Below are 57,671 nucleotides of genomic sequence, written 5' to 3'. Positions count from 1 at the left end.
AGTCAAAGAAGTTCCGCGCCAACATCGACGTGGCCGCGGAGTTCGCCCGGTCGCTCGGCTGCAAGGCGCTCAACGCGCTGTACGGCAACCGCGTCGAGGGCGTGGACCCCGCCGAGCAGGACGCCCTCGCGCTGGAGAACCTGGTCCTCGCGGCGCGCGCCGCCGACCGGATCGGCGCGATCCTCCTGGTCGAGACGCTCAACCAGCCCGAGTCCCCGGACTACCCGCTCGTCAGCGCACCGGCCGGCATCGGCGTGGTCGACAAGGTCAACGAGGCGACGGGCCTCGGCAACGCCAAGTTCCTCATGGACCTGTACCACCTGTCCATGAACGGCGAGGACCTGGCGCAGGTGATCGCCGAGTACAGCGGCCGGACCGGACACGTGCAGATCGCCGACAACCCCGGCCGCGGCGCCCCGGGCACCGGCACCCTCCCGCTGGAGGATCTCGTCGACCAGCTGCGGAAGGCCGGTTACGAGGGCTGGGTCGGCCTGGAGTACAAACCCGGCGACCGCCCGAGCGCGGAGGCCTTCGACTGGCTGCCCGCCGAGGCCCGCGCCGCCCGCTGAGCCCCCGGGCCCGGCCCCGCCGTGCGCCACGCACGGACCCGGCCGCACCCCGCGCGGCCCCCCCTGACGCAGCAGAGAAGCCAGAGAGGCACCCTCATGAGCAACAACCCCGCAGACTCCGCCCGCCCGTCGGTGGCCTGGATCGGTCTCGGCATCATGGGCTCGCCCATGTCGGAGAACCTGATCAAGGCCGGCTACGAGGTCACCGGCTACACGCTGGAGCAGGACAAGCTGGAGCGCCTGGCCGCCGCCGGCGGCACCGTGGCCGGCTCGATCGCCGAGGCCGTGCGCGAGGCCGACGTCGTGATCACGATGGTGCCCGCCTCCCCGCAGGTCGAGGCGATCGCCTACGGCCCCGACGGCATCCTGGAGAACGCCAAGGCCGGCGCCCTGCTCATCGACATGTCGTCGATCACCCCGCAGACCTCCGTGGACCTCGCCGAGGCGGCGAAGGACAAGGGCATCCGCGTGCTGGACGCCCCGGTGTCCGGCGGCGAGGCCGGCGCGGTCGAGGCCGTGCTCTCGATCATGGTCGGGGGCGAGCAGGCCGACTTCGACGAGGCCGAGCCGCTCTTCGAGGCGCTGGGCAGGACCATCGTGCTGTGCGGTCCGCACGGCTCGGGCCAGACCGTGAAGGCCGCCAACCAGCTGATCGTCGCCGTGAACATCCAGGCGTGCGCCGAGGCCGTGGTCTTCCTGGAGAAGTCCGGCGTGGACCTGAGGGCCGCGCTCGACGTCCTCAACGGCGGTCTCGCCGGCTCCACCGTGCTGACGCGCAAGAAGGACAACTTCCTGAACCGCGACTTCAAGCCGGGCTTCCGTATCGACCTGCACCACAAGGACATGGGCATCGTCACGGACGCCGCCCGCAACGTCGGCGCCGCGCTGCCGGTCGGCGGCGTGGTCGCGCAGCTCGTCGCCAGCCTGCGCGCGCAGGGCGACGGCGGCCTGGACCACTCCGCGCTGCTGCGCTCGGTCGAGCGCCTCTCCGGCGCCCAGGTCTGAGCCCTCCCGAACGTCCGGACCGCGGCGGCGCCGACACCTGTCCTGTCGCGCCCAGGCGCCGCCGCGGCCCGGATCCCTCTTCAACAAACTGTTGACGCCCAGTTCGCCCCGAACCTAGGCTCCACCAAGCGGAAGGTCCATGAAGCGGAAACAGTTTTCCGCTGACCCCGCTGCCCCTCGTACGGAAGGTCACGATGTCGAAGCGCGTGCTTACGACCGAGTCCGGCGCCCCGGTCGCCGACAACCAGAACTCCGCCACCGCCGGCGTCGGTGGCCCGCTCCTGCTCCAGGACCAGCACCTCCTGGAGAAGCTCGCCCGGTTCAACCGCGAGCGCATCCCGGAGCGCGTGGTGCACGCCCGCGGTTCCGGCGCCTACGGCTACTTCGAGGTCACCGACGACGTCACGGGCTTCACCCACGCCGACTTCCTGGACACCGTCGGCAAGCGCACCGAGGTGTTCCTGCGCTTCTCCACCGTGGCCGACAGCCTCGGCGGCGCGGACGCGGTCCGCGACCCGCGCGGCTTCGCGCTCAAGTTCTACACCGAAGAGGGCAACTACGACCTCGTCGGCAACAACACCCCGGTGTTCTTCATCAAGGACCCCATCAAGTTCCCCGACTTCATCCACTCCCAGAAGCGCGACCCGTTCACGGGCAAGCAGGAGCCGGACAACGTCTGGGACTTCTGGGCGCACGCCCCCGAGGCGACGCACCAGATCACCTGGCTGATGGGCGACCGCGGCATCCCGGCCTCGTACCGCCACATGAACGGCTACGGCTCGCACACCTACCAGTGGACGAACGCCGAGGGCGAGGCCTTCTTCGTCAAGTACCACTTCAAGACGAACCAGGGCGTCCGCTCGCTGTCCGCCGAGCAGGCCCAGGAGATCGCGGGCAAGGACCCGAACTCGCACCAGACGGATCTGCTCCAGGCCATCGAGCGCGGCGTGAACCCGTCCTGGACGCTGTACGTCCAGATCATGCCGGCGGCCGAGGCGGCGGACTACCGCTTCAACCCGTTCGACCTCACCAAGGTGTGGCCGCACCGCGACCACCCGCTCCAGCGCGTGGGCCGGCTGGTCCTGGACCGCAACCCGGACAACGTCTTCGCCGAGGTCGAGCAGGCCGCCTTCTCCCCGAACAACTTCGTTCCGGGTATCGGCCCCTCCCCCGACAAGATGCTCCAGGGCCGTCTGTTCGCCTACGCGGACGCGCACCGCTACCGCCTGGGCGTCAACCACACCCAGCTCGCGGTCAACGCCCCGAAGGCCGCGGACGCCGCCAACTACGGCCGCGACGGCCTGATGGCCACCAACGGCCAGGGCCGCCACGCCAAGAACTACGAGCCCAACTCGTACGACGGTCCGGCCGAGACCGGCCGCCCGCTGTCCGCACCGCTCGCGGTGTCGGGCCACACGGGCACCCACGAGGCCCCGCTGCACACCAAGGACGACCACTTCTTCCAGGCGGGTGAGCTGTACCGCCTGATGTCGGCCGAGGAGCGGTCCCGGCTGATCGCGAACATCGCCGGCGGCCTCTCCCAGGTCTCCCGCGACGACGTGATCGAGAAGAACCTCGCCCACTTCCACGCCGCCGACCCGGAGTACGGCCGGCGTGTGGAGGAGGCCGTCCGCGCCCTGCGCGAGGACTGAGCCTCGACACGAGCCGCCCGTGGCGGCGTTGGACCCGGATGAGGGGTGGTCCAGCGCCGTCCGGGCAGGACCGGGACCGCGGCGGCGTGCGAGCCAGTGCGGTGGTGACGGTTCACCGGCCCCCTTCTCGACCTGAGGGAAGGGGAACCGGGTTCCATCGCATCCGCCGCGGTCCTCTCCGTACCCCTGGTACGTCTCTCCCCGCACTTCCGGTGCGGCCCTCCCCGCACCTACGTGCAGACCCTGATGCTCCGTCCGGCGGCGCGAACGTCCTGTCGCGCCCAGCCTCGCGCCGTCGGACGGCAACCACCACACGGCTCACCGGCCCGAGGCGCCGGGTACGGACGGTCCCGTACCCGGCGCCTCGCCCTGTTCTCCGGGTGCGGATACGGCCGCCGCGCAGCAGCCTGAGGACATGGACTTTCCCAGCATCGTTGTGCACGCTCCGGCACTGGACGGGTCGCGGCGGGTCACCGCCGGGGACGAGACGCTCGGTATCGCCTACCACCTCGACGACGTCGTCGAGATCCTGCGGCACGCCGACGTCGACCTCGACGAGGTCGAGGTCGAGGCGACCGACATCATCGACTGGCAGGGCGGCGGGCCGGACGACTGGCCCGGGCTCTCGGAGCACCCCGGGCACCCCGCGCAGCCGTCCCACTGAGGGCGCGGAACGACCTCCGGCGTACGCAACCGGGCGTACCCGCCCTACGGAACCCTCAAATCAACCTCTGAACACCGTCCCGGGGGCTTCAACTCCCCCCGGATGAGGCACATTCTCGGCACACGGGGCCCGCCGGCACGGGGGCGGCGGGCTCCGAACGGGGGTACGGAAGTACGGGGGTACGGGGGTACGGGGGTACGGGGGAAGCACCGAGAACAGCGGCGCGGCGGGCGAGGGGCGAGCCCCGGACCGCCGCGCCGCTGCGTGACGTTCAGCCACGGGACCGGCCGGCACCGGCCGCCCTCGGGTCCTTCAGGAACGGCAGGACGTGGCTCAGGAAGAGGTCCGGGCGCTCGTTGTACGGCTCGTGGGCGGTGGGCAGCACCACGCTCGACGTCCGCACGGGAAGCGCGCCGCGGGCCCTGCGACCGTCCAGCAGGGCCGGAACCACCGGGTCGCGCCGACCCCACAGGAGCAGGATCGGCACGTCCAGGACGGCCGGGTCCGCCATCCCGAAGCCGGGGTCGGCGAGACCGCGCCAGAGGGCGCAGTGCACGGCGAGCCGCACCTCGTCGTCGGGCAGGAGCCGGACGCGCGCGAAGGTCGCCCGGGCGCTCGACGTACCGAGCCGGCCCAGGTACGCGCGGGCCAGCGGGACGACCAGCCGACGGGCCCGCTCCGGCCGGCCCATCACCTCGCGGCAGAACCAGCGGGTGACGGCGGTGTGCCGGGTGAAGCCCGCCGGATCGACGAGGACGAGCGCGGTGACCGTACGGCTGTGGCGGCCCTCGGCGAGACGGCAGGCCACGTAGCCGCCGACGCTGTTGCCGAGTACGGCGATCTCGCGCACCCCGTGCTCGTCGGCGAGCGCGTCGAGGACGCGCTCCGCGGCCTCCGCCAGTCCTTCGGGCGTGACCAGGTGCGGGTGGGGCGCGGTGGAGTCGCCATAGCCCGGCCAGTCGACGACGAACGTGCGACGACGGTCGGCGAGGGCGGGCAGGACGGCGTCGTAGTCGCGGCCGTCCCCGGGGTTGGCGTGCAGGAGCAGCAGGGCGGGGGCGCCGGGTGTGCCGTGGCAGCGCACGGCGAGGTCGCCGAGGGGCGTGGGGACGGTCATCCGCATGGGGCGAGGATGCCGGGTCGGGGCACGGTGTGAACAGGGCGCACCGCCGCCGGGGCCGCGGGCGCGGGAAGCGGCTGGGCCGACCGTCCCGTGACCGCGGGCACGGGAAGAGGATGCCCGGTCAGCCGTGCGACCTCAGGCACGGGAAGCGCTCGGCCCGCCGTGCGACCTCAGGCACACCAAGCGGCCCGGCCCGGACGACCACGGGCACGGGCACGGGAAGCGGCCCAGCCGCCGGGCAACCTCAGGCACGGCGCGGGCCCACCGCGTACGGTGCGCAGCCTGCCGCGCGCGAAAGGGGCGGCTCACCCTCCGGTGAGCCGCCCCGTCCGGGAATCGGCGGTACCGCCCCTGCGGCACTGCCCGTGTCGGCGCTGTGTCAGACCTTCAGGGTCTTGATCGAGGTGGGCGCGTGGCCCGGCTCGGTGGCGAGTTCCTCGAACTCGACGACGTTGCCGATGTCGTTCGTCGTGGACATCGCGATGTTGGTGACCCGCTCCAGGATCGCCTCGACGACCACGGGGACCTGGTGTTCGGCGGCGAGCTTCTTGGCCTGCTCGAAGGCGGCGCCCAGCTCGGCCGGGTCGGTCACGCGGATCGCCTTGCAGCCCAGGCCCTCGGCGACCTTGACGTGGTCGACGCCGTAGACGCCCAGTTCGGGCGAGTTGATGTTCTCGAACTCCAGCTTGACCTGGAAGTCGATGTCGAACGCCCGCTGCGCCTGGCGGATCAGGCCGAGGTAGGAGTTGTTCACCAGCACGTGGACGTACGGGATCCGATGCTGTGCGCCGACGGCGAGTTCCTCGATCATGAACTGGAAGTCGTAGTCGCCGGAGAGCGCCACGACCTGCGCGTCGGGGTCGGCCTTGGCCACGCCGAGCGCGGCCGGGATCGTCCAGCCGAGCGGACCCGCCTGGCCGCAGTTGATCCAGTGCCGCGGCCGGTAGACGTGCAGCATCTGGGCGCCGGCGATCTGCGAGAGGCCGATGGTGGAGACGTAACGCGTCTCCGGCCCGAAGGCCTTGTTCATCTCCTCGTAGACGCGCTGCGGCTTGATCGGGATGTCGTCGAAGTGCGTACGGCGCTGGAGCGTGGCCTTCTTCTCCTGCGCGGACGCGGCCCACGCGGAACGGTCGGGCAGCCTGCCCGCCGCCTTCAACTCCCGTGCCACCTCGACGAACAGCTCCAACGCGGCCCTGGCGTCGGAGGCAATGCCGTAGTCCGGGGCGAAGATCTTGCCGATCTGGGTGGGCTCGATGTCGACGTGCACGAAGGTGCGGCCCGCCGTGTAGACGTCCAGCTTGCCGGTGTGGCGGTTGGCCCAGCGGTTGCCGATGCCGAGGACGAAGTCGGACTCCAGGAAGGTCGCGTTGCCGTAGCGGTGCGAGGTCTGCAGACCCACCATGCCGGCGTTGAGCTCGTGGTCGTCGGGGAGGACGCCCCAGCCCATCAGGGTCGGGACGACCGGAGTGCCCGTCAGTTCGGCGAACTCCACGAGGAGTTCGCAGGCGTCGGCGTTGATGACACCGCCGCCCGCGACGATCAGCGGCCGCTCGGACGCGTTCAGCAGCCCGATCGCCTTCTCGATCTGGGCGCGGCTGGCGGCCGGCTTGTACGCCTGGAGCGGCTCGTACGTCTCCGGGTCGAACTCGATCTCGGTCAGCTGGACGTCGATGGGCAGGTCGATCAGGACGGGGCCGGGGCGACCGGACCGCATCAGGTGGAAGGCCTGCTGGAAGACGCCGGGGACCTGCGCCGCTTCCAGGACGGTGACCGCCATCTTCGTCACCGGTTTGGCGATGGAGGCGATGTCGACGGCCTGGAAGTCCTCCTTGTGGATCACGGCGGTCGGGGCCTGCCCGGTGATGCACAGGATCGGGATGGAGTCGCCGATGGCGGAGTAGAGACCGGTGATCATGTCGGTCCCGGCGGGGCCGGAGGTGCCGATGCAGACGCCGATGTTGCCCGGGTGGGTCCGGGTGTAGCCCTCCGCCATGTGCGAGGCGCCCTCGACGTGCCGGGCGAGGGTGTGGTTGATCCCGCCGGATGCCTTGAGAGCCGCGTAGAAGGGGTTGATCGCCGCACCCGGCACGCCGAAAGCGTTGCTGACGCCCTCGCGCTTGAGGATCTCGACTGCCGCGCGGGCAGCGGTCATACGAGCCATGGAGTACTCCTGCTTCGGCTGTCGGATTCGCGCTCCCGTCGCGCCCCGCGGAGAGCTGTTGATTCCTTTGCGGTTCCGCGGCGGACCCTCGGACCCCTCAGCCCTTGGATTCCGCATTGCGGAAAATAACTTCTACTATCTGGAAGCAATGTAGGCGGCGTGATGAGGGGCGTCAAGAGCGGGCCCGGGCGACCCCGACGGTGGACGTCGAACCGTTTCGCCGCCTCGGAACGTCCGGCAGGAGGACGATGGGAACGCTGTCCCGACGTGACGACCTGGAGTGGGCCATGGCCGAGAGCGTGCCGGTGAGGTGTCCGGTCTGCCGACGCGAGCACCTCTACGCGGCACCGCCCTATCCCTGCGTGTGCGGCGCGCCCGTCACGCCCGAGCTGGACCGCCTCGCGAACCCGTCGCCCGTCACGCACCGCATCTGGGACGAGCAGTGGGCCACGGTCCGGTGCCGCGCCTGCGACCATGTCGCCCAGTGGCCGCACCCCGAGCTGGGCTGCCCCTGCGGCACGACACTGCGCATCCCGGTGGTCCCGCCGGTCCGGCCGGGCCCGGCGGACACGGCGCCGGAGGACGGGACACGAGAAGGCGCGGCACCGCGGGACGAGATCGACTCGGGCGACGGCAAGGGAGGGACGGGGCGCGGCGGGGCGGACACGGACCCGGCGCGCGCCCCGGACGTACACGCGGTGGGCGGCCCGGACGCCGATGCGGCAAGGGGCCCGGACGTCGGCGCGACCGGGGGCCAGGGGTCGGGCGCGGTCGAGGACCCGGACATCGACGCGGTCGAGCGCCCGGGTTCCGACCCGGCAGGGGGCCCGGGGTCCGGCGCGACGGGTCGCCCGGGTTCCGGGGGTGAACAGGGGCGGGGCCGGGCGCGGGTCGCGAAGGGCGCGGGACGCCGGCCGGGCAACCCCGCGGGTGCGCCCCGGCCGGCGTTCCAGCCGGTCACCATCCGTACCGCGCGGGACGCGGTCACGGCCGCGGCGCTGTACCTGCGCTGGCTCGGCTACCGCGACATCCGGCGGGCGGACCAGCGTCCGCCCGCCGGAATCGGGCTGGCCGCCCGCGGCATCCTGGCCCAGGTGGACCCCACCGTGCGCCCGGCCTCACCGCGCGACGTCGAGTGCCTGTGGCTGACGGCCATGACCGAGTCGGCGGGCTGCGTCTACTTCTCCCTGGCGGGCTACGCCGACGAGGCCCGCGCCCGCGCGGACAGCCTCGGGGTCCCCCTCTTCGTCCTCGACCTCACGGGCACCCCTCGACCCGTGAACACCCTCGCGGACGAACTCGCCGTCTCCGGCGCGTGACGCACACCCACCACACCGGCCGGTACACCCCGGCGGCCGGCACGGCACACACCGGCACCGCGTCACCGCTCCCGCGCGGCCTCCTCGCGCAGTTCGATCTTGCGGACCTTTCCGGAGACCGTCATCGGGAAGGCGTCCAGGATGCGCAGCCGGCTGGGGATCTTGTAGTGCGCGAGCTGTCCCTCGCAGAAGCCGCGCAGTTCCTCCAGGGTCAGCGGATCGTCCGGGTCGCGGGGGATGACGCAGGCGAGCACCTCCTCGCCGTAGCGTTCGTGGGGTACCCCGACCACCTGGACGTCGGCGATCTTCGGGTGGGCGTACAGGAATTCCTCGATCTCGCGGGGGTAGATGTTCTCGCCGCCACGGATGATCATGTCCTTGATGCGGCCGACGATCTCCACATAGCCGTCCTCGCGCATGACCGCGAGGTCGCCGGTGTGCATCCAGCGTCCGGGGTCGACGGCTTCGGCGGTCTTCTCGGGCTCGTCCCAGTAGCCGAGCATCACGCTGTAGCCGCGGGTGCACAGTTCGCCCGGTTCGCCGCGCGGCAGCGTGACGCCGCCGACCGGGTCGACCACCTTCACCTCGATGTGCGGCAGGACCCGGCCGACGGTGCCGGTGCGGTGTTCGAGGTCGTCGTCCATCCGGGTCTGCAGGGACACCGGGGAGGTCTCGGTCATGCCGTAGCCGATGGACACCTCCCGCATGTGCATCTCCGCGACGACCCGCTTCATCACCTCGACCGGGCAGGGCGAGCCCGCCATGATGCCGGTGCGCAGGGAGGAGAGGTCGTAGGTCGCGAAGCCGGGCAGGTTCAGCTCCGCGATGAACATGGTGGGGACGCCGTACAGGGACGTGCACCGCTCCTGCTGCACGGCCTCCAGCGTGGCCGCCGGGTCGAACGACGGGGCCGGGATGACGATGCACGCGCCGTGCGAGGTGGCCCCCAGGTTCCCCATCACCATGCCGAAGCAGTGGTAGAAGGGCACGGGCAGACAGACCCGGTCCTGTTCGGTGTAGCCGACGGTGCGGCCCACCCAGTAGCCGTTGTTGAGGATGTTGTGGTGGGAGAGCGTCGCACCCTTGGGGAAGCCGGTGGTGCCCGAGGTGTACTGGATGTTGACCGGGTCGTCGCAGCTCAACTCGGCCGCGGCGGCGGCCAGTCGCTCCGCGGGCACGGCGGCGGCACCCGCCGTCAGGGTGTCCCACGAGGGGTCGCCGATGTACACCGTCTCCCGCAGCTCCGGGCACTTCTCTCGGACCTGGTTGACCAGCGCTCGGTAGTCGCTGCTCTTGTGCTCCTGCGAGGCGACGAGCACCGAGATCCCCGCCTGCTTCAGCACGTACTCCAACTCGTGTGCCCGGTAGGCGGGGTTGATGTTCACCATGATCGCGCCGATCCGGGCGGTCGCGTACTGGACGAGCACCCACTCGGGGCAGTTGATCGCCCAGATGCCGACGCGATCGCCCTTGAGCACGCCCTTGGCGAGCAGTCCGCGCGCCACCTCGTCGACCGCGGCACCGAACTCGGCGTACGTCCAGCGGCGTCCGGAGGGCACGTCCACGAGGGCTTCGCGCTCCGGGTGCGCGGCGATCGCCCGGTCCAGGTTGGCGCCGATCGTGTCGCCCAGCAGGGGTGTGGTGCTCGTGCCGTGGGCGTAGGACAGTTCTGTCACCGGAAGTCCTCCTCGCGGTACTCGGCGGCGGATCCCGCGGCCGTGGCCTCACGCAGTTCGATCCGGCGGATCTTGCCGGAGACGGTCTTGGGGAGCTCGCCGAACTCCAGGCGGCGGATGCGCTTGTACGGGGCGAGGACGGTACGGGAGTGCTCGAAGAGCACCTTGGCCGTGTCGGGGCCGGGCTCGTACCCCGCCGCGAGGACGATGTACGCCTTCGGGACGGCCAGCCGCAGCTCGTCGGGGGCGGGGACCACCGCGGCCTCCGCGACCGCCTCGTGCTCCAGCAGGGCGCTCTCCAGCTCGAACGGCGAGATCTTGTAGTCGCTGGCCTTGAACACGTCGTCGGCGCGGCCCACGTACGTGATGTAGCCGTCCTCGTCCCGGGAGCCGATGTCCCCGGTGCGGTAGTAGCCGCCGGCCATCGCCTCAGCCGTGCGGTCGCCGTCCCCGTGGTAGCCGGTCATCAGGCCGACCGGGCGGTCCGACAGATCGAGCGAGATCTCGCCCTCCGCCGCTCCCGGCGCGCCGGTCACCGGGTCGAGCAGTTCGACGCGGAAGCCGGGGCAGGGCCGCCCCATGGAGCCCGTCTTGAGCTTCTGCCCGGGGCTGTTGGAGACCTGGACGGCCGTCTCGGTCTGCCCGAAGCCGTCCCGGATGGTGACACCCCAGGAGCGCCGGACCTGCTCGATGACCTCGGGGTTCAGCGGTTCCCCCGCGGCGACGGCCTCGCGGGGCGGCGTCCGCAGCTGGGTCAGGTCGGCCTGGATGAGCATCCGCCACACCGTGGGCGGGGCACAGAAGGTGGTGACGCCCGCCCGGTCCATCTCCGCCATCAGCCGGCCCGCGTCGAAGCGCGTGTAGTTGTGGATGAAGACGGTCGCCTCCGCGTTCCACGGAGCGAAGAGGTTCGACCAGGCGTGCTTGGCCCAGCCGGGCGAGGAGATGTTGAGGTGCACGTCGCCGGGCTTGAGCCCGATCCAGTACATGGTCGCGAGGTGTCCGACCGGGTAGGAGACGTGGGTGTGCTCGACCAGCTTGGGGCGGGCGGTGGTGCCCGAGGTGAAGTAGAGCATCAGCGGGTCGTCCGCGAGGGTGGGGCCGTCGGGTTCGAAGGCCGCGTCCGCCGTGTACGCCTCCTCGTACGGGAGCCAGCCGGGGCGGGCGCCGCCGACCGCGATCCGGGTGTAGCGGCCCGGCACGTCGTCGAACTTCGCCGCGTCGTCGGAGCGGACGACGACGTGCCGCACCCGGCCCCGCTCGACCCGGTCGCGCAGGTCGGCGGCGCCGAGCAGCGGGGTGGCCGGGATGACCACGGCCCGCAGCTTCATCGCGGCGAGCGCCGTCTCCCACAGTTCGACCTGGTTGCCGAGCATGACGAGCACGCGGTCCTCGGCTCCCACGCCCTGCGCGCGCAGCCAGTTGGCGACCCGGTTCGAGCGCTCGGACATCGCGGCGAAGGAGACCTCGGTGCGGTCGCCGTCCTCCTCCACGATGTGCAGGGCGGTCCGGTCGTTGCCGCGTGCGACGACGTCGAACCAGTCGAGCGCCCAGTTGAAGTGCTCGGGGCGGGGCCAGCGGAAACCCTCGTAGGCCGTGAGGTAGTCCTCGCGGTGCTCCAGCAGGAAGTCCCGCGCGGCGCGGAACTCGTCCGTCGCGCCCGTCGTCGCCGTCATGTGTCCTCCTCGTTGCCGGACCGCCGCCTAACATCGTGTATTCCGTGATGCAGGTCTCACCACCCCCGAACGGGGGGTGCGCCGCGAAGAGGGGGCGAACAGGTGGCAGCAGACGCAGTCGAGGCAGTGGAGATGCGTGGTGCGCTGGTGCGGCTGCGCCGCGCGACGGGGCTGCCGGTCGCCTTCGGCGGCCTGGTCGATCCCGGGCGCCGGCACGTGCGCATCAGCGAACTCAGCGGCACCGCGACGGCCGCGCTCAGCGCGCTCGCCGTCTCCTCGGGGAACGGTCTGGGCGGCAAGGCGGTGGCCCTGGCCCGGCCCTGCGCGGTGACCGACTACTCGACCTCGCGGCAGATCAGCCACGAGTACGACGTGGCGGTCGCCACCGAGGGGCTGTGCTCCGTCCTCGCGGTGCCCGTCGTCGTACGCCGGCGGGTGCGCGGTGTGCTGTACGGCGCCCTGCGGACGGCGCAGCCCCTGGGCGACCGCACGCTCGGCGCCGCGGTCGCGGCGGCCCGGGACGTGGAGCAGGCGCTGGTCGTACGGGACGAGGCGCGGGACCTGCTCGCCGTCGCGCGCAGGCAGGAGCCGTCGGTGACGGACGGTGCGTGGGAAGAGGTGCGGGAGGCCCACGGCGCGCTGCGCGCGATGGCCCCGCGGATCGCCGACCCGGCGCTGCGGGACGAACTGCTCGCGGTCTGCGGGCGGCTGGCCGACGCGGCGGCGCCGTCCGTGGCAACGCGGGAGGCGGGTCTCGCGCCCCGCGAGCTGGACGTCCTCGCCTGTGTCGCGACGGGGGCCACCAACGCGGTCGCCGCACAGCGCCTCGGGCTGCGTCCGGAGACGGTGAAGGGGTATCTGCGCGCGGCGATGCGGAAGCTGGGCGCGCACACCCGCCTGGAGGCCGTGGTCGCCGCGCGGCGGGCGGGGCTGCTCCCTTAGGGCGGGGTCCTCCCGTGGCGCGGGGTCGCCTTCGGGGCCGTCCCGTACGGGGTGGGCGAGGGTTCCTTCTCCGCGCGACGGACGGGAAGCCTCCCGCGGGTGGTGCTCCCGTGCGCTGAGGGGATCCTGCCGCCCAGGATGCGCGGGTCTCCGCTCAGGCCCGACGGACGGGACTCCCCCGCGACGGTGCTCCGGTGCGGGAGGGGCAACTGCCGCGCGAGGGGAGGCGCACCCCCGTGCGCGAGTGGGCTTCGTGCCGCGTGCACCCCACGGGGCTCCGCACGTGCACGCACTGACGAGCCTCTCGCGCACCCGCTGCTCCCTTGGGACGCGGTGCTCCTCAGGTACGGGAGGGAATGTGGTGCTCCTGTGCGCGAGCCGCGTGCACCCCCGGAGCTGCGGCCGTGCGCGATCCGGCTGAGCGCGGCGGGGTTTCTTTCGCCCGCGCACGGGCACGCGTCCGCCCGTGCGCGGCAGGTGGGGGCACCCCGTGGACGGGGCGACGCGTGGGACCGCTCCCGTGGCGCAAATGTGGCCTGTCAGGGCCCGGGAGAGCCTTCGGCGGGACCGGACGAAAGGGGGCCTGGAGGCGGAAACGGCGCCGGACCGGCGCGCGGGAGCGCTCCCCTTCTGCGGCTTCCCATTCAATCATCGCGACACTGAAATCGCTTATGCGGCTGGCTTGTTATTTCCCTCACCATGTCGACAGTCCGAAATTCAAAGAGTCGTTGCCTAATATTGGCCCGGACACGACACACGAGGGGAGCGGTGACCGTGCGAGGGGACTTCAACGAACCTGCCAGACCCCGCCCCGACCTGGTCATCGGCCGGGAGGAACTCTTCACCGAGGCGCGTGCGCAACTCTCCGGCGGCGGCAGTGTGCTGGTGCACGGCCCCGCGGGAATAGGAAAGTCGACCGTCCTGCGGTCATTGGCCGCGGAATGCGCCGAAACGGCACGGACCGTGTTGAGGTGCTCCGCGACCGAGTCCGAATCCCATCTCCCGTTCCTCGCGCTCGCCGACCTCTTCGGTCTGGTCGTCGACGAGGTCTCGGACGGTCTCCCCGCCCCGCAGCGCACGGCTCTGGAGTCCGCCCTCACCGGACGCGGCGAGTCGACCCTCCAGCGCGACGGTCTGGCGCTGCGGCTCGCCGTGCTGTCCGTGCTCCGGGCCCTGGCCGCCCGGGGCCCCGTGCTGATCGTGGCCGACGACCTCCAGTGGCTCGACCCGGCCAGTGCCGAACTGCTCGGCTTCGCCGCCCGACGCCTCGGCGGTGTGCCCGTACGGATGCTGTGCGCCGTACGCACCGAGACCGAGTCGCAGGAACTGCGGACGGACCGCTATCTACGCGCGTCTCCCCCGGACACCCTCGCCCTGCGGATCAACCCGCTCACCCGCGCCCACGTGGCCCGGCTCCTCGACCGGCGCGGCCACACCGGCCTGTCCCGCTCGACCGTGCGGGACATCCACCGCACCAGCGGCGGCAATCCCCTCTTCGCGCTCGAACTGGGCCGCGCACTCGCCGAGTCCCGCACCCCGCCGAGTCCGGGCGAGCCACTGCCCGTGCCGACGTCCCTGCGAGCACTCGTCCTCAGCCGGCTGGACATGCTGTCCGCGGAGGCCCGTCGCACCCTGCTCGTGGCGAGCGCGGGGGCCCGCCCGACCCTGGCGCTGCTGCACGCGGCGGGCCGCGCGGACGCCGAGGCCGACACCGCGTCGGCGGCGGCGCTCGGGCTGCTCGCCACGGAACGCGAGACACCGGGCATCCGGTTCGCGCACCCCCTGGTGTCCGCCGCCCTGTACGCGGAGGCGAGCGCCCAGGAGCGGCGGGCCGCGCACGCCGCCCTGTCCACGGCCGCCTCCGACCCCATCGAACGCGCCCGGCACCTCGCCCTGGCGACCACCGGGACGGACCCGGGCGTCGCCGCCCGGCTCGGTGACGCCGCGGCCGCCGCCCGGGACCGGGGCGCTCCCTCCGTCGCCGCGGGTCTCGGACTGCTGGCCGCCCGGCACACCCCGCCCGACGCCGTGCCCGGCCCCGACCAGCGCCGCCTCCAGGCCGCGGAGGACGCGCTGACCGCCGGAGAGACGGACCTCGCGCGGGACATCGCGCATGAGGTGCTGTCCCACGCCACCGGGCCCACGGACCGGGTACGGGCCTGGATCGTCGTCATCGACGCGGCCGGGCAGGCCATGGCGGAGGTCGACGCGGTCTTCCCGCAGGCACTCGCGGACGCGGGCGAGGACCCCGGGCTGCTCGCCCTGGTCCGCTACCAACTGGCCTGGCGGGCCCTGCTCGTGGAGGGCGAGATGGCCAAGGGACGCGAGGAGGCGGCGATCGCGGCGCGGCTCGCGGCGCGCGCCGGTGACCGGCGCACCGAGCTCCTGGCCCTGGGCTTCCAGGCACAGATGGAGACCCTGATGGGCCACCCCGGCGCCCCGGGAACCATTCAGCGCGCGATGCGCGAGCCGCAGGACCCGCGCGTGGCCTGCGATCACAACGGCGCGGGTGCCGCCCGCTTCCGCTGGCTGATCATGGGCGACCGGCTGGCCGAGGCGCGTACGACGATCACCGCGCTGCTGCGCGAGGCGCAGCGCCGCGGAATGGTCGAGAGCGAGGTGCACTTCCTGCGCGGGCTCGCGGAGACCGAGCTGCGCGCCGGGCACTGCGGCCGGGCGCTGGACCTGGCCAGGGAAAGTCTGCGGCTCGCCCGGGACACCGGGATCGGGGAGGCGGCCACCGCCATGTTCACCTCGCTCGCCGAGGCGGCCGGCGGCGACGTGGACCGGGCGCTCGCGCTCGCCCAGGAGGCCGTGGACCGTGCCGAGGAGGACGGCGACCTGGTCTACCTCTCGCGCGCCCTCGGTGCCCTCGGGCACGCCCGGCTGGTCGCCGGTGACGCGGCCGGTGCCGTGCAGTCCCTGCGCCGGGTAAGGGAGTTGGAGGGCAATCTCGGCGTCGTCGATCCCGCGCGCGGACGCTGGCACGGCGACCTCGCCGAGGCGCTCGTCCGCGTCGGGGAGGTGGTGGAGGCGCAGGACGTCATCGACGTGACCCGCGAGCGGGCGCTGCGGCTGGAACGCGAGAGCGTGCTGGCCGTCCTGGACCGCGCCGAGGCCCTCGTCCGCGCCGCTCGTGGCGAACAGGGGCCCGCCGAGCGACAGCTGGCCTCCGCGCAGGACCGTCTCGCCAAGCTGGGCTACGGCCTGGAGGAGGCCCGCGCCGCGTACGCACTCGCCGCCCTGCGCGCCTTCCCCCACGCCCTCGGCTTCGCGCGGGCAGGAGGAACCGCCGTGCCCGGTCCCACCTCGTACGACGAGGCGGCCCGGCTCTTCCGTCGCTGCCGGGCCCTCCCCTGGCTCCGCCAGGTCGAGGCGGCGTCCGCCGCGGATGCTCCCGCGCCGCCGCTCGCGCCCGCGTCCCTGGACACCCTCGCGGCCACCGAGCGGCAGGTCGCCGCGCTCGTCATGGAGGGTGCCACCAACCGCGAGATCGCCGCGCGGCTCTTCATCAGCGTCAAGACGGTCGAGGCGACCCTCACCCGGGTGTACCGCAAGCTGGGGATCCGTTCCCGGGTGGACATCGTGCGTCTGGCGGCGGAGCGCAGACCGGGCTGACGCGCCGCCCGACCGAACGGGACCCGGCCGGCCACCCGCCGCACCCGGCCGGAGACCACCGGCCGAGCGAGGGCCCGGCCCGGCGGGCGACCCCGCTCCGAGAACGCCCGGTCCGGCGGCCGACACCGTTCTGCGCACGTCCGGCACGGCGGAGACCCCCTCTCGGCGGCCTCCGCTCGACGAACATCCCCCTCGCCGGGCGCCCGGCACGGCGAACTCCCCGCTCCCCGGGCACCGTCGAACGGATCCGGGCCCGCGCGCACGCCCCGTTCGGCCGAACCCTGGCCCGCGCACGACCCGTTCGGCCGAGCGGACCCGAGGAGCCGGTCAGTTCGGCCGAACGGGCCTACCGGGAGCACCCCTTGCATCCGTACGGAGCAGCGCGGGCGCCCCGTTCGGCGCAACGGTGCGGGCCGGCGGAGCGTTCGGCCGAACGGCCGAACGGCGGCCGAGCCCCGTCACAGGACCGAACGGGCAGCACAGCACACCAAACCCCACCCCGCCCACCCGAGGGTTTTCCCTCCCCCAATCCCCCTAGGGGGTTCCCTCATTGGGCAGCGGCGGCAACCGCTTCTAGCGTGATCCACGTGCCGCTCGCTCGGGCACACGGCTCCCCAGCCAGGGGCGTCGTGCACCACCCCCCACCCGCGCGTCCCCCCACCGGCAAACCTCCGAGGAGACCCATGTTCGGGCTCAACCGCGCCAAGAAGACAGCCGCCGTCTGTGCGGCGACCGCTGCCGCCGCCACGACCGTCCTGCTCGGCGCCCCCTCCGCCGTGGCCCTCCCGCAGCCGATCGTCGGCGGCACGACGACCACGACGACCGCGTACCCGTTCATGATGCAGATCACGGACGCCTCCCAGAACCAGTTCTGCGGGGGCACCCTGGTGGCCGCCGACAAGGTCGTCACCGCCGCCCACTGCATGCTCGGCGAGACCACGGGCAGCGTCCGCGTCGTCGGCGGCAGAACCTATCTGAACGGCACGAACGGCACCGTCAGCAAGGTCAGCAAGATCTGGATCAACCCCGACTACACGGACGCCTCCAACGGCGACGACGTGGCCGTACTGACCCTGTCCACGTCGATGCCGTACGCCACCGCGCAGTACGTCTCCTCCTCGGACACCGGCGTGTACGCGACCGGTGCCACGGCCCGCGTCGTCGGCTGGGGCACTACCTCCGAGAGCGGCGCCTCCTCCAACCAGCTGCGCACGGCGACCGTCCCGATCGTGTCCGACTCCAGCTGCGCGGGCTCGTACGGCTCGGACTTCGTGGCGTCCGACATGGTCTGCGCCGGGTACGCCTCGGGCGGTGTCGACACCTGCCAGGGCGACAGCGGCGGTCCGCTGCTCATCGACGGCGTCCTGGCGGGCATCACCTCATGGGGCGAGGGATGCGCGGAGGCCGGCTACCCGGGCGTCTACACCCGTCTGACCACGTTCTCCGGCCTGGTGACCGCACAGGTCAACTCCTAGCCGGCGCCCGCCCCGGCCCTCGGGCCGGCCATGAATTCCTGAGGTACACCTCAGGTGAGAGCCAGGGGGCGCTGCGAGCCTCCACGAGCGGTCCGCAGCGCCCCCTGTCCAACCCTTCTACTTGTCGGCGGTCAGCTTCCCCGCGGTACCCCAACTGTCCGCCGGCACCTCGTGGATCCACACCTGCACCGACTCGGCCGGGATCCTGTAGGCGTCGACGAAGGCGTCGGTGACACGTTTGACGAGGTCCCGCTTGAGCTCGGCATCGCGCGGACCCTGCTGGACGGTGACGATGGGCATGGCTGAACTCCCTTGCGTACGGCGGCTCGTGCCGCTTCGTGCGGACGGGAACAGTCCATCGCGCGGGGCGCGGCCGACCAAGGAGCAGACCGCGAGCGCAGCGATCAGTTCCCGTGATCGCCGCAGGCCGCGAGCAGTGCGGCCCAGTGCGGAGGGGGTGCCGCCGCACGCACCGCGAGCCCCGTGGCCAGCGCGAGGCCCGGCGCCCGGAACGGGACGAAGGCGACCCGCGGCACCTGCAGGACGCGTGCGTGCGAGGCGTACACGACCGTCCACAGCGGGCGGCTGCCGATGGTGGCGAGGGTGTCCTGCAGCGAGCCGCTCACCGGCCCCGCCGGCGGTTCGAATCCCGCGTCGTGACAGGCGCCGATCACCAGGTCGACGAGTGCGGGGTTGTGGCGGCGCTCGGTGATGCTGAGCGGCAGCGCGGCCAGCTCGCCGAGGTCCAGCGTGTCCCGCGAGGCGAGGGGGTGCGTGGCCGGGACGGCGGCGACGAGCGGGTCGGGCCACAGGGGCACGATCCGCAGGCCGGGCACGGGCTCCGGGGAGCGGACGAACGCCGCGTCCAGACGTCCGTCGGTGACCTGCGCGAGCCGCTCCCGCGCCGGCGCGGAGACGAGTTCGACCGGCACTCCGGGGGCGAGCCGCGCGAACGCGGCCAGTACCCGGTCCAGGTGCTCACCGAGGCCGGTGCTCGTCCCGATCCGCAGACCGTGGCGCGGGGCGACGGCCGCACGCGCCCGGTCGGCCGCGGCGAGCACCGCCCGGGCCTCCGGCAGCAGCCGCTCCCCCGCGCCGGTGAGCCGCACGTGCCGCGGCGAGCGGTCGAAGAGTTCGGCGCCCAACTCCCGCTCCAGGCGCCGGATCTGCTGGCTCACGGCGGACTGCACGATGTGCAGCCGCTCCGCCGCCCGCCCGAAGTGCAGTTCTTCGGCGACCGTCACGAAATAGCCGAGCTGCCGCAGTTCCATGCCCCGGACTGTAGGCCCCGCCGAGCACCGGCTGTTTGAATGGGGCCCGTTGGGGGTGATGGGCATGGTGTCCACGGACCGTTTCCTGGCCTTCGCCGCGATGTCGCTGCTGGTGATCGTGATTCCCGGCCCCAGTGTGCTGTTCGTCATCGGGCGGGCGCTCGCGCACGGCCGGCGCACCGCGGTGGCGACGGCGCTCGGCAACGTGGTCGGCTCGTACCTGCTGGTGGTGGCCGTCGCCTTCGGCATCGGCTCGCTGGTGGAGCGTTCGGTGACGGTGTACCTCACCGTGAAGCTGGCCGGCGCGGCCTATCTCGTGTTCCTGGGCGTGCAGGCGTTCCGGCACCGCAAGGAGATGAAGGCCTCCACGATCCGGACGGACGCCGCGGCTCCGCCCCGTGGCGACCTGCGCACCCTGCTGGACGGCGCGCTCGTGGGGGTCACCAACCCCAAGGGCATCGTCTTCTTCGCCGCGGTGCTCCCCCAGTTCGTCGACCACGCGGCGGGACACGTCCCGTTGCAGATGCTGCTGCTCGGCCTGGTCCCCATCTCGATCGGCCTGGTCACGGACACGCTGTGGGGCCTGACCGCGTCGGCGGCCCGCGCCTGGTTCGCCCGCTCCGACCGCCGTCTCTCCCTCATCGGCGGCGCGGGCGGCTTCACGATGATCGGGCTCGGCGTGACGGTGGCGGTGACGGGCCGGGCGGACTGACTCCCCGGCGGGCCGGGGGACTTCAGGCTCGTACGACGGTCCCGAACCGGATGTCGTACGTCTTCCCCGGCTCTCCCTCGTGCAGGACGCCGAGCATCCGCTGCCCCTCCTCGGTCACCTCGGCGCGCTGTGCACTCGTCAGAGTGCCGAACGGCTCGATGACGAGGGCGTCCTCCGTCAGCTTCCACACCCCGGCCAGGAAGCCGTCGACGAGCAGGGTGCAGTACGCCTGGTTGCCCTGCCAGGAGCGCCCCTTGAGGTCGGCGGGCACCACCCGGGAGCGGTCGGCGTGCGACAGCAGCAGATTGTCGAACTCGGGCAGGAACCGCGGCGGGGCGGGGGTGTCGGCGTCCGGACGGGGTGCGTCGGGGAGGTCGAAGAGTTCGACGCCGTGTTCGTCGCGGAAGACGAGCAGCCGGGGCCGGAGCCGTGCGAAGACCTCGCGCAGGCGGGTCAGGCCGGCCCAGGTCTGCATGTCCTTGACGGAGGCGGGACCGAAGGCTCGGAGATAGCGCAGGACGGTCTCGTCGGGAGCCGGGGCCGGTTCGGCGGGGCGGCCCAGCCAGTGTTCGGCGGTGGTGAGCGCGACCTGCCCGCTCTGCCCCCACAGGCCGCGCGGGGTGACCTGGACGAGCGGCAGCCGGCAGCGGGCGGCGATCGACAGCGCGAAGGGATCGGCGTCCGGCCAGTCGGTCAGCAGCGCCTCACGCAGCTGCTTCATGGTGCGCGGCTCCGCCTCCACCAGTTCACGGGCGACCACGGCGAGCCGGTCCAGGTCGACGCCGGTCAGCCCCTTTCGGAACGTGACGAGCTCGCGGTCGCGGGCGGCCTGCACGAGGGGGCGCAGGGTGAGGGCGTCGTCGGCGGTGTGGGTGTGGATGGTGGAGCGCAGGGTGACGATGCGGACGACCTCCCGGTCGGCCATGAGCCGGGACAGCGCCTGCGGTGCGAATCCGTCGAGGCGGGCGGCGAGTGCGTAGTACGGCGGCTTCACGTTCTGCGCCTGGAGACCGAGCAGGTGCTCGACGGCGGCCTTCGCGGACAGCGGGGACCGGCGCAGCAGCAGCTGGCGGTCGAGGGTCGCGCGGTTGAGCGCGCGGGTGCCGAGCACGGGGGCCGTCGTGGTCGTCTTCGTCATGCTCCGCACGCTAGCCCCACTTGCGGACAGCCTCTGTCCTCGATTCTCACCGGATCCCCGAGGGAGCGGGCGCCCCAGGCCGTTTGCCCCGTATATCCTGCTCCGTGATCACACAGACGCGCGTTCGACGGAGGAGGCAGCCGCGATGTCCGACCGACGCGCCCGCCCGACCTCGAAGAACGGCCGTGACGCGGGCGAGGCCGCGGACCCCCGGGGCGGGAAGGACACCCGGATGTCCGCCTGGCGGCGCGCCCTGACCCCGCCCGCCGCGCCGCCCCCGTCGTCCTCCGCGCCCCGGTCCGAACCGCCGGCGCCGGAACCCGCCGACATGGGCAGCGTCGTGCAGGCGGCGCTGTACCGCGACGGTGTCCGCGTCTCGACGCCCGCGTCGCTCGCCGACACCTTCCGTGAGCTGCGCGAGCAGCCTGCCGGAATGGCGTGGATCGGCCTGGCCCGTCCCACCGAGTCGGAACTCCTTTCGCTGGCGGCGGAGTTCGACCTGCATCCGCTGGCCGTCGAGGACGCGATGGAGGCCCATCAGCGTCCGAAGCTGGAGCGCTACGGCGAGACCCTCTTCGTCGTGCTGCGCGCGGCGCGGTATCTGGACGCACCCGAGGAGGTCGACTTCGGCGAGCTGCACGTGTTCGTGGGGCCCGACTTCGTGATCACGGTCCGGCACGAGGCGGCGCCGGACCTCTCCGCGGTGCGCCGCCGCATGGAGGACACCCCGGAGCTGCTGAAGCTCGGCCCCGAGGCCGTGCTCTACGCGATCCTCGACTCCGTCGTCGACGGGTACGTGCCGGTCGTCGCCGGCGTCCAGAACGACATCGACGAGATCGAGACCGAGGTCTTCCGCGGCGACCCGGAGGTCTCCCGCCGCATCTACGAACTCTCCCGGGAAATGGTGGAGTTCCAGCGCGCCACCCGCCCGCTGGTCGGCATGCTGCACGGCCTGATGGCGGGCTTCGCCAAGTACGGCACCGACGAGGAGCTCCAGCGCTACCTCCGTGACGTCGCCGACCACGTCACCCACACCAGCGAGCGGGTGGACGGCTTTCGCCAGGCCCTCACCGACATCCTCACCGTCAACGCCACCCTGGTGACACAGCAGCAGAACGCCGAGATGCGCGCGCTGGCGGAGGCGGGCTTCGAACAGAACGAGGAGATCAAGAAGATCTCGGCCTGGGCGGCCATCCTCTTCGCGCCGACCCTCGTGGGCACGATCTACGGCATGAACTTCCAGAGCATGCCGGAACTGCACTGGGGTTTCGGGTACCCGTTCGCGATCGGCCTGATGGGCGTGGTGTGCGTGAGCCTGTACGTCATCTTCAAGCGGCGCGACTGGCTCTAGGGGGCTTCGTCCGGCCCCGGCAGGAGAGCCGGGGCGTCCGTCCGGTGCCCGGAGCCGGGTGCGTATGCTCGCCGCCGTGTCCGCACGACCAGGAGGAGCACGGTGTTCGAGTACGAGAAGGACGGCGCGGCGATCTACCGCGAGTCCTTTGCCACCATCCGCGCCGAGGCGGACCTCGCGGGACTGCCCGCCGACGTCTGCCAGGTCGCGGTGCGGATGATCCACGCCTGCGGGATGGTCGACCTCGTCGGTGACATCGCGTACTCGGCCGGTGTGGTGGCCCGCGCCCGTGAGGCCCTGCGCTCGGGCGCGCCCGTCCTCTGCGACGTGTCCATGGTCGCCAGCGGTGTGACCCGCAAGCGGCTGCCCGCCGGCAACGACGTGATCTGCACCCTGTCCGACCCCGCCGTGCCGGACCTGGCCGCGGAACTGGGCACCACGCGCAGCGCCGCGGCACTGGAGCTGTGGCGGAACCGGCTGGAGGGTGCCGTCGTCGCGGTCGGCAACGCGCCCACCGCGCTGTTCCGGCTGCTGGAGATGATCGAGGAGGGTGCGCCCCGTCCGGCCGCCGTCATCGGTGTGCCGGTGGGCTTCGTCGGCGCCGCCGAGTCGAAGGACGCGCTCGCCGCGCACCCCTCCGCCCTGGAGTACCTGGTCGTCCGGGGCCGTCGCGGCGGCAGCGCCATCGCGGCCGCCGCCCTCAACGCGATCGCGAGCGAGGAGGAGTAGCGGACCGACCGGCTCGCCGCGCCGCAGCCGACACGGCGGGCCGATCAACTTCACCCGGCACCGTACGACTTCGGTGGGCGCCCGCGCGCAAGAAGCCCTCTGGGAGCCGGTCGGCGCCCGTGTACCAGAAGCCCCTCGGCCCGGGTCTGCGCGGCGTACGAGAGACCCCTCGGCCCGAGTCGGCGCCCGCGGGCGAGGAGCGTGGGCCGGGTCAGCGTCCGTGCGTGAGGAGCCAGTGGGCGGCCTCGTCCGGGCCCGCGGCGCAGCGGACACCTTCCGGCAGCGGCGGGCGCCGTACGACGACCACGGGCAGGCCCGCCTCGCGTGCCGCGCGCAGCTTCGCCGCCGTGGCCGCGCCACCGCTGTCCTTGGTGACCAGGACGTCGATCCGGTGTCGGCGCAGCAGTTCGCGCTCCCCGTCGAGCGTGAACGGGCCGCGGTCCAGGACGACTTCCATGTGCCGGGGGTACGGGGCCTCCGGCGCGTCCACCGAGCGGACCAGGAACCGGATCGCGTCGAGGTGGGCGAAGGCGGCCAGCCCCGTCCGGCCCGTGGTGAGGAACACCCGCCGCCCCAGCGCGGGCAGCAGCCCCGCCGCCTCGGCGAGCGATCCCGCCTCGTGCCAGTCGTCGCCCTCTTCGGGGACCCAGCCGGGCCGGCGCACGGCGAGCAGCGCAACGCCGGTGCCGGCCGCGGCCTCGGCCGCATGGGCGCTGATCGTCCGGGCGAAGGGGTGGGTGGCGTCGACGAGCGCGTCCACCCGGTGCGCGCGCAGCCACACGGCCAGTCCCCCGGCCCCGCCGAAACCGCCCACGCGCACCTCGCCCGGTGGCAGCCGGGGCGCGGTCACCCGCCCGGCCAGGGAGGTGGTCACCCGCAGCTGCGGAGCCCGGGCCGTCAGGGTCTCGGCCAGGCGGCGGGCCTCGGTCGTCCCACCGAGGATCAGTACGTGCACGGTGCTTCAGTTCCCTTCTCCGTCTGCCCGATTCTCCGCGTCCCGGCCGGCCACGGTCCGCAGTCGGGCCCCGAGGCGCTCCACGGCCGACGGGTTGCGCGGGCTCTCGACGAGGTCGGCGTAGTCGAGGACGAAGATCCTGCGGTGCTTGACGGCGGCCACCCCGCGCAGCGGTGCGTAGGACAGCAGGAACTTCCTCTTCTGTTCGGCACTGACGTCCCCGTAGTCGCAGATCAGGATGGTGTCCGGGTTCCGCTCGACGACGCTCTCCCAGCCGACGGTGGTCCACGAGTCCCGCACGTCGTGCATGAGGTTGACGCCGCCGGACTCGCTGTTCTCCTCGGTGAGCTGGTCCTTCGACAGCCAGGGCACCTTGCCGTAGCCGTCCTTCCACGGCACACCGGTCAGGTCGCCCTTGTCGTCGGGCATCGCGAACCCGGCCATGCGGTCCTCCAGGCCGAGGGCGAACATCAGCTCGGTGATGCCGACGTCGTTGGTGACGACCCGCTCGGGAACCGTGTCGTAGGTGACCTTGCGGCCGCCCGTTGGTGAGGGTGACGGCCGCGGAGCCCGCGTCCCCCTTCCGGTTCGGCTCGACCGTCGCGCCGCAGCCGGTGGCGGTGACGGCGAGGCAGACGGCGGCGACGAGCAGCTTGCGCATGGATGTCCTCAGTCGGTGGTCGGGAGCAGGTCGAACAGGAGCTGGACGGCGCCGGTCACGGGATGCCGCACGGGGTGCCCGCTGACCCCGAACACGTCGGCGAGCAGGTCCGGCCGGAGCACGTCCTGCGGCGGCCCGGAGGCGACGACCCTGCCGTCCGCGATCACGTACAGCAGATCGCAGTGCGCGGCGGCCAGGTTGAGGTCGTGCAGTGCGGCCAGCACGGACAGGCCGCTCGCGCGGACGAGGGACAGCACGTCCAACTGGTGGGCGATGTCGAGGTGGTTGGTGGGTTCGTCGAGGACGAGCACCCTGGGCTGCTGGGCGAGGGCACGGGCGATGAGGACGCGCTGTTTCTCTCCGCCGGACAGGGTGAGGAAGCCGCGGCCGGCGAGGTGGGCGACGCCGGTGCGTTCCATGGCGCCGGCGCAGATCTCGCGGTCGTGCGCCGCGGTGCGGTCACGGTGCGGGAGCCGTCCCGTCGCGACCACCTCGACGACGGTGAAGTCGAACTCGGCCGACGACTCCTGGGGTAGGGCGGCGAGCCGGCGGCTCCGAGTCCCACCCCGCCCACGAGCGACACGAGCAGCAGGAGTCCCAGGGCACCGACCGTCGGCGGGACGGGTGTTCGGCCGGGGTGTCGGCGCACGGTCGGCGGTCCTTCGCCTCGGGCCGCCGGGCGCCGAGCAGGAGTCGGCCCGGACGGCACACGCCGCCGCGCGGTCCCCTCTCGCAGTCCACGGCGAGCAGTCAACGGGTCGCGCCACCCTCGGGCGATCGGGCTCGCGCGACGGACCGTCCGGTCCGCGCGCACACCGTTGCGGGTCAGCGCCGGATTCTCACCGGACTTCCCCCGCGGGAGGCCAGGGGAGCCTAACAGAGGCGGTCGGTGGGCCCGGGTGCCGTTCCCGTCCGGGCCGCGCGGGACCGGGCAGGGGCGTCAGAGCCGTACGACGACCAGCGCGATGTCGTCGCGGGCGCCGCCGATGACGCCGAGGCGGCCGAGCAGCGCGTCGGCGAGGCGCTCGGGGCCGAGCCGTGCGCAGGCGGCGAGGGAGTCGGTCAGCCGGCCGAGGCCCACGTCGATGTCCTCGCCGCGGCGCTCGATGAGCCCGTCGGTGTAGAGGACCAGGGTGTCGCCCGGGTCGTACAGGAGGCCGACCTGGGGGCGGGCCACGTGTGCGGGGCGGGCTCCCAGCGGTGGGTCGGTGGCGCGGTCCAGCAATTGGAAGGTGCCGTCGGTGTGCAGCAGGACGGGCGGTGGATGACCGGCGCTGCTGTACAGGATCCGCCGCCGGCGGGTGTCGATGAGCACCGACACCGAGGTGGTGACCAGCGCGCCCTCGACCGAGCGCGCGTACAGGCCCAGCACCTCCAGTGCCTTCGCGGGACCGTCCACGGTACGGGTGGCGGCGCTCAGGGCGCTGCGGAGCATGCCCATGACGGTCGCCGCCTCCAGGCCGTGGCCGACGACGTCGCCGACCGAGACGGAGAAGCGGCCGCCGGGCAGGTCCACGACGTCGTACCAGTCGCCGCACACGTTCAGGGAACCCACGGCGGGCAGGTAGCGCACGGCGATGTCGGTGTGCCGGTCGAGGTCCGGCGAGTGCAGCATGGCCTCCTGGAGGGTGACGGCCACCTGGCGTTCGCGGGCGTGGGCCTGGCGCAGTTCCTCGTTGAGGTGCTGGAGCTCCCGGGCACGGGCATACAGCTCGGCCTCGATCTCCTCCCCGGACGTGCCCGCGCTCCCCTCCTCTCCGCGACTGTCCGCGTCCCGGCCCCGTTGCCGGTCGTGTGCGCGGCGGTCCTGGATGAAGGCGGTGACGTCCTCGACACGGTGGATGATCCAGGCCACCTTGCCGTCCTGGCTCAGGACGGGGGTGTTGATCGGGGACCACCAGCGTTCCTCGAACTGACCGGGCCGGAGCATGATCGGAATGTCGTACTTCTGCAGCGCCATGGTGTCCGGCTTGCCGGTTTCCAGGACCCGGCGCAGGGAGGCGCCCAGATTGCGCACGCCGTCCGCGTCCGGGTCGGAGGGGTTGTCGGGGAAGGCGTCGAAGATGTACTGGCCGAGCAGGTTCTCCCGGGTGCGGTCGGTCGCCTCCAGGTAGGCCCCGTTCACGTCGACGATCACCAAGTCGGGTCCCAGTACGAGATAGGGACTCGGCGTGGCCGCGAAAAGCGCCGCGTAGTCGATCTCAGGTGACGTCACGTGATTCCCACCGGTCCTAGTGACCCGCCTTCTCCTAATCTAGGAGCCCTCCGCCGGTCGCGCCCGGTCACGGGCGCCGCGCCGCGGGGCCGATGCCTCCGCGCGGGGCGGGCCCGCAGCCGCCCGGACCGGCGGGCGGCCCCGCCGTGTCCCCCGCGCGTCGGGCTGAGCCCTGAGGGGCTCTCCCCGGCGCACCGGGGCCCGCGCCTCACGGCATCCCAGGGCCCGCACCTCACCGCTCCCGGAGCCCACGCCGTACCGCTTTCCGCCGCCCTCGCCTCATGGCACTCCGGGTCCGCCCCCATGCCCGGCGCGGGTCGTGGCGGCCGGTGCCGAAACCTGTCGAAAGCGTTGACGTGTCCTTGCCGGAAATCTATCTTCTGGTCGACCCTTCGCACGATGTACGGCATTTCGAACACCAGGACCGTCGACCGTCCTGCACCCGGCAGCCGGCCCCATCGAGACGAGGAACGCCCGCCATGACACCGCCCCTGTCCCGACGCTCACTGCTGCGGTCCGCGCTGCTCGCCACCGCGGCCCCCTCGGTCGCGTACGCCGGCTCCGGTCCGGCGGCCTCCGCCGCGCTCCCCACACCGCCCTCCTGGGCCGTCCGGCCCTTCCCGCTCGGCGAAGTCACCCTCGGCGAGGGGGTGTTCGCCGCCAAACGGGCCCTCATGCTCGACCACGCCCGCGGCTACGACGTCGACCGACTGCTCCAGGTGTTCCGCGCGAACGCCGGGCTCCCCACCCGCGGGGCGGTCGCACCCGGTGGCTGGGAGGGCCTCGACGGCGAGGCGAACGGCAACCTCCGCGGCCACTACACCGGGCACTTCCTGACGATGCTCGCCCAGGCGTACGCCGGGACCGGCGACCACGCCTACGCCGACAAGATCGACTCCATGGTCACCGCGCTCACCGAGGTGCGCGAGGCCCTGCGGCACGAGCCGCGCGTCCTCGCCGTCGCGGGCAGGTTCGGCACCGCCACCGAGCACGTCCGGGGCTCCCACCAGTACGTCGACCTGCCGGCCGGAGTGCTCGGCGGCGCCTACGCGATCACCCTGTCGGCCTGGGTGAGGCCGGCCCACGACGCCGCCTGGGGCCGCGTCCTCGACTTCGGTGACGACACCACCCGCTACCTCTACCTCGCCGCCCGCAACGGGGACGGAGTCCCCCGGTTCGCCGTCACCACCGCGGGCCCCGGCGGGGAACAGGGCCTCGACGGCACCGCCGAGCTGCCCCTGGACGACTGGAGCCATCTCGCCGTCACGATCGCGGACGGCACCGGCACCCTCTACGTCGACGGCACCGCCGTCGCCCGCAACCCGGCGATGACCCTCACGCCGGCCGCCCTCGGCACTCTGCGGAACAACTGGCTGGGCCGCTCGAACTTCTCCTCCGACCCGGTGTTCGCCGGCGCCTTCGACGAGTTCAACATATGGTCGCGGGCGCTGACCGCCGACGAGATCGCGGCGCTGCGCGGCAGCCGGGCAGCGGACACCTCCGCGGGCCGCGGCGACCTGGCCGCGTACGCCTTCGACGAGACCGACGGTTCCACCTTCGCGGACGGCTCCGGCCGCGGGCTGGACGCCACCCTGCGTCGCACCTGGGGCGGGCCGAGCCATCCCGGGTTCCTCGCGGCGTACCCCGAGACACAGTTCATCCTGCTGGAGTCGATGACGAGCGGCGACTACACCAAGGTGTGGGCGCCGTACTACACCGCCCACAAGATTCTGCGCGGACTGCTCGACGCCCATCTGTACACGGGCGACGACCGGGCCCTCGACCTCGCCTCCGGGATGTGCGACTGGATGCACTCCCGGCTGTCGCGGCTGCCCCGCGCCACCCTCCAGCGGATGTGGGGCATCTTCTCCAGTGGTGAGTTCGGCGGCGTCGTCGAGGCGGTCTGCGACCTGCATGCCCTCACCGGCGACGCCGAACACCTCGCGCTGGCCCGGCTGTTCGACCTCGACCGGCTCATCGACGCGTGCGCGGCCGGCGACGACGTCCTCGACGGACTGCACGCCAACCAGCACATCCCGATCTTCACCGGACTGCTGCGGCTGTACGACGCGACGGGCGAGCGGCGCTACCTGGACGCCGCGACGAACTTCTGGGACATGGTCGTCCCGGGCCGGACGTACGCGATCGGCGGCACGAGCACCGGCGAGTTCTGGAAGGCCCACGGGGTGATCGCGGGCACGCTCGGTGCCACGAACGCCGAGACCTGCTGCGCGTACAACATGCTCAAGCTCAGCCGGATGCTCTTCTTCCACACGCGGGACGCGAAGTACATGGACCACTACGAACGGGCCCTGTACAACCAGGTGCTCGGCTCGAAGCAGGACCAGGAGGACGCGGAACGGCCGCTGGTCACCTATTTCATCGGTCTGGAGCCGGGCCACGTGCGGGACTACACCCCCAAGCAGGGCACCACCTGCTGCGAGGGCACCGGCATGGAGAGCGCCACCAAGTACCAGGACTCGGTGTACTTCACGGAGGCGGACGGCAGCGCGCTCTACGTGAATCTGTACAGTCCGACCACGCTGACCTGGGCCGAGAAGGGCGTCACCGTCACCCAGACCACCGGCTACCCGAGAGAGCAGGGCACCACGCTCGTCGTCGGCGGCGGCCGCGCGGCGTTCGAGATGCGGCTGCGGGTGCCGGTGTGGGCGGGCGACGGGTTCCGGGTGACCGTCAACGGCCGTGCGGTCGACGGGACTCCCGTGCCCGGCAGCTACTTCGGCGTGTCCCGGACCTGGCGGCCGGGCGACACCGTCCGGGTCGTCGTCCCGTTGCGGGTGCGGGTGGAGAAGGCCCTGGACGACCCGTCCCTCCAGGCCCTCTTCCACGGACCCGTCAACCTGGCCGCCCGGAGCACCGCCACCGGCCCGCTGCCGTTCGGGCTCCACCGCGACGCGGCCCTCTCCGGCGACCTGCTGCCCACGCTCACCCCCGTCACCGGGAGACCGCTGCACTACACGCTGGACGGCATGGAGTTCGCCCCGTTCTCCGAGGGGACCGAGGACCCGACGCACGTCTACTTCAGGCGCGTCGAACCCTCGGTGGTGTTCGGCGGCACCGACTCCGGCGTCGCCGACCCGGCCCGGGAGGACGGCACCACCCTGCTCGACGAGATCTGGGCGGCGGCGCCCTTCGGCACAAAGGGCGCGCTGGTGCGTCGGGTGCGGGAGACGGTGGATGCCTGGGTGTCGGCGGGACTGCTCTCCGCGGGCGACGGCCGGAAGGTGGTCGACACGGCACGGCACGCCTCCTACGCGCGGGGAGCCTGACCGGCGCTCCGGCTACGCCCTCCACGTCCGCCGGTGCTCCGCGTGGGCCCTCCGCACGCCGCCGGGCCTCCGTGCACGTCCTCCCGCGCGCGCCGGGGCGCCGTCGGAACCCCTGCCCGCTACCAGGCCCGCAGGGGTTCGCCCGCCACCAGCCGGGAGGTGAAGCCGTCCGGGCCCACCGCGGGTTCGCCGAGCAGCGTGACGCGGTGCATCACACGGTCCGCGTCCAGCTGCGCGAAGTCGGTGGGCGCGAGGTGGCAGGTGGTGCGGTTGTCCCAGAAGGCGATGCTGCCGGGCTCCCAGCGGAAGCGGACCGTGTACTCGGCGCTGGTCAGGTGCTCGAAGAGCAGGTCGAGCAGGCGGCGGCTCTCCAGTTCGGAGAAACCGACGACGCGGGTGGTGGACCCGGGGCTCACGAACAACGCCCGCTCCCCCGTCTCGGGATGGACGCGGACGACGGGGTGGACGGCGACCTGCGGGTCGTCGCAGTACAGCTTGAGGATCTCGCGGTCGCGCGCGTCGGAGTGGCGCAGGTGCACGCCGGTGAAGAAGGCGTGCTCGGCCTGGAGCGAGTCGACGAGGTCCCGCAGCGGCCGGGACAGACCCTCGTAGGCGGCCACCGTGTTGGTCCACTGGGTGTCACCGCCGAACCGGGGTGTCCGCTCGGCGCGCAGGATGGAGGCGGCGGGCGGATTGACGGCCTGGGTGAGGTCGCTGTGCCAGCCGGCCAGCGGGGAGACCCACTTGCGGCGGTAGTGCTCCTCGAAGTCGCTGCCGTAGCGCTCGGTGTCCGCCTTCGGGTCCACGGTGAGGATCTCCGGGAAGCCGTCCGGGGCGACGCCGTGCTTCTTCCCGGGCCGCCGTGTCAGTTCGCCGAAGAGCCGCCCGAAGGCGACGTGCCGGGCGTGCCCGATGTCGGGGCCGCGGAAGAAGACGACGCGGTGGGTGCGCACAGCCTGCCGGATCTCGGCGACCGTCGCCTCGTCCAGGTCGTCGCGCAGGTCGATCCCCGAGATCTCGGCGCCGATGTGGCCGGCGACCCGATGCACGTCGATGCGGCCGGCGGGCGCGCCCGCTGTCGTGGACACGGTCATGATGCTGCCTTCCGTACGAGGGATGGAGGAGCGCTCAGCCGACGTGGACCGCCCACTGCATCCACAGCGGGAGCAGGAACAGGGCCGCGACCGAGCTCTTGATCACGAGGGCGGCGGACATGTCGACGCCGATGTCGTAGCGCTGGGCGAAGAGGAACAGGTTCTGCGGGGCGGGCATCGCGGCGATCAGCACCAGGTAGCGCAGCCAGTCGCCGCCGACCCCGAAGACGGCGCCGCAGACCGCCCACGCCATCAGGGGGAAGACGACGCACTTGAAGCCGACCAGAGCGATCTCCTCCCGGGTGGTGCCCCGGACGCTGAGGCCGCTGCCGCCCAGGTGCAGTCCGAGGGCGAACAGCGCCACCGGGGAGGCGCTGTCGCCGACGAACGAGAAGGCGTCCAGCGCCGCCTTCGGGACGTGCACCGAGAGCAGGTTGAGCAGGATCCCGGCGTTGCAGGCGAGGACGACGGGTGTGACGAGGGAGGCCCCGACGGCCCGCAGCAGCGTCCGCCCTCCCGGCGCCGCGGCCCGGCCGCCCGTCGGCCCGCCGAGTTCCATGACGGAGACGACGACGAGGGTCAGCACGCACACCTGGAACAGCAGGACCGGGAAGACGGGCGCCGCGTCGCCGAAGAGCGTGATGAACACCGGTACGGCGAAGTAGGCGGTGTTCACCTGCACCCCGGCCATGATCCGCAGCGCCACGCCCCGCGGGTCGCGGACACCGCGCAGGCCCGCGAGGGCAGTGACCACGAGGACCGCGAGGGCGGCCGTGGTCGCGTAGGCGAGGATGGCCCGCCAGTCGAACAGGGCGCCCAGATCGCTGCCGTAGATGTTGCCGAAGAGGTAGCAGGGGACCGCGAAGAGGAACGCGTAGTCGGCGAAGGCCCGCGAACTGTCCGCGGACACGGCCTTGCGGCGCGCGAGCAGCGCTCCGCAGCCGAAGGCCAGCACCACCGGCACGAGTCTTTCCAGCGCCGTCAGCGACCCCATGCGCGGGCGGCCTCCCCCGTGGCGGTGAGGGCGCGGTAGCCGGTGACCATCCGCCGGACCAGGTCGTTGCGCCGCGGTTCGTAGGTGTGGTCGTCGATCCGTGACACGGGCAGCACCTCGCAGGCCGTGCCGCAGACGAAGGCGCCGTCCGCCTCCCGTACGAAGTCGGGGCTCAGGTCCTCCACCGTGCAGGGGATGTTGGCGCGGCGCGCCAGCTCCAGGATCTGGGCGCGGGTGATGCCGTCGATCGTGCACCGGGTGGTCGGTGTGTGCAGGACGCCCGCGCGGGTGAAGAAGAGGTGCGCGCCGGTGGCCTCGGCGATCAGTCCGGCGTCGTCCAGCAGCAGCGCGTCGTCGTAGCCGGCGCGCAGCGCCTGGTTCTTGCTGACCGTGCCGATCATGTAGTTCCCGGCGGCCTTGCTCTTGACCGGCGCGAACTGCGGAGAGGGCCTGCGGTACTCGGCGGTCCGCAGGGCGATGCCCTGGTCCAGGGCGTCGGCCGCCGCGTAGTAGCCGGCCGGGATCTCCCAGGCGGCGACCGATGTGTGCACGGAGGTGTGCAGTGCCGCGGTCTGGATGACCTCCGAGCCGCGCCAGGCGTTCATCCTGACGTATCCGTCGCGGATGCCCGCGCGGGCGACGACGTCGAGGGTCGCCGCGTGCAGGACGTCGTCGTCGTGCTCCAGGTCGAAGTCGAGCAGCCGTGCCGAGGCGCGCAGCCGCGCGACGTGCTCGCGCAGCAGGAACGGCGCGCCGCCGTACACGCGCACGCCCTCGAACACGCTGCTGGCGTAGTGGAGTCCGTGGCTGAGCACGTGCAGGCGGGCCTGCGCCCAGGGGACGTGCGTACCGTCGAGCCAGATCTCGCCGGTGCGCCGGTCGAAGGGGATCAACGGGTCTCCTCAGAGCGCCAGGTCGAAGAGCGGGTGCTGGAGGTCGCCGACGAGGGCGACGAAGCGGCGCTCGTGCGGGGTGACGCTGCGCACCGAGACCCCGTGCAGGGCCAGCGGGTTGATCGGGTACATCACCAGGACATTGCTGTCGTAGGTGACGGTGCCGACCTCCTCGACGTACTTCGGGTCGATGTCGAAGCGGTTGTCGCCGTACTCGGACGGGCTCGTGGTGAACCGGTGGGCTCCGTCGCGGTACTTGTAGAGCTCCAGGTGGCCGCCGGTGGCGTCGTCGTCGGGCCGCTTCATGTAGAAGAGGCCGCCGAAGAGCTTGTACGGCTTGTCGACGTGCGGGCCGCGGTAGGAGGAGGGGCGTCCGGTGACCGCCGAGTTGATGACGGCGGTGCAGTCCATGAGGATGTCGTGGGTGTCGAACGTGTCGTGGTTGCGGCGGCCGACGCGCAGCGAGCGGAGCGGGCCGCACCGGTTCTCGGTGTCGGGCAGTGCGGCGATCAGGTCGTCGCGGAACAGGTCGAGGAACTCCCGGTAGAACGCGGGTGAGGCGTGGTACGTCACGAAGTCCTTCCACACCTGCGGCATGTCGTCGTCGCGCAGGATGTGCTCGGACATGTAGTTGTAGCGCTCGTTCGAGGTGATCGGCTTGCCGATGCGGGTGCCGATGTACTCGGCGGTCGGCATGGTCGTGGCGAGGGCCTCGTAGAGGGCGGGGCTCAGCGGGTCGCGCAGGACGACGTGCGGGAACGGGTCGCGGCGGATGTCGGCCTGCGTCGCCCTGCCGAGGAGTGACTCGACGGCGAGCGTGGTCGTCGGGGTGTGCGGCATCTGGGGTGCTCCTTCGGGTCAGGGGTGGAGGTTTCTGGTGGCGAACCAGGTTTCGAGGACGAGCAGCGACCACAGGACCCCGGCCGTGTGCGCGTCGGGCCGCTCGGTCTGCATCCGGAACAGTTCGCGCACGGTGTCGCGGCGGACGTAGGCCGCGCAGCGGGTGCGGGGGCCGAGCAGGGTGTCGCCCACCAGGTCGTACAGCGCCTCGCCGGGCTTGATCATCGCCGTGACGGGCAGGGTGAAGGGCTGTTTGGGCCGGTCGAGGACGCTGCGGGGGATCCAGCGGCGGGCGGCCTCGGCGACCGGTGCCTTGACGGTCTCACCGACGACCTTGTGCGCGGCCGGCACGGCGTGCGCGAGCCGCGTCACGGACGGCTGGAGGAACGGGATCCGCGCCTCGACGGCGTGGGCCATGCTGAGATGGTCGACGCGTCGCAGGATGTAGGAGGGGAAGCGCCGCTCCTGGTCGTGGCGGAGCAGGGTCTCCAGTTTCCCGTGCGGGCCGGTGCGCACCCGGCGGTCGAGGGCGTCGCCGTTGCGGTCCGCGAAGTGGCCGCCCCCGGCGCGGATTCGGTGCAGATAGTCGGGGGTGAAGAGGCGGGCCAGGGTGGCGGTGCCGGCCGCGGCCATCGTGTCCTGGTACGCGCGCTGCCAGTTGGCGCCGTCGTCGCGGGCCGCCTTCACGAAGCGGGCGTAGCCGCAGAACAGTTCGTCGGCTCCGTCGCCGGTGAGGGCGACCTTGAACCCGGCGTCGTGCACCGCTTCGAACAGGGCGAAGGTGCTCAGGCCGTGGGGGGCGTTGTTGGGCTGGTCGAGGTGGCGGACGAACCGGTCGACCAGGTCGGGGAAGTCCGCAGGGTCGAGTTCGACCTCGTGGTGGCGGGTGCCGCAGTGCGCGGCGACCTCGCGGGCGAAGTGCCGTTCGTCGCCTGGCCAGTCACCGCGGTAGGCGATGGTGAAGGAGTGCGTCTCGGGTACGGCGTCGGCGGCCAGCGCGGTGAGATAGCTGGAGTCGAGTCCGCCGCTGGTGATGACGCAGACGGGCACGTCGGCCCGGATCATCCGGCCGAGTTCGTGGCGCAGGGTGGCGTCGAGGAGTTCGGCGGCCGAGCCGTCGCGGTCGGCGGGTGCCGGCGGCTCCGGCTGCCACTGTGTGACCTGCGGCCGGGTGCCGTCGAAGCGCAGGACGCCGCCCGGCGGCAGGGTGCGGACGCCGGTGTACACGGTGTCCGGACCCCAGATGGCCCTGCCGCCGAAGTAGCGGTCGACGGTCAGCGGGTCGACCGAGCCGGGGAAGTCGGGGAAACGGGACAGGGCCCCGAGTTCGGAGGCGAAGCTGAGCCGGCGGCCGTCGACGGACAGGTGGTAGTAGAGGGACTTCATGCCGGCCGGGTCGGTGAAGAGCTTGAGGCAGGGTTCGGCCCGGCGGTCCACGACGGCGACGGCGAACATGCCCTCCAGCCGCCGTACGAAGGCGTCGCCGTACCGCTCGTACAGCGGCAGGAGTACGTCGCCGTCGCAGTCCCCGCGGAACTCGTGTCCCAGGGCGGCGAGTTCGGTGCGCAGTTCCCGGTGGTTGTAGATCTCGCCGTTGAAGACGCAGGTGAGGTCGCCGAGTTCGTAGGGCTGCCGGCCGTCGGCGACACCCTGGACGGCGAGACGGTTGTTGCCGAGTGCCCAGCCGTCGCCGGTGTGCAGGGTGGTCGCGTCGGGGCCGCCGTGGCGCTGGGCGCGGGCGACCGCGTGCAGGATTTCGGGGGCGACGGGCTCGCCGCCGAAGCAGCCGTGGATGCGGCACATGTGTGGTTCCCCCCGGGTCAGCCGGCGACGGGTGCGTGACGGCGCCCGGCCGGTGTCTGGCGGGCCGTCGGCAGATGACGGTCCAGGAACTCGGTGACGATCTCGATCTGCCGCAGGATGTCCTCCAGCTGGCAGGGCGTGGGGGTGACGCCGTGGCCCTCCAGCGCGCTGTTGCCGGTCTTGAGGTGGACGGGCGCGGCGGCGCGCACGAACTCGGGTGCCTCGTAGGTGCGGACGAAGCCGCCGGACAGACGCGGATTGTCGACGTGACAGTCCAGCGGGATCGACACGGCCGCGCGGATCGCGGCGAGCATCGGCAGCGGAAGGTCGCGCACCGGGTTGAAGCTGTTGGCGCCGAGCATCTCCAGCATCTGCGCGGAGCTGGGGTTGCCGTGTCCGCAGTGCGCGGAGACCTTCAGATGGATCCCGGCCGGCAGTTCGCCCGCGGTGCGCAGCCGGTGCAGCACCCACAGCAGGCCCTCGTCGTAGACGACGAAGCCGCGGATCCCGGCCTCGATGCCCCGTTTCACGTCCTCGACGGCACGCACGACCTGCTCCTGGCCGCGCAGCCGGTAGCCGATGCGGGCGCCCTCGGGCGTCTGGACGCCCGCTCCGATGTCGTACGGGGCCCGGGGGCCGACCGACATCAGGATCTGGGCGCCGTACTCCTCCCCCAGCTGTGCGTAGGCGCGCAGTTCGCCGGCGGTGTGCCGGTACATGCCGCGGGTCTCGGTGACGCGGTTGACGGTCAGGCCCCGTCGGCGGCTCTCCGCGAGGAGGGTCTCGGCCGCCTGCGCGGAGTTGACGGTGGGCACCTCGATCCGGAAGTGGCACCCGTCCTCGAAGGTGCGGGCGGACTCCTCGGCGGGCGTGGTGTCGCGGTCGGGCAGGCCGAGCCGGTCGAGCTGGGCGCGGGTCTGGGCGAACAGGACGTTCGGGGCGTTCATCGCGTCACCTCGATGCCGAGCTGGGCCGCCGCCCTGGCGACGATCTCCTCGGCGACCCCGATGGAGGTCGCGTGGTCGGGGTGCACGACCTGCACCTCGCCGAAGTTGCCGAGGTTGCCCCGGCAGGGTGCGAGGACCTCGGCGTCCGGGAGGTTCACGGTCAGCGCGTGCAGGGCGTCGCCGTACTCGGCAGCCCAGTCGAGGGCCGGCGGGTCGGCGGGCCTGGGCACGGGGTCGGCGGCCCCGAACCAGCGGACGGTCGCGTAGCGATCGAAGGCGATGTCGCCGGTCTCGACCTCCTCGTCGAGGTGGACGCGCACCAGGAGCTCGAACGGGTCGCCGCCGCCCGCCAGCTGGAACAGGTTCGGCAGGCAGGAGCCCATGAGGCGGGGGTTGAGTTCGATGAGCCGGGGCCGCCCGTCGTCCGCCAGCATGATCTCCACGTGGAAGATTCCGAGGCGCAGCCCCACGGCCGAGACCACGGACTCCGCGAAGGCCATGACCCGCTCGTACGTGTCGGCGTCGATGGCGGCGGGGATCGTGGTGCCGACCTCCAGCGCCTCGTGCCGGTGCCAGGTCTTGCGCTCGCTGACGGCGAGCCGCAGGAAACGTCCGTGGGACAGGCCGAGTTCGGCGGACAGGAACCGTCCGGTCAGGTACTGCTCGACGAGCACACCGTCCTGGTAGGGCGCCCGGCCGGGCCGTATGTCCTGCCACAGTTCCCGCATGCGGTCCGCGTCGGGGACGATGTGCGCTCCTTCGCTGGCCGAGCCGCTCGCCGGTTTGAGGACGACGGGATAGCCGGTCCGGGCGGCGAACGCGGAGGCCGCGGCGTGGTCGGTGACGACGGCCTGCCGGGTGTCGTCGACGCCGGCCGCGGCGAGGACCTCGCGGCAGCGGTGCTTGAGTTTGGCCGTGGCGGCGCCGTCCGCGCTGGTGAACGGGACGCCGAGCTCCTCGGCGATACGGGCGACCGGCACGACGAGGGCGTCGACGGTGGCCACGAAGGCGTCGATCGGCCGCTGCCGGTGGATGGCGTGGAGGCAGGCCCGCAGCGACGCCTCGTCGGTCGCGTCGTCGAGGACGTGCACCGTGTCGACGTCGTGCCGGTAGGGCGAGGTGGTGAAGTCGATGTGCTGGGCGCGTTCCATGCGCAGCGACCGGACGAGCGTCACCTCGTGGCCGAGCCGGCCGGCCGCCCGGAAGGCGGGCGCGTTGCCGGTCTTCCAGGTCACGAACACCACGTGTCGGGCTCCGCGCGCGGTGCGCGCACCGGAGGGGTGCGCGACGGCCGGGTGCCCACTGGCTGGGTCTGTCATCGGACCTTCCTTGTGAATCGCTGGCCTATGCGTACGTAGCCCGGGGTGTCCGTTCCGGGCGTGGGGACGAAGGAGATGGAGCCGGCGAGGATGTTCCGCTCGGACATGGAGGTGAAGCCGCCGGCGCCGGAGGACACGAGGTCGCCCTCGTCGAGGAGGTGCCAGTCGCCGTCGCGCCGGCGCTCGGAGTAGGCGTAGCGGAGGCGTTCGGGGCCGGGCAGGACGTCGAGCCGGTAGCCGTCGGAGGCGTAGACACCGACGCAGTCGGCGAGGGGTGTTGCGAAGGTGCGTCCGGTGCGGACGAGTCCCTCGCCGGTGAAGGCGCGCAGGAGGTCCTCGTAGAGCCCGAAGGCGGGATAGGCGTTGGTGAGGAGCAGGAGGAAGGACTGGTCCTCGGGGAAGATCTGGATGAAGTTGTGGTGGCCGCTGCCGTTGGAGTTGAAGCCGAAGGCGCTGGGCCCGAACATCAGCCAGCCGAGTCCCCAGGCGTGCATGAAGTGGTGGCCGGGCACGTCGATCTGCGGGGTGCGCATCTGGGTGGCGAGTTCGGCGGACAGCAGGCGCTCGCCGCTCTCGGTGACGCCGTCGCGCAGCGCGAGCAGGGCGATGCGTGCGAGTTCGGGGAGGGTGAGGCAGACCGAGAAGGATCCGGCGGCGTCGTCGGCGATGGTCTGCGGCCCGGGTTCGTGTCGTACGTAGCACCGGTCCGTCTCGTTCCACAGGTATCCGGTGGCCACGGTGCCGTAGTGGGATTCGGCCGTCCCGCTCTCCGGTACCGGTGTGATGCCGAGGGGGGTGAGCAGGAGGTCGTTGAGGGCGCGTCGCCAGGGGATGCCGAGGAGGTTCTCGACGAGACCGGCGACGATGGATGTGCCGCAGGCGGAGTACGCGAAGACGCTGCCGGGTTCGAAGAGCTGTCCGTAGGCGTGGAAGCCGGCCAGGTAGGTGTCGAGGTCCGGCAGCCGGGTGTCGTGCCAGACCTCGTAGGAGTCGTCGATCCCGCTGGTGTGGGACAGCAGATGACGGAGCGTCAGTGGCACGCTGCGGCCGTCGCGGCGGGCGCATGCGCGGGGCAGCCGTCCGTCGAGCGGTTCGTCGAGGCCAACGAGTCCCCGGTCGACGAGGCGGAGTGCGACGAAGGCGAGGAGTGCCTTGGTGACGCAGGTGACGCGCTGCCGGGAGGCGGCCGTGCGGGCCGGTCCGCTCTCGGTGTCGTCCGTGCCGTGGTAGGTGAACTGAAGTGCCCCGTCCGCGTAGACGGCCGCCGCGGCGGCGGGGATGCCGTGGCCCCGGGCGGATTCGTGCAGGGTGTGGGCGACGGCGCGCAGGCGCTCGGCGGTGCCGGTGGCGGTATGCGCCTCGGGGGCGCGTACCCGGGCCCGGCGCAGCAGTTCGGCCTGGGCCCCGAGGGTGCGGTTCTCGTGGATGTCGGCGACACGGATCACGGCCGCGCTCTCGTCGCCGAGGCGGGCGGCGAGGAGCGTGGCGAGCAGGGAGTGCCCGCCGACGGTGAAGAAGTCGAGGTCCGGGGAGAGCGCGGAGAGTCCGAGCAGATCGCCCCACACCCGGGCGACGGCGGCCTCCTCGGGGTCGCGGGCCGTGCCGCCGTCGCCCGTGGGCGCGGTGTCGCGCGCGGGGCCCCAGTCGACGGTGCGGGCGGCGAGGGCCTTGCGGTCGACCTTGCCGTTGGGCAGCCGGGGCAGCCGGTCCTCGACCACGATCTTCGCGGGCTGCATGTAGTGCGGCAGCTTCCGGCGGAGCAGGGCGGACATGTCGTCGACGGTGACGGGGTCGCCCTCCAGGCCGGCGTAGCAGACGAGGAGGGTGTCGTCGCCGCGCCGGACCGCGAGGGCGGCCACGTCGCGCAGGCCGACGGCCTGGCGCAGTACGGCTTCGATCTCGCCGAGTTCGATGCGGAAGCCGCGCACCTTGACCTGGGTGTCCGCGCGGCCCATGAAGCGCAGTTCACCGGTCTCGGTCCAGCGGACCAGGTCGCCGGTGCGGTACAGGGTGCGGACGGGCGCTCCGGCCAGGTGGGCGGGGGTGGGCACGAAGGCCGCCGCGGTGCGTTCCGGGTCGTCCAGGTACCCGGAGGACAACCCGGCTCCGCCCAGGTGGAGTTCGCCGATGGCGCCACGGGGAACGAGGCCGCCTTCCGGGTCGAGCACGTACGCGACGGTGTTGGGCAGCGGCACACCGATGGTGGGCTGTTCGCGGACCGGGCCGGTGAAGGACTTCCACGTCGAGTACGTGGTGTCCTCGGAGGGCCCGTACAGGTTGAGCAGCCGTCGCACGGAGGTGTTCTCGAAGGCGGCGGCGACGAGTTCCCTGGGGAGTGGTTCGCCCGCGACGTTGAGGACGGTGGTGCACGATGGGACGGCGGCCCGCTGGAGGAGCACGTTGAGGGCGCTGGGCACGGTGTTGACGAGGGTGGGCCGCAGGGTGTCGTCCTCGGTCAGCGCGAGCACGTTGTCGGCGACCACGACACGGCCGCCCATGGTGAGCGGGCACCACAGTTCGAACACCGACAGGTCGAAGTTGAGCGAGGTCGCGAAGAGCACGCGGTCGACGTCCTGCCGTGTGTACGTGTCCCACGCCCAGGCCAGCAGGGCCATCACGTTGCGGTGGCTGATGACCACGCCCTTGGGCCGGCCGGTCGATCCGGAGGTGTGGATCAGATGGGTCGCGGCAGCGGCGCTCACGGCGACGTCCGGGGGGTCGGGACGCTCGCCCCGGGACTTCTCCCACAGCTCGTCCCACGGCAGGACGGTGGCGACGACCGCGCCGATCCGCTCCCCTGCCGCGGGGTCGTCGCTGACCACGGCCGCCATCCCGGCGGTGCCGGCGATGGCGGCGAGCCGGTCCGCGGGATACGCGGGGTCGAGCGGCACGTACGCGCAGCCCGCCTTGTGCAGGGCCAGCAGCAGACACACGGTGTGGTGGGAGCGGGCGGTCGAGACGCCGACGCGTGCGCCGGGGGCGAGACCGTGGGCGAGCAGGGCGCGGGCGATCCGGTTGGCCGTGGTGTCGAGTTCGCGGTACGTGAGGACGGTGCCGCGCCATTCGACGGCGGGCGCGTCGGGGGTGCGGGCGGCCTGCGCCTCGACGTGGGTGTGCAGAGGGCTGTCGTCCGGGTAGGGGCGGGCGGTGGCGTTGACCTCGTCCAGCAGGAAGCGGGTCTCCCGCTCGGACAGGCGCAGTGCGTGGACGGGTGTACGGGGGCGGCGGACGCCGTCCAGCAGCAGGGCCTCGTGGTTGGCGGCCATGCGCGCCACGACCTCGGGCGTGAAGAGTGCGGTGTCGTAGTGCAGGGTGCGGCGGCCGTCCGTGCCGAGTTCGAGCAGCAGGTCGAACTCGCCTTCGGGCAGGCGGTGCTGTCGGCTGTCACCCGTGTCGTCCGCCGTGCCGTCGAGGATGCCGGCGCGCAGCCCGCCGCCGAGGTGCGTGGCCGGGCGCCCCGCTGCGGGCGCGGGTGCCCCCTCGTCGCCGGGTTCGGCGGTGCCGTGCGCCGTCCGGGCCGTCGGGGGTGCCGCGTGGCACTGCTTCGCGAGCGACGCCGCCAGGTCCGCCAGGCCGGTGTCCGCCCCGGCCCTCGACCGCAGCGCCGTGACGCGGCCGGGTGCCCCCGCCAGGCCGAGTGCGAGGTCGCCCTGCCCGCTGTAGCGGTGCAGCAGGGCCGCGAACGCCGCCAGGGGCAGTGCGGCGGCGCCCTTGCCGGCGTCCGAGGGCGTACGGGCGTCCGAGGACCAGGAGTGCGCGGCTCGGGGGGCGCCGGTGCCCCGGTCGCCGTCGGCGACGGGCAGCCGGAGGGCGGGCGGTGCGGCGCCGGCGGCGGACTCCGGCCGCCGAGCCGGGCGCCCGGTTGCGGCGCGCATGTCATCCACGGGCTGAACTCCTCGTCTTCTTGCGGGACTTGTGGGGCGTTGCCGACTTCCCGGGAGCGGCCGGCACGCATGCCGCAGGACGCCGGGGCCGCGTATCGCACCGCCCCTGCGCTCGCGCGTACCGCCTCCGGGGCAGGGCACGGCGCGCACCCGGCACGGGATCACGTACCGGCATGGGGCGGGCGGCGGCCGGCTCGACCGGTCGCCCGAGGGAAGGGACTTCAGTGAAGGGGGGCCTGGCGTGGTGTGCCGCACGGCCCGGGGCTCCGGGCACCCGGCGGGGCGTACGACGGGGGGGCGTTCACACCATGGCCGGGGCGGAGCGCTCCTTGCTGCGCCGCCGGGCCAGCGCCACCACTGCCGGCATGACGGAGCCGAGCGCGGCGAAGCCGGCCGCCATCACCACCCAGCCCACCGTGCCGTGCTCGACGGCGAGCCAGGTCAGCAGGGCGGGCGCGGCCATCCTGCCGATGTCGGCGCCCATCGCGTAGGTGCCCTGGTACTGGCCCTGGGCGTCGTCCGGGGCGAGCCCGAAGGAGATGCCCCAGCTGCCCGCCGACTGCCTGACCTCGCCGAGGACGTGGACCAGCGCGCCGAGGACCAGCAGGGCCGAGGCGAGCAGTGCGGGTGCGCCCTCGGTCAGCGCGAAGACCAGGCAGGCGGCGCCCAGGCACCAGGACCCGGCGCGCGAGGCACGTGCGGCGCCCGCCGGGTCGTCGGTGCCGCGGGCGGCTCTGACCTGGAGCAGCACCACGGAGACCGTGTTGGTGAGCAGGATGACCGCGATCATCCAGCGCGGCGCGTGGGTGTGGTGCAGGACCCAGAGCGGGAGGACGACGTCCAGGAGGAGGTTGTGCATGGAGAGCAGCCCGTCGAGGACGACGAACGCCAGGTAGGGGCGGTCCCGCAGGACGACGAGCGTGGGTCCCGGCCGCGCGGGCTGCGGCGGCACGGCCGGCAGGAGCAGGGTGAGCAGGCCGGTGCCGAGATAGGTGAGGGCGTTGAGGACGACCGCTCCGCGGTACGCCGCCGGGGTGCCGACGGCGAGCAGGGCGCCCGCGATTCCCGCGCCGACGGAGACGCTGACGTTGGCGGCGGCGCGTAGTTGGGCGCGCAGGGTGACCCGCTCCGCGGCCGGCACCAGTCCGGCGACCATGGCCATGCGGGCGCTCCGGCTGGCGCTGTAGGCCACCGCCTGCACGGACATCACGGTCACGTAGGCGCCGAACCCGTCGACGAACAGGAGGGCGGCGGTCAGCGGCCCGAGGGCCAGGAAGGACCAGATCTGCACGGCACGCGGCCCGACCCGGTCGGCGAGATGCCCGGTGGGGGTGCTCAGCGCCAGGGCCACCGCGGCGGCGGCCCCGGCACCGAGCCCGAACTGGCCCGGGGACAGCCCGAGTACGGCTGTCGCGTAGACGGCGTTCAGCGCCATCCACAGACCCTGGCCCATGGTGTGCACCAGGGTGATTCCGGTGAGGGTGCGGGCGGGGCCGCGCGGCGGGAGGATCCGGCCCGTCACGGTCGCACCGTCCCGTGCCGTCCACGCCACGTCAGGATCTCCGACATCACCGCGCACCTCTCGTTCAGCGCCATTGCCAACGATGGGTCCCGGAACGGGTTCCCTGTGGGGCACGCCAATTCCGTACGCATTGAATTCTACACACGTTGACTTCGACGGCAAACCCTCGCGCCGCAACGAACCCTGACGGCTCGTCGGCAACTGCGCGGCATCAGAACAGCTTGCTCCCCTTCAGCCTCGCCTTGACCGCCTCGCGGCCGTTCTCCATGACCAGCCGGCGGACGACGGGGTCGGCATCCGTGGCCGCCCAGCGCAGCATCTTCAGCAGGGTCTTGGGCCGCGGGTTCAGGAAGCGCACCTCGCGCTCGGCGTACCCGAAGTGCTTGGGCACGAAGTCGGCGGCCAGCAGCCGCTCGTACAGGAGGTCGGCGGCGTCCTCGGCGGTCACGGAGCCGGCCTCCACGGCCTCGCACTGCTTCACCATCGTCTCGTACAGCTCGGCGAAGCCGTCGTGGTCGGGCCAGTACAGACCGGGGTACGGAACGTCCTCCAGATCCACGAAGTGCCGGTCCCGCCCGTCCTTGCGGAACTTGGTGAGCGCGCTCTGCATCCGGTACACGCCCGCGTTGGCACCCCACGCCCAGATCCTGAAGACCGCGCTCCACAGGTCGTAGTCGCACCAGGAGATGAAGGCCGAGTTCACGAGCGAGTCGTTGTAGTCGAACAGCGACTGCTGGAGCCGGTCGACCGGGGCGAACCGCTCGCCGGAGAGGTCGTCGTCCTGGACGGCCTGCAGCAGCCGCCAGGCCAGCACGTTCAGGGCCTCGGTCGTGTTGGACAGACCGCGCGAGAAGAGCGGGTCGAGGAAACCGGCGGCGTGCGAGAGCAGGAACCAGCGGTCGCCCGCGGTCTGCTTCGAGGAGTACTGCAGGCGCCCCGTGGAGGTCCATTCCCGCACCGCCTTCATGCCCTCGAACTGCCGGACGATGTCCGGGAAGGGCGCGGCGAGCCGGGCGAAGTCCTCCTCGGGACTCACCCCGTCGGGCTTGGGGAAGCGCCGCGGGTCGACGGTCATGCCGACGCTGCACAGCGGGTTCTTGGACCACTTGTTGTTGTTGAAACCGATCACCCAGGCCCAGCCGCGGTCGAACATGTGGTGCACGGTGCCCTCGTACCAGGGCACCGGCGGCCGCTGGCCGTCCGGGAGGTGGTCGAAGAGCCGGTCGGTGGGGGTCAGATCGACGACGTGGTTCCAGATCGAGCGGGAGTGGTGCTGGAACCGGCAGGGGTCCTCGCGCAGCCCGAACTTGTCGGCGACCGGGGAGCGGAAGCCGCTCGCGTCCACCAGGTAGCGCGCCCGGTACTCGCCGTCGCGCCCGGCCAGCGTGACGCCCGAGCCGTCGAAGTCGATGTCGGTGACGAAGAAGTTCTGGCGCGCCTTGCACCCGTACTTGACCGCCACCTGGAAGAGGTAGGAGTCGGTGTCCTGGCGGAACAAGTGGGCCGCCTCGTGCAGCAGTTGGGGCGGGGTGTTGAACTCGTTGACCTCGCGCGGGTTCTGCGGCGCGCCTTCGTGGTGCAGCAGGAACCCGAAGTGCCGTTTGACGCCGAAACGCGGCCCGATCGTGCGGGTGGTGTCGGTGAACGAGGCGAGCGCGGCGATCTCCGGCACGTCGTAGCGCTCCGCGAGGGTGCGCAGCGACACCAGGGTGAACGGGATCGTCGACTCGCCGATGGCGAACCGGGGGTGCGAACCGGCGTCCAGCAGAAGGACCTTGGTCCCGTGCCGGGCCAGGATCGCGCCGAGGAGGGAGCCGGCGACGCCCGATCCGAGGATCGCCACGTCGTACGTCTCCCTCTCCAGCTCAGATGTGCCCGTTGCGTTCACGTACGGTCTCCTTGTCGTCGGGTGGGACAGGACAGCGGCCGGTCCGCGTCGACGGCGCGGCTCCGGCCCGGTCCGCCGGAGCGGCCCGGGAGGTGCCTTCCGGTCGTGACCCGGAAGGCACCCGCCGGGTCACCCGGGACGGCGCACGCCGCGCAGCCGCTCCCGGATCAGCCCTCCCATGGCGCCCTTGAGCAGCGCGCCGACCTCGTCGGGCGCATCGGTGCGCACCCAGCGGGCGGCACGCGCGATACGCGCCGGGGTGTTGTGGAAGAACCGGTCGGCCGGGTCCGCCAGGCCGAGGGACGGCGGGAGGTAGTCGGCCCGCCCGATGGCGTCGAAGATCCCGTCCGCCGCCGCCTTCGGCGTGCGTGTGCCGGCCTCGACCTCCTCGCACAGGGTGCGGGTCAAGGAACCGAGGGAGTTGTAGTGCGCGCTGCCGGGAAGCGGGGATCCGGGGTGCCGGGTCTGCTCCAGGTCGCGGAAGACGGCGTCGTCGCCGCTCCTGCCGTACGCGGCGCCGGCGTTCTCCACGGCGAGCGCGCCGAGCACGGTACTCACCGTCCAGGTCCGGACGACGGCGTTGAAGAGCTCGAAGTCGCGGAAGGAGACGAACGACGCGTACACCAGGTCGTCGTGCGCGTCGAACAGGGCCTGCTGGAGGTCCTCGACGTACTGGAACCGCCCGGTGGACCAGTCGCCCTCGCGCGCCGCGTCGATCAGGCGACGGCCCAGGGCGTTGACGACCTCCAGACTGTGGGCGAGACCGCGCGAGTAGAGGGGGTCGACGAAACCCGCGGTGTGGGACGCCAGGCAGTAGCGGTCGCCGACGACGCGCTTCGAGGAGTACTGCAGCCGGCCCGTCGCGGTCCACGGCCGGGCGGGCTCGGCGTGCCGGAACTGCTCGGCCAGGTCGGGGAACCGGGCCACCAGCCGGTCGAACTCCTCCTGGGGCGCGAGGCCGCGGGCCGGGTGCCTGCGGGCGTCGAGGGTGAGCCCGACGCTGCACACGCTGTTCGTGGACCGGGGCTGGTTGTCGAAGGGGATCACCCACAGCCAGCCTCCGTCGAAGACGTGATGCAGGGTGCCCTGGTGCCAGGGGCTCGGCTGGTCGTGCAGCCGCCCGGCGACGGTCGCGTCGTACGGGGTCACGCCCGTCATGTGGGTGAAGAGCGTGCGGGAGTGATGACGCGCCCGGGCCGGCTCCTCCCGCAACCCCAGTTCCTGCGTCACGGGTCCGCGCCGGCCTCCCGCGTCGACCACGTACTCCGCGGTGAACTCCTCGCCGGCCGCGGTGCGCAGGCTCACTCCTGTGTCCGGGTCGATCCGCAGCCCTTCGACGCGTGCGCCGGGGCCGGTGCGCACGTCCGCGCCGCGACGCCGCGCGACGCCCAGCAGATGGGCGTCGACGTCCTCGCGGAAGAGATGCGGCACGGGCGGTACGACGGAGGGGTTCACCACCTGGTAGATCTCGCCGGGATGCTGACGCAGGTGCGGGCGGTGGTGGACGAACCCCATGTTGCGCAGCACCCCGCAGCGGGACGAGACCTCGCGCCGTACGCCTTCGAGGCTGGTGAGGTGTTCGATCTCGGGCACGCCGTAGCGCCGGGCGACCACGCGGGCGAGTGCCGCCGTGTACGGGACCATCGACTCCCCCACCGCGAAGCGCGGGGACTCCCCGCCCTCGACGAGGAGCGTCCGCACCCCGTTGCGCGCCAGGACCGCGGCGAGCAGGGACCCCGCGAAGCCGCCGCCGATCACGGCGACCTCGTACCTCGTGCGCGCACTGTCCTTGCCGGTCACGTTCACGTGCCTCACCGCCGCTCGGCGTGCAGGAATTCTCGGTGGAAAGAATTCTACAGGGAATGACTTATTCGTAAAGGGCGCACCGGACCGGGCCGTTCATCAGGAGCGAGCGGAGCGTGGACGAGGTGTGGCGAACGGCACACAAAAGGGCGACGGTTCACGCCCGAGCGGGAACGGTCGAGCACGGGGTGGCGGCGAACAGCGGGGCACCGCCCGGCGGGCACACCCCCACCGACCGCCGGCGAACCCCTACGACAGCACTCCCACGGCACCTCATGAAGGCGACCCGGAACACGCATCGGCGCAGCACAGAGGGCTATACATCGAGTGTATACACCGCATGTATAGTCGCGACATGCCTTCGCTGACCAGGAAGATGAAAAGACCGGGGATCAGGTTCCGTACGGCCGCGGCGATCTCCGCCGCCGTTGCGCTGGCCCTTCCACTGACGGGGTGCACGACCGTGCACACCACCGCGCCGAGCACCGCCCGCGCGGGAGCCGCGACCGACGTGCAGGCACGCTTCGGAACCGTCGACTGCCGCGAGGCCAAGTGCATCGCGCTGACCTTCGACGCCGGACCGAGCGAGCACTCGGCCCGGCTGCTCGACATCCTCAAGGAGAAGCAGGTCCCGGCGACCTTCTTCCTGCTCGGCAAGCGGCACATCGAGAAGTACCCCGAGCTGGTCAAACGCATGGCCGACGAGGGCCACGAGGTGGCCAGCCACACCTGGGACCACAAGATCCTGACGCGCATCTCGTCGGAGCAGATACGCGAGGAGCTGGAGCGGCCCAACGATGCGATAGAGCGGCTCACCGGCCGCAAGCCGACGCTGATGCGTCCGCCGCAGGGACGGACGAACGACACGGTGCACCGGATCAGCCGCGAACTCGGGCTCGCCGAGGTCCTGTGGAGCGTGACCGCCAAGGACTACCAGACGAACGACTCGGCGCTGATAGAGAAGCGCGTCCTCCAGCAGTCGTCCCGGGACGGGATCATCCTGCTGCACGACCTCTACCCGGGCACCGTGCCCGCGGTGCCCGGGATCATCGACGCGCTCAAGAAGCGGGGGTACGTCTTCGTGACGGTGCCGCAGCTACTGGCCCCGGGGAGGGCCGAGCCCGGCACCGTGTACCGGCCCTGAGGGACGTGTACGGGCCGATGAGTTCGTCCGCGCCGACGGGTTCGCACACGCGGCTGAGCGCGTACGCGCCGACGAACTCGCGAGCGCAAGTGAGCACGTACGAGCGCTGCCGAACGCGTGCGGGCTCCGGCGGGTGCCCGCACACCCGCCCGCCCCCCGGCCGGCAGTCAGCCGAGGCGCACCGGCAGCACCCGGTGGCCGTGGCCGATGAACGACTCGGCGGGGCGAGCGGGTCCCGCCGACTCGTCGAACCGCAGGTCCGGGAAACGCGCGAAGAGCGCCGGGAGTGCGATCGACGCCTCCAGGCGGGCGAGCGGGGCGCCGACGCAGTAGTGCACGCCATGGCCGAAGGCGAGGTGCTCCTTGCCGGCGCGCGTGACGTCGAAGCGGCCCGCGGTCTCGCCGTGCAGCAGCGGGTCGCGCCCGGCCGCCGCGTACGTCGCCAGGATCGCGTCGCCGCGCGGGATCAGCGCGCCGTCGGGGAGCTCGATGTCCTCGACGGCGTACCGGAGCGGGAGGTTGGCGATCGACGGGGCCCAGCGCAGGGTCTCCTCGACGACCTCGCTCCAGGAGATCTCCGCGGCGAGGACGCGGGCGAGCTGGTCCGGGTGGGAGAGCAGCGCGTGCACCGCGTTGCCGATCAGGTTCACGGTCGTCTCGTGACCCGCGCCGATGACGAGGAGCAGTGTGTCGATGAGTTCGGTCTCGCTGAGCTGCGAGCCCTCCTCGTCGCGGGCGGCGATCAGGGCGGTCGTCATGTCGTCGCCGGGCCGTTCGCGCTTCGACGCGACCAGTCCGGCGAGCAGTTCATGGACTTCCCGATAGGTGGCCATGGCCTGTTCGGAGGTGATCGTGGTGTCCATGTTGGCCTCGATGAGGCGTGCGGTGTCGGCCCGCCGGTCCTCGGGCAGACCGAACAGCTCGCAGATCACCTCCATCGGCAGCGGGTGCGCGTACGCGGAGCGGAGGTCGGCCCGCCCGTCGGGGACCTCGCCCATGCGGTCGAGGAGCCGGGCGGCGATCTCCTCGACGCGGGGCCTCAGCGCGTCCGTGCGCCGCTTGGTGAACGCGGGCGAGACGAGCCTGCGCAGCCTGCGGTGATCGGCGCCGTACGCCGTGAACATGTTGGTCACGCCGACCCAGAGACTGACCCACGTCTCGCGGTACCGGCCGTCGATCCACTCCGGCCAGTGCTGCTCGGGATCCTTCGACACCCGCTCGTCGGCCAGGAGTTGTTTGAGGACCGCGTGCCGGGTGGGGGCCCAGGCCCGTATCCCGCCGGGGAGTTCGACGAGGGCGACGGGGCCGCGCTCGCGCAGCCGGTCCGCCTCCGTGTGGAGATCGGCGCCTGCGGGATCGATGACGTAGGGCTGTTCCGGCACGGGGGCTCCTGTCTCGGGGTGGGGGTCACCAGTCGAGGTGCGGTGTCTCGGACGAGCGTCGGCGGGGCCGGGGGAAGCGGGCAGGTCGTGTGGGGCGTCAGGTCGAGTGACACACGGACCTGGTGCGGTCGGTACGTCAACTGAGCAAGGATAAACGGGAGTTGCCGGATCCGAGGGGGCTCACCCCGTCGGGCGGGACGGCCGTTCGGCGGACGTGGCAGGGCGGAGCGGACCGTGGGCGTCCCACTCCCGGCCGCCACCGGGCGGCCTGAGCTGCCAGTGCGGCCCGACGTGGTCGACGATCCGGCCGATCCTCTCCGTCGCCTCGTCGAAGACGAGGTCGCCGGTGTGGGGCGTGTACTCGCTCATGTGCGTCCCCGTCGGATGACGTCGAGGAGCCGCGGCGCGATGTCCGGCGCACCCGGCCCAGGGCGATCGGCTCGGCGGCGACGAGGCCGCGCCCGCCCCCGTGAAGGCGACTCGGTCGCCGTCGCCGCCGATGCTCTCCGAAGAGTCTCCACCGCCGCCGTGACATCCGTGGTGTCCGGCTCTTGCCGTTCCGTGACGAGGAACTCAGCGTCCCGGCGGCCCGGTTGAGAGTTCGGGCCGCGGGACCCTCAGAACACGACGGTCCACCCCTCGCGCCCCGCCTGCCGAGCCGTGTACGAGACGCCGTGCACCTTCAGGCCCTGGGCGTCCAGGAGGGTGATCTGGCCGCCGCTGTTGCCCAGTTGGGCCCCGTCCGACATGGGGACCAGGAGCGTCGCGCCGGCGGCGAGCGGCCCGGCGGGCAGCGGGCAGGTGTGGCCGAGGCGGTCGGCGATGCGCCAGCCGGCGAGGTCCACCGGTGCGGGTGAGGCGTTGAGCAGCGTGACGTTCTCCGCCTCGGGGGCCGGGCCCCGGGGATTGACGAGGGCCGCCACGATGCGCACCGGCCGGTCGTCGGCCTCCGGGCGGGAGTCGTCGGGCGGGACGACGGCGTGCCCCGTGACGTCGTCCGTGTGCCAGGACTGGCTCTGGAAGGCGAGGAAGACGCCGACCCAGCGCGACTGGGCCGGGAAGTGGATCAGCAGTCCGCCGTCCTGCCAGACACCGTCGTCGTCCTGGAAGCGGGCGCTGTTGCCCTGGTTCATATGGATGTCGTGGACACCGTTCCCGGGCAGGAAACCGAAGATCTTGTCCTTGACGGCCGGCTCGGGACCGAAGCGTTCGCCGAAGAGGTACACCCGGGCTGCCGGGTCGCCCACCGCGCGCCTGACGTAGTGGTCGAGCAGGTCCGCCAGGTCGTTGTCGGGGCCCTGCGCGTCGGGCGGCAGCGGGCGCATCCGCGCCGGGTCGAAGAGGTTGCCGCGGACGAAGTCGAGATTCGGGCCGCCGGGGCCGGACGGCAGCGCGTTCCAGCCGGACGGCAGGCCTTCCAGCCGTGCGGTGACCGGGTGGTGCAGGTCGTCGTCGACGAGGTAGAGCAGCTCGGAGGGCCGCTCCTGCGACTTCACGTTGACGGCGGCACGGTAGTGGACGCCTTGATCGTCGGTCAGATGGATCTGGTAGTGCGGGGTGTCGACGGAACCCTCCCGGCGGGTGTCGACCGCCCGTGTGATCAGTACGCCGTACGCCTTCAGCGGCATGGTGACCAACTCCCCCTGGGGACGGCGGCACTGCGCGTCCCCTTGAGGGAATGGTACGGGCGACGGCGCCCCATTTCGGGTGGTTGCGCAAGGATTCATCTCCCGTTCGGGGCCTACGATCACACCGTGGTTCTCTTCGTGTTCGAACGCTCGGCCCCGCACTCCGTCGAGGAGAGCTGGCGCCGTCTGACCGACTGGCCGCGACACGCGGCCGTCGTGCCGCTGACCCGCGTCACCGTGCGCACGCCGCCGCCGACCCGGGTGGGCACGGTGTTCGTGGCACGGTCGGGCATGGGGCCCTTGGCGTTCGACGATCCGATGGAGGTCGTCACCTGGCAGCCTCCCGCGCAGGGGCGGCCGGGACGGTGCCGGCTCGTGAAGCTCGGGACCTTCGTGACGGGATGGGCGGAGATCGAGGTGCATCCGGCCTCCCGGGAGCAGCCGGGGGCGCCCGGCCCGGTGCGGGCACCGGACCACCCCGCCGCCGGCTCCCGGGTGGTGTGGCGGGAGGACCTGAGCGTGCGATGGCTGCCCGGGGCGGCCGACCGCCCGCTGCACCGGACGGCTCGCTGGATGTTCGGGCGGGCGGTCGACGGACTGCTGCGGACCGATTGAGGCGCCCGCGCCTCTGGGAACGGACTGACCGGACGGGAGGACCGGACGGGAGGACCGGACAAGCGGACCGGACAAGCGGACCGGACGACCTGAGCCGCTCAAGCCCTGAGCCTGAGCCGCTCAAGCCCTGAGCCTGAGCCGCTCAAGCCCTGGGCGTGAGCCGTTCAGGCCATGGGCGTGAGCCGTTCAGGCCGTGGGCGGGCAGGACCAGGGGTTCACGCCGAAGGCTCAGCTCCGCGGCAGGACCGGCGGGTTGGCGAACCGCACCAGTTCCAGGGCCTGTTCGGGGAACCAGTCGCCCGCCTTGGGGTCGACCGTCCCGCGCTCCGGATCCTCAGGTCCCGGCGTACCGCGCAGGCACAGCCCGTCCGACTCGCCCGGCGTCTTGATCCACAGCCGGGCGTCCTGCAACGGGTCGCCCGTGCGCAGGGTGGGCCGGGCGCCCAGACCGCGGTCCGGCGGATTGCACCAGTCCTGCGGGTCCGGATAGGTGCCGGCCGGTGGTGTCCAGGGACCCTGCCCGTTGCGGCTGGAGTCGGTGACGAAGTGCGTCATCCGGGACGGGGGCGTGTGCACGTTCGCGTCGAGCCAGGACTGCGCGTCCGCCCGCGGCCACCACTGGTTGGGGCAGGCGGCGACGTCGCCGCCCGCGCCCACGTAGGCGATGCACGAGGAGATCAGCTTGCCGTACCAGGAGTTGGCGTCGTCGGTGTTGTAGTTCGAGGCGTTGGTGTAGAAGCCGGACGCGTGCTCGACACCGCCCTTGATCAGACGCGGCACGATGGAGTCGACGGTGTGCCAGCCGGGATGTCCGGTGTCGAGGTAGACGCGGGTTCCGCGCAGCGGCTCCAGACGGTCCACCGCGTAGTTGACCTCCAGGTACCGCGCGGCGGTCTTCGTGCCCTGCGCGTCGTCCTGGCCGCAGTCCGACGGCAGCAGCGCGAGGGCGTCGGGTTCCAGGGTGACCATCGCGTCGCGGCTGCCGATCCCCCGCGCCACGGCGTCGATCCACTCCTTGTACTCGGCGGTGTCGGCGGCCCCGCCCGCGGAGTAGTTGGAGCAGTCGCGGCCGGGGATGTTGTAGAGCGCGAGCACGGGGACGGCGTCGTCCTCGTCGGCGTCCCGGACGACCTGGCGGACCATGCGCTCCACCTGGGCGGGCGTCTGGTCGCCGAACCAGACGGCCTGGGGCGTGTCGACCATGGCCAGAATGCCCGCCGCGTCCAGGAACCTGCCCTCGCGGGCGAGTTCGTAGGCCTGCCGGTACGCCTGCGGGTTGGCGTCGGGTACGTACAGGGAGGGGCCGCGGCCGGCCGGCCCGGCGGAGTCGGCGGCCTGCGCGGCCGGGGCGGCGAACAGGGCCGTCAGCCCGAGCGAGAGGGCGGCGAGCCAGGTGGGCGCACGTCTCATAGGGGTTCACTCCTGATGCGCAACGGTCACGAGGGACTTGCGGGAGCGCTCCCATGAGCGTCATCGAAGGCCATGCTCGCGTCAATACGCCTGCACGAGAAAGGCCCGTCGCGCGGGGCGACGGGCCTGAGCGGGACAGGGCTCCGGTCACCGGCGGGCTGCCGCTCCGCCGGGCGATGGCCTGCCGCGACGGCGGGTCAGGCCACCGACCCGATCCGCTCCGCGGGCACCGACCCCGCGTCGTGGTGGATCGGAGTGTGCGCGCCGGTCAGCGAGATGCCGCTGCCGCCACGCCGGTCGGCGACGATCTCCGAGGCGATGGACAGGGCCGTCTCCTCGGGCGTGCGGGCGCCGAGATCCAGACCGATCGGCGACCTCAGCCGCGCCAGCTCCGGTTCGGTGACGCCGACTTCGCGCAGCCGGTCGTTGCGCTCCAGATGGGTGCGGCGCGACCCCATCGCGCCGACGTACGCCACCGGCAGCCGCAGGGCGAGCCGGAGCAGCGGTACGTCGAACTTGGCGTCGTGGGTCAGCACGCACAGCACCGTCCTGGAGTCGGTCTCGGTGCCCTCCAGGTACCTGTGGGGCCATTCGACGACGATCTCGTCCGCATCGGGGAAGCGGGTGGCCGTCGCGAAGACCGGGCGGGCGTCGCACACCGTCACCCGGTAGCCCAGGAACTTGCCGATGCGGACGAGGGCCGAGGCGAAGTCGATCGCCCCGAAGACGATCATGCGGGGCGGCGGCACCGAGGACTCGACGAGCACGGTGAGCGGCGCTCCGCAGCGGGAGCCCTCCGCCCCGATCTCCACGGTGCCGGTGCGCCCCGCGTCCAGGAGGGCGGCGGCCTCCCCCACCACGGTGCGGTCGAGTTCGGGGTGGGCTCCGAAGCCGCCCTCGTGGGAGCCGTCGGGGCGTACGAGGAGGGCGCGGCCCAGCAGTTCCGCGGGCCCGGAGACGACGCGTGCCAGCGCTGCCGCCCGCCCGCCCGCGGCGGCGGCCAGCGCGTCCGCCAGCACCGGCCGGGCGGCGTCGCCGGCGCGGACCGGGGTGACCAGGATGTCGATGATGCCGCCGCAGGTCAGGCCGACCGCGAAGGCCTCGTCGTCGCTGTAGCCGAAGCGTTCGAGGACGGTCTCGCCGTCCTCCAGGGCCTGTCGGCACAGTTCGTAGACCGCGCCCTCCACGCAACCGCCGGAGACCGAGCCGATCGCCGTGCCGTCGGAGTCGACCGCGAGTGCGGCGCCCGGCCGGCGGGGCGCGCTGCCGCCGACGGCCACGACGGTGGCGACGGCGAAATCGCGTCCCTGCTCGACCCACCGGTGCAGCTCTTCGGCGATGTCCAGCATCTCTCGGTCTCCTTGTCAGCGGTTGCGTGGTGGGTGGCCGGGCGTCAGTGGACGCCCATCCAGCTTTCGATCGGGTTGAGGGCGAAGTAGACGAAGAAGATCACCGTCAGACCCCACATGAACGCCCCGATCTCCCGGGCCTTGCCCTGGGCGACCTTGATGGCGACGTACGAGATGACGCCGGCCGCGACTCCCGCGGTGATCGAGTACGTGAAGGGCATGATCACGACGGTCAGGAAGACCGGGATCGCGGTGGCGCGGTCGGCCCAGTCCACGTGGCGGGCGTTCATCATCATCATGGCGCCGATGACGACCAGGGCCGCCGCGGCGACCTCGCCGGGGACGATCGCCGTGAGCGGGGTGAAGAACAGGCAGGCCGCGAAGAACAGGCCGGTGACGACGGAGGAGAGGCCCGTGCGGGCGCCCTCGCCGACGCCGGTCGCCGATTCGACGAAGACGGTCTGGCCGGAGGCGCCGGCGACACCGCCGACCGCGCCGCCCGCGCCGTCGATGAACAGGGCCTTGGACAGGCCCGGCATCCGGCCCTGCGCGTCGGCGAGCTTGGCCTCGGTGCCGACGCCGATGATGGTGGCCATCGCGTCGAAGAACCCGGCGAGCACGAGGGTGAAGACGATCATGCCGACCGTCATCGCGCCCACTTCGCCCCAGCCGCCGAACTCGACCTTGCCGAAGAGCGAGAAGTCCGGCATCGAGACGGCGCTGCCGTGCAGTTCGGGGGCGCCGCTGGCCCACTGCTCGGGGTCGATGACACCGGCCGCGTTGAGGACCACGGCGACCACGGTGCCGCCGACGATGCCGATCAGGATCGCGCCGGGGATGCCGCGCGCCTGGAGCATGAAGATCGCGAGCAGGGTCGCCGCGAAGAGCAGGACCGGCCAGCCGGCGAGTTCACCGGTCGGGCCGAGGGTCACCGGGGTCGACTTGCCCTGGTGCACGAAGCCGGCCTTCACCAGGCCGATGAGGGCGATGAAGAGGCCGATGCCCATGGTGATCGCGTGCTTCAGCGCCAACGGGATCGCATTCATGATCATCTCGCGCAGGCCGGTGACGACCAGGAGCATGATCACGGCACCGTACATCACACACATGCCCATGGCCTGCGGCCAGGTCATCTGCGGGGCGACCTGCGAGGAGAGCACTCCGGAGACGGAGAGTCCGGCGGCGAGGGCGAGCGGCACCTTGCCGACGAACCCCATCAGGAGCGTGGTGAAGGCCGCCGCGAACGCGGTCGCGGTGATCAGGGCCTTCTGGCCGAGCGTGTCCCCCGCCGCGTCCTTGCCGGACAGGATGAGGGGGTTGAGCAACAGGATGTACGCCATCGCCATGAAGGTGGTGACGCCGCCGCGCACCTCGCGCGCGATCGAGCTCTCCCGCTGGGATATGTGGAAGTACCGGTCGAGCCAGGACCGTCCGGCCGGGACGCGGCTACCCGCGCCCGCGTCCTCCGCGACGGTCTTCGGCTCCAGAGACTGCTGGGTCATGTGGGCCTACTCCCAAGGTTCAAAGGGGCACCCGAGACAGCCGCCCTGACGGCTGATCAACCGCTCGTGCGGCTGTGGGATTTGGGAAGGTGCTTCGGCCGCACGACCCGGGGGACGGCCCGAGACGAACGATCAGGATCTGCTGCTGGTACTGACGATGATCACTTTCCGATGGTTCAAGTTCCGCGAGCGGTGCGGCGCTTGAGTACTCCGGGCGGCGCGACGAAGTGTGACGTTCCCTGCGCCGCCCGGAGAGTCCTGCCCGGTGCCTACGCGGTGCCCGTGAGGTGCTCGGGGCGTACCGGCGTCCGGTCGAGCTCCAGACCCGTCGCGTTCCGGATCGCCGCGAGGACGGCCGGGGTGGACGACAGGGTCGGGGCCTCGCCGATGCCACGGAGCCCGTACGGGGCGTGGTCGTCGGCGAGTTCGAGCACGTCGACGGGGATGGTCGGCGTGTCGAGGATGGTGGGGATCAGGTAGTCCGTGAAGGAGGGGTTGCGCACCTTCGCGGTCTTCGGGTCGACGATGATCTCCTCCATGACCGCCACGCCGAGGCCCTGGGTGGTGCCACCCTGGATCTGGCCGACGACGGACAGCGGGTTGAGGGCCTTGCCGACGTCCTGGGCGCAGGCCAGTTCGACGACCTTGACCAGGCCGAGCTCGGTGTCCACCTCGACGACGGCGCGGTGCGCGGCGAACGAGTACTGGACGTGCCCGGATCCCTGACCGGTACGCAGGTCGAACGCCTCCGTGGGACGGTGCCGCCACTCGGCCTCGACCTCGACGGCCTCGCCTTCGAGCACGTCGGCCAGATCGGCGAGGACCTCGCCGCCGTCGGTGACGACCTTGCCGCCCTCCAGGAGGAGTTCGGCCGTCGCCCACGCGGGGTGGTAGGTGCCGAACTTGCGCCGGCCGAGCTCCAGGACCTTCTCGCGCACCAGCTCGCAGGAGTTCTTGACGGCGCCGCCGGTGACGTACGTCTGGCGCGACGCGGACGTCGAACCGGCGCTGCCCACCTGTGTGTCGGCGGGGTGGATGGTCACCTGGGTGACGCCCAGCTCGGTGCGGGCGATCTGCGCGTGGACCGTGACGCCGCCCTGGCCGACCTCGGCCATCGCGGTGTGGACCGTGGCGACGGGCGCGCCGCCCACCACCTCCATGCGGACCTTCGCGGTCGAGTAGTCGTCGAAGCCCTCGGAGAAGCCGACGTTCTTGATGCCGACCGCGTAGCCGATGCCGCGGACGACGCCCTCGCCGTGCGTGGTGTTGGACAGGCCGCCGGGCAGCTGCCGTACGTCGGCGCCCTCGGAGCTCTCCCACTGGCGCTCGGGCGGCAGCGGCATCGCCTTGACGCGGCGCAGCAGTTCGGCGACGGGGGCCGGCGAGTCGACCGGCTGCCCGGTCGGCATGATCGTGCCCTGTTCCATGGCGTTGAGCTGCCGGAACTCG

At 72.4% G+C, this 57,671-nt stretch carries 41 protein-coding genes and 2 pseudogenes (2 of these 43 cut by a window edge); 14 read left to right on the top strand and 29 right to left on the bottom strand.

The features are described from left to right. The 4 genes from ACZ4IF_RS21825 to ACZ4IF_RS21810 form a co-directional block, all read left to right on the top strand. Positions 1 to 569 carry the 3' portion of a TIM barrel protein gene (locus ACZ4IF_RS21825; RefSeq protein WP_467565119.1) on the top strand. Its footprint begins 271 nt before the window's first position, so only the last 569 of its 840 coding nucleotides appear in the window; its start codon lies off the left edge, out of view; its stop codon occupies positions 567 to 569. A gap of 96 nt (positions 570 to 665) precedes the next feature. Then, positions 666 to 1,574: a 2-hydroxy-3-oxopropionate reductase gene (locus tag ACZ4IF_RS21820; RefSeq protein WP_467565117.1), complete on the top strand. Its 909-nt coding sequence runs from the start codon at positions 666 to 668 to the stop codon at positions 1,572 to 1,574. Positions 1,575 to 1,768: 194 nt separating this feature from the next. After that, positions 1,769 to 3,226, top strand: a complete 1,458-nt coding sequence (locus tag ACZ4IF_RS21815) for a catalase (protein WP_359501168.1) — start codon at positions 1,769 to 1,771, stop codon at positions 3,224 to 3,226. Between the two features lie 415 nt (positions 3,227 to 3,641). Continuing rightward, the gene (locus ACZ4IF_RS21810; protein WP_095937383.1) at positions 3,642 to 3,890 is read left to right on the top strand and encodes a hypothetical protein; all 249 of its coding nucleotides are present in this window, start codon (positions 3,642 to 3,644) and stop codon (positions 3,888 to 3,890) included. 271 nt (positions 3,891 to 4,161) lie between these two features. Here the strand turns inward: ACZ4IF_RS21810 and ACZ4IF_RS21805 are convergent, their stop codons facing one another. Both ACZ4IF_RS21805 and gcl read right to left on the bottom strand, forming a co-directional pair. Beyond that, on the bottom strand, positions 4,162 to 5,013 hold the full coding sequence (locus tag ACZ4IF_RS21805) for an alpha/beta fold hydrolase (protein ID WP_467565114.1): 852 nt from the start codon (positions 5,011 to 5,013) through the stop codon (positions 4,162 to 4,164). A gap of 379 nt (positions 5,014 to 5,392) precedes the next feature. Further along, positions 5,393 to 7,177 carry a glyoxylate carboligase gene (gcl, locus tag ACZ4IF_RS21800; protein WP_467565112.1) on the bottom strand — a complete coding sequence of 595 codons (1,785 nt, stop codon included), beginning with the start codon at positions 7,175 to 7,177 and terminating at the stop codon, positions 5,393 to 5,395. Between the two features lie 536 nt (positions 7,178 to 7,713). On the opposite strand from gcl, the gene ACZ4IF_RS21795 reads away from it, so the two are divergent. After that, positions 7,714 to 8,496 carry a hypothetical protein gene (locus tag ACZ4IF_RS21795; protein ID WP_467565337.1) on the top strand — a complete coding sequence of 261 codons (783 nt, stop codon included), beginning with the start codon at positions 7,714 to 7,716 and terminating at the stop codon, positions 8,494 to 8,496. 62 nt (positions 8,497 to 8,558) lie between these two features. Here the strand turns inward: ACZ4IF_RS21795 and ACZ4IF_RS21790 are convergent, their stop codons facing one another. Together ACZ4IF_RS21790 and ACZ4IF_RS21785 are read right to left on the bottom strand one after the other, a co-directional pair. Continuing rightward, a complete protein-coding gene (locus ACZ4IF_RS21790) occupies positions 8,559 to 10,205 on the bottom strand; it encodes an AMP-binding protein (RefSeq protein ID WP_467565335.1) in 1,647 nt (548 codons plus the stop codon). Continuing rightward, positions 10,169 to 11,848 (bottom strand): AMP-binding protein, encoded by a 1,680-nt coding sequence (locus ACZ4IF_RS21785; protein ID WP_359501177.1) that lies wholly within the window; start codon positions 11,846 to 11,848, stop codon positions 10,169 to 10,171. The genes ACZ4IF_RS21790 and ACZ4IF_RS21785 overlap by 37 nt, the downstream gene beginning before the upstream one ends. A gap of 102 nt (positions 11,849 to 11,950) precedes the next feature. On the opposite strand from ACZ4IF_RS21785, the gene ACZ4IF_RS21780 reads away from it, so the two are divergent. The 3 genes from ACZ4IF_RS21780 (at position 11,951) to ACZ4IF_RS21770 (ending at position 17,883) form a co-directional block, all read left to right on the top strand. After that, entirely contained in the window at positions 11,951 to 12,790 is an 840-nt protein-coding gene (locus ACZ4IF_RS21780; protein WP_467565110.1) for a helix-turn-helix transcriptional regulator, read from the top strand. Between the two features lie 768 nt (positions 12,791 to 13,558). Beyond that, positions 13,559 to 16,408, top strand: coding sequence for a helix-turn-helix transcriptional regulator (locus tag ACZ4IF_RS21775; protein ID WP_467565108.1), 2,850 nt, complete (start codon positions 13,559 to 13,561; stop codon positions 16,406 to 16,408). 683 nt (positions 16,409 to 17,091) lie between these two features. After that, positions 17,092 to 17,883 carry a S1 family peptidase gene (locus tag ACZ4IF_RS21770; protein ID WP_467565106.1) on the top strand — a complete coding sequence of 264 codons (792 nt, stop codon included), beginning with the start codon at positions 17,092 to 17,094 and terminating at the stop codon, positions 17,881 to 17,883. A gap of 117 nt (positions 17,884 to 18,000) precedes the next feature. Here the strand turns inward: ACZ4IF_RS21770 and dmpI are convergent, their stop codons facing one another. Together dmpI and ACZ4IF_RS21760 are read right to left on the bottom strand one after the other, a co-directional pair. Beyond that, complete coding sequence (gene dmpI, locus ACZ4IF_RS21765) at positions 18,001 to 18,183, bottom strand: 4-oxalocrotonate tautomerase DmpI (protein WP_095937376.1); 183 nt, start codon at positions 18,181 to 18,183, stop codon at positions 18,001 to 18,003. Between the two features lie 104 nt (positions 18,184 to 18,287). Then, a complete protein-coding gene (locus ACZ4IF_RS21760; RefSeq protein ID WP_467565104.1) occupies positions 18,288 to 19,154 on the bottom strand; it encodes a LysR family transcriptional regulator in 867 nt (288 codons plus the stop codon). Positions 19,155 to 19,218: 64 nt separating this feature from the next. Between ACZ4IF_RS21760 and ACZ4IF_RS21755 the strand changes: the two genes are divergently transcribed. Continuing rightward, a complete protein-coding gene (locus tag ACZ4IF_RS21755; RefSeq protein ID WP_467565102.1) occupies positions 19,219 to 19,866 on the top strand; it encodes a LysE family translocator in 648 nt (215 codons plus the stop codon). Between the two features lie 22 nt (positions 19,867 to 19,888). Here ACZ4IF_RS21755 and ACZ4IF_RS21750 read toward each other — a convergent pair whose 3' ends face one another. After that, positions 19,889 to 21,004, bottom strand: a complete 1,116-nt coding sequence (locus ACZ4IF_RS21750; protein ID WP_467565100.1) for a winged helix DNA-binding domain-containing protein — start codon at positions 21,002 to 21,004, stop codon at positions 19,889 to 19,891. Positions 21,005 to 21,149: 145 nt separating this feature from the next. Between ACZ4IF_RS21750 and ACZ4IF_RS21745 the strand changes: the two genes are divergently transcribed. Together ACZ4IF_RS21745 and ACZ4IF_RS21740 are read left to right on the top strand one after the other, a co-directional pair. Beyond that, positions 21,150 to 22,355 (top strand): magnesium and cobalt transport protein CorA, encoded by a 1,206-nt coding sequence (locus ACZ4IF_RS21745; protein ID WP_467565098.1) that lies wholly within the window; start codon positions 21,150 to 21,152, stop codon positions 22,353 to 22,355. A 102-nt stretch (positions 22,356 to 22,457) separates the two neighbouring features. Beyond that, on the top strand, positions 22,458 to 23,084 hold the full coding sequence (locus tag ACZ4IF_RS21740; RefSeq protein WP_467565096.1) for a precorrin-8X methylmutase: 627 nt from the start codon (positions 22,458 to 22,460) through the stop codon (positions 23,082 to 23,084). Positions 23,085 to 23,295: 211 nt separating this feature from the next. On the opposite strand, the gene ACZ4IF_RS21735 is transcribed toward ACZ4IF_RS21740, so the two are convergent. The 4 genes and pseudogenes from ACZ4IF_RS21735 to ACZ4IF_RS21720 form a co-directional block, all read right to left on the bottom strand. Next, positions 23,296 to 24,039, bottom strand: coding sequence for a cobalt-precorrin-6A reductase (locus tag ACZ4IF_RS21735; RefSeq protein ID WP_467565094.1), 744 nt, complete (start codon positions 24,037 to 24,039; stop codon positions 23,296 to 23,298). A 6-nt stretch (positions 24,040 to 24,045) separates the two neighbouring features. Continuing rightward, a pseudogene (locus ACZ4IF_RS21730) lies at positions 24,046 to 24,700 on the bottom strand (TroA family protein). 8 nt (positions 24,701 to 24,708) lie between these two features. After that, positions 24,709 to 25,254, bottom strand: a pseudogene (locus tag ACZ4IF_RS21725) (ABC transporter ATP-binding protein); the annotation flags it as partial. 386 nt (positions 25,255 to 25,640) lie between these two features. Continuing rightward, positions 25,641 to 26,915 (bottom strand): PP2C family protein-serine/threonine phosphatase, encoded by a 1,275-nt coding sequence (locus tag ACZ4IF_RS21720; protein ID WP_467565092.1) that lies wholly within the window; start codon positions 26,913 to 26,915, stop codon positions 25,641 to 25,643. A 479-nt stretch (positions 26,916 to 27,394) separates the two neighbouring features. On the opposite strand from ACZ4IF_RS21720, the gene ACZ4IF_RS21715 reads away from it, so the two are divergent. After that, entirely contained in the window at positions 27,395 to 30,205 is a 2,811-nt protein-coding gene (locus tag ACZ4IF_RS21715; RefSeq protein WP_467565090.1) for a beta-L-arabinofuranosidase domain-containing protein, read from the top strand. Positions 30,206 to 30,324: 119 nt separating this feature from the next. On the opposite strand, the gene ACZ4IF_RS21710 is transcribed toward ACZ4IF_RS21715, so the two are convergent. From ACZ4IF_RS21710 to ACZ4IF_RS21660, 11 genes are all read right to left on the bottom strand, one after another. Beyond that, entirely contained in the window at positions 30,325 to 31,293 is a 969-nt protein-coding gene (locus tag ACZ4IF_RS21710) for a TauD/TfdA dioxygenase family protein (RefSeq protein WP_467565088.1), read from the bottom strand. A gap of 40 nt (positions 31,294 to 31,333) precedes the next feature. Then, positions 31,334 to 32,293: an AEC family transporter gene (locus ACZ4IF_RS21705; RefSeq protein WP_467565086.1), complete on the bottom strand. Its 960-nt coding sequence runs from the start codon at positions 32,291 to 32,293 to the stop codon at positions 31,334 to 31,336. Beyond that, positions 32,281 to 33,186: an aminotransferase class IV gene (locus ACZ4IF_RS21700; RefSeq protein WP_467565084.1), complete on the bottom strand. Its 906-nt coding sequence runs from the start codon at positions 33,184 to 33,186 to the stop codon at positions 32,281 to 32,283. The genes ACZ4IF_RS21705 and ACZ4IF_RS21700 overlap by 13 nt, the downstream gene beginning before the upstream one ends. A 9-nt stretch (positions 33,187 to 33,195) precedes the next feature. Further along, positions 33,196 to 34,026 carry a hypothetical protein gene (locus tag ACZ4IF_RS21695; RefSeq protein ID WP_467565083.1) on the bottom strand — a complete coding sequence of 277 codons (831 nt, stop codon included), beginning with the start codon at positions 34,024 to 34,026 and terminating at the stop codon, positions 33,196 to 33,198. An 18-nt stretch (positions 34,027 to 34,044) separates the two neighbouring features. Next, positions 34,045 to 35,829, bottom strand: coding sequence for an asparagine synthase (glutamine-hydrolyzing) (gene asnB / locus ACZ4IF_RS21690; protein WP_467565081.1), 1,785 nt, complete (start codon positions 35,827 to 35,829; stop codon positions 34,045 to 34,047). Positions 35,830 to 35,846: 17 nt separating this feature from the next. Then, positions 35,847 to 36,776: a peptidase gene (locus ACZ4IF_RS21685; RefSeq protein WP_467565079.1), complete on the bottom strand. Its 930-nt coding sequence runs from the start codon at positions 36,774 to 36,776 to the stop codon at positions 35,847 to 35,849. Then, positions 36,773 to 38,095 (bottom strand): ATP-grasp domain-containing protein, encoded by a 1,323-nt coding sequence (locus ACZ4IF_RS21680; protein WP_467565077.1) that lies wholly within the window; start codon positions 38,093 to 38,095, stop codon positions 36,773 to 36,775. The genes ACZ4IF_RS21685 and ACZ4IF_RS21680 overlap by 4 nt, the downstream gene beginning before the upstream one ends. Further along, positions 38,092 to 41,970, bottom strand: coding sequence for a non-ribosomal peptide synthetase (locus ACZ4IF_RS21675; protein ID WP_467565333.1), 3,879 nt, complete (start codon positions 41,968 to 41,970; stop codon positions 38,092 to 38,094). The genes ACZ4IF_RS21680 and ACZ4IF_RS21675 overlap by 4 nt, the downstream gene beginning before the upstream one ends. A 310-nt stretch (positions 41,971 to 42,280) precedes the next feature. Beyond that, on the bottom strand, positions 42,281 to 43,501 hold the full coding sequence (locus ACZ4IF_RS21670) for an MFS transporter (RefSeq protein ID WP_467565075.1): 1,221 nt from the start codon (positions 43,499 to 43,501) through the stop codon (positions 42,281 to 42,283). A gap of 211 nt (positions 43,502 to 43,712) precedes the next feature. Further along, positions 43,713 to 45,389 (bottom strand): NAD(P)/FAD-dependent oxidoreductase, encoded by a 1,677-nt coding sequence (locus ACZ4IF_RS21665; protein WP_467565073.1) that lies wholly within the window; start codon positions 45,387 to 45,389, stop codon positions 43,713 to 43,715. Between the two features lie 129 nt (positions 45,390 to 45,518). Continuing rightward, on the bottom strand, positions 45,519 to 47,195 hold the full coding sequence (locus tag ACZ4IF_RS21660; RefSeq protein WP_467565071.1) for an NAD(P)/FAD-dependent oxidoreductase: 1,677 nt from the start codon (positions 47,193 to 47,195) through the stop codon (positions 45,519 to 45,521). Positions 47,196 to 47,568: 373 nt separating this feature from the next. Between ACZ4IF_RS21660 and ACZ4IF_RS21655 the strand changes: the two genes are divergently transcribed. Further along, entirely contained in the window at positions 47,569 to 48,336 is a 768-nt protein-coding gene (locus ACZ4IF_RS21655) for a polysaccharide deacetylase family protein (protein ID WP_467565331.1), read from the top strand. Positions 48,337 to 48,503: 167 nt separating this feature from the next. Here ACZ4IF_RS21655 and ACZ4IF_RS21650 read toward each other — a convergent pair whose 3' ends face one another. The 3 genes from ACZ4IF_RS21650 to ACZ4IF_RS21640 all read right to left on the bottom strand — a co-directional run bounded on the left by ACZ4IF_RS21650 (position 48,504) and on the right by ACZ4IF_RS21640 (position 51,346). Further along, positions 48,504 to 49,718, bottom strand: coding sequence for a cytochrome P450 family protein (locus ACZ4IF_RS21650; protein ID WP_467565069.1), 1,215 nt, complete (start codon positions 49,716 to 49,718; stop codon positions 48,504 to 48,506). 180 nt (positions 49,719 to 49,898) lie between these two features. Beyond that, positions 49,899 to 50,087 (bottom strand): hypothetical protein, encoded by a 189-nt coding sequence (locus ACZ4IF_RS21645; RefSeq protein ID WP_467565067.1) that lies wholly within the window; start codon positions 50,085 to 50,087, stop codon positions 49,899 to 49,901. Between the two features lie 248 nt (positions 50,088 to 50,335). Continuing rightward, a complete protein-coding gene (locus tag ACZ4IF_RS21640) occupies positions 50,336 to 51,346 on the bottom strand; it encodes a DUF2278 family protein (protein ID WP_467565065.1) in 1,011 nt (336 codons plus the stop codon). Between the two features lie 126 nt (positions 51,347 to 51,472). On the opposite strand from ACZ4IF_RS21640, the gene ACZ4IF_RS21635 reads away from it, so the two are divergent. Then, complete coding sequence (locus ACZ4IF_RS21635) at positions 51,473 to 51,961, top strand: SRPBCC family protein (RefSeq protein WP_467565064.1); 489 nt, start codon at positions 51,473 to 51,475, stop codon at positions 51,959 to 51,961. 228 nt (positions 51,962 to 52,189) lie between these two features. On the opposite strand, the gene ACZ4IF_RS21630 is transcribed toward ACZ4IF_RS21635, so the two are convergent. The 4 genes from ACZ4IF_RS21630 to ACZ4IF_RS21615 all read right to left on the bottom strand — a co-directional run. Beyond that, complete coding sequence (locus tag ACZ4IF_RS21630) at positions 52,190 to 53,371, bottom strand: glycoside hydrolase family 6 protein (protein WP_467565062.1); 1,182 nt, start codon at positions 53,369 to 53,371, stop codon at positions 52,190 to 52,192. Between the two features lie 197 nt (positions 53,372 to 53,568). Then, complete coding sequence (locus ACZ4IF_RS21625; protein WP_467565060.1) at positions 53,569 to 54,720, bottom strand: XdhC family protein; 1,152 nt, start codon at positions 54,718 to 54,720, stop codon at positions 53,569 to 53,571. A 44-nt stretch (positions 54,721 to 54,764) separates the two neighbouring features. Next, the gene (locus ACZ4IF_RS21620) at positions 54,765 to 56,222 is read right to left on the bottom strand and encodes an NCS2 family permease (RefSeq protein ID WP_467565058.1); all 1,458 of its coding nucleotides are present in this window, start codon (positions 56,220 to 56,222) and stop codon (positions 54,765 to 54,767) included. A gap of 269 nt (positions 56,223 to 56,491) precedes the next feature. Then, positions 56,492 to 57,671, bottom strand: partial view of a xanthine dehydrogenase family protein molybdopterin-binding subunit gene (locus tag ACZ4IF_RS21615; protein ID WP_467565056.1) — the 3' portion only. The gene runs 1,214 nt beyond the window's last position; the window shows 1,180 of its 2,394 coding nt (coding positions 1,215–2,394); the start codon falls outside the window, past its right edge; its stop codon occupies positions 56,492 to 56,494.

Source organism: Streptomyces sp. NPDC025784, from assembly GCF_055558435.1.
This window is presented reverse-complemented; position numbering and strand designations above follow the sequence as displayed.

Bases quoted from the DNA above. Each gene is read 5' to 3' on its own strand.
- ACZ4IF_RS21820 (WP_467565117.1), top strand. From the start codon at position 666: ATGAGCAACAACCCCGCAGACTCCGCCCGCCCGTCGGTGGCCTGGATC.
- ACZ4IF_RS21815 (WP_359501168.1), top strand. From the start codon at position 1,769: ATGTCGAAGCGCGTGCTTACGACCGAGTCCGGCGCCCCGGTCGCCGAC.
- ACZ4IF_RS21810 (WP_095937383.1), top strand. From the start codon at position 3,642: ATGGACTTTCCCAGCATCGTTGTGCACGCTCCGGCACTGGACGGGTCG.
- ACZ4IF_RS21805 (WP_467565114.1), bottom strand. From the start codon at position 5,013: ATGCGGATGACCGTCCCCACGCCCCTCGGCGACCTCGCCGTGCGCTGC.
- gcl (WP_467565112.1), bottom strand. From the start codon at position 7,177: ATGGCTCGTATGACCGCTGCCCGCGCGGCAGTCGAGATCCTCAAGCGC.
- ACZ4IF_RS21785 (WP_359501177.1), bottom strand. From the start codon at position 11,848: ATGACGGCGACGACGGGCGCGACGGACGAGTTCCGCGCCGCGCGGGAC.
- ACZ4IF_RS21770 (WP_467565106.1), top strand. From the start codon at position 17,092: ATGTTCGGGCTCAACCGCGCCAAGAAGACAGCCGCCGTCTGTGCGGCG.
- dmpI (WP_095937376.1), bottom strand. From the start codon at position 18,183: ATGCCCATCGTCACCGTCCAGCAGGGTCCGCGCGATGCCGAGCTCAAG.
- ACZ4IF_RS21760 (WP_467565104.1), bottom strand. From the start codon at position 19,154: ATGGAACTGCGGCAGCTCGGCTATTTCGTGACGGTCGCCGAAGAACTG.
- ACZ4IF_RS21755 (WP_467565102.1), top strand. From the start codon at position 19,219: ATGGTGTCCACGGACCGTTTCCTGGCCTTCGCCGCGATGTCGCTGCTG.
- ACZ4IF_RS21750 (WP_467565100.1), bottom strand. From the start codon at position 21,004: ATGACGAAGACGACCACGACGGCCCCCGTGCTCGGCACCCGCGCGCTC.
- ACZ4IF_RS21745 (WP_467565098.1), top strand. From the start codon at position 21,150: ATGTCCGACCGACGCGCCCGCCCGACCTCGAAGAACGGCCGTGACGCG.
- ACZ4IF_RS21715 (WP_467565090.1), top strand. From the start codon at position 27,395: ATGACACCGCCCCTGTCCCGACGCTCACTGCTGCGGTCCGCGCTGCTC.
- ACZ4IF_RS21705 (WP_467565086.1), bottom strand. From the start codon at position 32,293: ATGGGGTCGCTGACGGCGCTGGAAAGACTCGTGCCGGTGGTGCTGGCC.
- ACZ4IF_RS21695 (WP_467565083.1), bottom strand. From the start codon at position 34,026: ATGCCGCACACCCCGACGACCACGCTCGCCGTCGAGTCACTCCTCGGC.
- asnB (WP_467565081.1), bottom strand. From the start codon at position 35,829: ATGTGCCGCATCCACGGCTGCTTCGGCGGCGAGCCCGTCGCCCCCGAA.
- ACZ4IF_RS21685 (WP_467565079.1), bottom strand. From the start codon at position 36,776: ATGAACGCCCCGAACGTCCTGTTCGCCCAGACCCGCGCCCAGCTCGAC.
- ACZ4IF_RS21680 (WP_467565077.1), bottom strand. From the start codon at position 38,095: ATGACAGACCCAGCCAGTGGGCACCCGGCCGTCGCGCACCCCTCCGGT.
- ACZ4IF_RS21675 (WP_467565333.1), bottom strand. From the start codon at position 41,970: ATGCGCGCCGCAACCGGGCGCCCGGCTCGGCGGCCGGAGTCCGCCGCC.
- ACZ4IF_RS21655 (WP_467565331.1), top strand. From the start codon at position 47,569: ATGAAAAGACCGGGGATCAGGTTCCGTACGGCCGCGGCGATCTCCGCC.
- ACZ4IF_RS21645 (WP_467565067.1), bottom strand. From the start codon at position 50,087: ATGAGCGAGTACACGCCCCACACCGGCGACCTCGTCTTCGACGAGGCG.
- ACZ4IF_RS21640 (WP_467565065.1), bottom strand. From the start codon at position 51,346: ATGCCGCTGAAGGCGTACGGCGTACTGATCACACGGGCGGTCGACACC.
- ACZ4IF_RS21630 (WP_467565062.1), bottom strand. From the start codon at position 53,371: ATGAGACGTGCGCCCACCTGGCTCGCCGCCCTCTCGCTCGGGCTGACG.
- ACZ4IF_RS21625 (WP_467565060.1), bottom strand. From the start codon at position 54,720: ATGCTGGACATCGCCGAAGAGCTGCACCGGTGGGTCGAGCAGGGACGC.
- ACZ4IF_RS21620 (WP_467565058.1), bottom strand. From the start codon at position 56,222: ATGACCCAGCAGTCTCTGGAGCCGAAGACCGTCGCGGAGGACGCGGGC.